Annotated in this window: 51 protein-coding genes (1 of these 51 cut by a window edge); 28 read left to right on the forward strand and 23 right to left on the reverse strand. The window is 61.5% G+C overall.

Features of this window, described 5'->3' with window-relative positions; translation table 11 throughout:
- Window positions 1-168 carry the 5' portion of a sulfite exporter TauE/SafE family protein gene (locus tag AO692_RS13470; protein ID WP_054310559.1) on the reverse strand. It extends 597 nt beyond the left edge of the window, so the window shows 168 of its 765 coding nt (coding positions 1-168); the start codon lies at window positions 166-168; its stop codon lies beyond the left edge, outside the window.
- A 139-nt stretch (window positions 169-307) separates the two neighbouring features.
- Window positions 308-1,141 carry a helix-turn-helix transcriptional regulator gene (locus AO692_RS13475; RefSeq protein WP_054310560.1) on the reverse strand — a complete coding sequence of 278 codons (834 nt, stop codon included), beginning with the start codon at window positions 1,139-1,141 and terminating at the stop codon, window positions 308-310.
- Window positions 1,142-1,403: 262 nt separating this feature from the next.
- On the opposite strand from AO692_RS13475, the gene AO692_RS13480 reads away from it, so the two are divergent.
- From AO692_RS13480 to AO692_RS13530, 11 genes are all read left to right on the forward strand, one after another.
- A complete protein-coding gene (locus tag AO692_RS13480; RefSeq protein ID WP_152979829.1) occupies window positions 1,404-2,627 on the forward strand; it encodes an MFS transporter in 1,224 nt (407 codons plus the stop codon).
- Between the two features lie 188 nt (window positions 2,628-2,815).
- Complete coding sequence (locus tag AO692_RS13485; RefSeq protein WP_054310561.1) at window positions 2,816-3,448, forward strand: 50S ribosomal protein L25/general stress protein Ctc; 633 nt, start codon at window positions 2,816-2,818, stop codon at window positions 3,446-3,448.
- Between the two features lie 27 nt (window positions 3,449-3,475).
- Complete coding sequence (gene pth, locus AO692_RS13490; protein ID WP_054310562.1) at window positions 3,476-4,219, forward strand: aminoacyl-tRNA hydrolase; 744 nt, start codon at window positions 3,476-3,478, stop codon at window positions 4,217-4,219.
- Window positions 4,220-4,307: 88 nt separating this feature from the next.
- Entirely contained in the window at window positions 4,308-5,411 is a 1,104-nt protein-coding gene (gene ychF, locus AO692_RS13495) for a redox-regulated ATPase YchF (RefSeq protein ID WP_054310563.1), read from the forward strand.
- A gap of 9 nt (window positions 5,412-5,420) precedes the next feature.
- Entirely contained in the window at window positions 5,421-6,218 is a 798-nt protein-coding gene (locus tag AO692_RS13500) for an APH(3')-II family aminoglycoside O-phosphotransferase (protein ID WP_054310564.1), read from the forward strand.
- 187 nt (window positions 6,219-6,405) lie between these two features.
- The gene (corA, locus tag AO692_RS13505) at window positions 6,406-7,380 is read left to right on the forward strand and encodes a magnesium/cobalt transporter CorA (protein WP_054310565.1); all 975 of its coding nucleotides are present in this window, start codon (window positions 6,406-6,408) and stop codon (window positions 7,378-7,380) included.
- 126 nt (window positions 7,381-7,506) lie between these two features.
- The gene (locus AO692_RS13510) at window positions 7,507-7,971 is read left to right on the forward strand and encodes a MaoC family dehydratase (RefSeq protein WP_054310566.1); all 465 of its coding nucleotides are present in this window, start codon (window positions 7,507-7,509) and stop codon (window positions 7,969-7,971) included.
- Complete coding sequence (locus AO692_RS13515) at window positions 7,968-8,435, forward strand: MaoC family dehydratase (protein WP_054310567.1); 468 nt, start codon at window positions 7,968-7,970, stop codon at window positions 8,433-8,435. The genes AO692_RS13510 and AO692_RS13515 overlap by 4 nt, the downstream gene beginning before the upstream one ends.
- Before the next feature lie 135 nt (window positions 8,436-8,570).
- Window positions 8,571-9,203: a LysE family translocator gene (locus AO692_RS13520; protein WP_054310568.1), complete on the forward strand. Its 633-nt coding sequence runs from the start codon at window positions 8,571-8,573 to the stop codon at window positions 9,201-9,203.
- A gap of 234 nt (window positions 9,204-9,437) precedes the next feature.
- A complete protein-coding gene (locus tag AO692_RS13525; RefSeq protein WP_054310569.1) occupies window positions 9,438-9,824 on the forward strand; it encodes a YciI family protein in 387 nt (128 codons plus the stop codon).
- An 8-nt stretch (window positions 9,825-9,832) separates the two neighbouring features.
- The gene (locus tag AO692_RS13530) at window positions 9,833-11,083 is read left to right on the forward strand and encodes a DUF6596 domain-containing protein (protein ID WP_054310570.1); all 1,251 of its coding nucleotides are present in this window, start codon (window positions 9,833-9,835) and stop codon (window positions 11,081-11,083) included.
- 23 nt (window positions 11,084-11,106) lie between these two features.
- On the opposite strand, the gene AO692_RS13535 is transcribed toward AO692_RS13530, so the two are convergent.
- From AO692_RS13535 to AO692_RS33685, 10 genes are all read right to left on the reverse strand, one after another.
- Window positions 11,107-11,652 carry an adenine phosphoribosyltransferase gene (locus AO692_RS13535; RefSeq protein WP_054310571.1) on the reverse strand — a complete coding sequence of 182 codons (546 nt, stop codon included), beginning with the start codon at window positions 11,650-11,652 and terminating at the stop codon, window positions 11,107-11,109.
- Between the two features lie 238 nt (window positions 11,653-11,890).
- Window positions 11,891-13,255, reverse strand: a complete 1,365-nt coding sequence (locus tag AO692_RS13540; RefSeq protein WP_244483357.1) for an MFS transporter — start codon at window positions 13,253-13,255, stop codon at window positions 11,891-11,893.
- A 163-nt stretch (window positions 13,256-13,418) separates the two neighbouring features.
- Complete coding sequence (locus tag AO692_RS13545) at window positions 13,419-14,291, reverse strand: cytochrome c1 (RefSeq protein WP_054310573.1); 873 nt, start codon at window positions 14,289-14,291, stop codon at window positions 13,419-13,421.
- Window positions 14,292-14,319: 28 nt separating this feature from the next.
- Window positions 14,320-15,621, reverse strand: a complete 1,302-nt coding sequence (locus AO692_RS13550; RefSeq protein ID WP_054310574.1) for a cytochrome b N-terminal domain-containing protein — start codon at window positions 15,619-15,621, stop codon at window positions 14,320-14,322.
- A gap of 17 nt (window positions 15,622-15,638) precedes the next feature.
- The gene (gene petA / locus AO692_RS13555; RefSeq protein ID WP_054310575.1) at window positions 15,639-16,205 is read right to left on the reverse strand and encodes a ubiquinol-cytochrome c reductase iron-sulfur subunit; all 567 of its coding nucleotides are present in this window, start codon (window positions 16,203-16,205) and stop codon (window positions 15,639-15,641) included.
- A gap of 222 nt (window positions 16,206-16,427) precedes the next feature.
- Entirely contained in the window at window positions 16,428-16,751 is a 324-nt protein-coding gene (locus tag AO692_RS13560) for a DUF6665 family protein (RefSeq protein WP_054310576.1), read from the reverse strand.
- Window positions 16,752-16,784: 33 nt separating this feature from the next.
- On the reverse strand, window positions 16,785-18,674 hold the full coding sequence (locus AO692_RS13565; protein WP_054310577.1) for an ABC transporter ATP-binding protein: 1,890 nt from the start codon (window positions 18,672-18,674) through the stop codon (window positions 16,785-16,787).
- Between the two features lie 170 nt (window positions 18,675-18,844).
- Complete coding sequence (locus tag AO692_RS13570; RefSeq protein ID WP_082407363.1) at window positions 18,845-20,773, reverse strand: ABC transporter ATP-binding protein; 1,929 nt, start codon at window positions 20,771-20,773, stop codon at window positions 18,845-18,847.
- A 169-nt stretch (window positions 20,774-20,942) separates the two neighbouring features.
- Entirely contained in the window at window positions 20,943-22,832 is a 1,890-nt protein-coding gene (locus AO692_RS13575; protein ID WP_054310578.1) for an ABC transporter ATP-binding protein, read from the reverse strand.
- Window positions 22,833-22,972: 140 nt separating this feature from the next.
- Window positions 22,973-23,359, reverse strand: coding sequence for a hypothetical protein (locus AO692_RS33685; RefSeq protein WP_244483358.1), 387 nt, complete (start codon window positions 23,357-23,359; stop codon window positions 22,973-22,975).
- Window positions 23,360-23,840: 481 nt separating this feature from the next.
- Between AO692_RS33685 and AO692_RS13585 the strand changes: the two genes are divergently transcribed.
- Window positions 23,841-24,299, forward strand: coding sequence for a tRNA (cytidine(34)-2'-O)-methyltransferase (locus AO692_RS13585; RefSeq protein ID WP_054310579.1), 459 nt, complete (start codon window positions 23,841-23,843; stop codon window positions 24,297-24,299).
- Between the two features lie 250 nt (window positions 24,300-24,549).
- On the opposite strand, the gene AO692_RS13590 is transcribed toward AO692_RS13585, so the two are convergent.
- Both AO692_RS13590 and AO692_RS13595 read right to left on the reverse strand, forming a co-directional pair.
- The gene (locus AO692_RS13590; RefSeq protein WP_054310580.1) at window positions 24,550-25,305 is read right to left on the reverse strand and encodes a hypothetical protein; all 756 of its coding nucleotides are present in this window, start codon (window positions 25,303-25,305) and stop codon (window positions 24,550-24,552) included.
- 80 nt (window positions 25,306-25,385) lie between these two features.
- Complete coding sequence (locus AO692_RS13595; RefSeq protein ID WP_054310581.1) at window positions 25,386-25,637, reverse strand: hypothetical protein; 252 nt, start codon at window positions 25,635-25,637, stop codon at window positions 25,386-25,388.
- 99 nt (window positions 25,638-25,736) lie between these two features.
- Here AO692_RS13595 and hemF point away from each other — a divergent pair, with 99 nt between their 5' ends.
- A complete protein-coding gene (hemF, locus tag AO692_RS13600) occupies window positions 25,737-26,651 on the forward strand; it encodes an oxygen-dependent coproporphyrinogen oxidase (protein WP_054310582.1) in 915 nt (304 codons plus the stop codon).
- 180 nt (window positions 26,652-26,831) lie between these two features.
- Window positions 26,832-27,017, forward strand: coding sequence for a DUF1059 domain-containing protein (locus AO692_RS13605; RefSeq protein WP_054310583.1), 186 nt, complete (start codon window positions 26,832-26,834; stop codon window positions 27,015-27,017).
- A 7-nt stretch (window positions 27,018-27,024) separates the two neighbouring features.
- Here AO692_RS13605 and AO692_RS13610 read toward each other — a convergent pair whose 3' ends face one another.
- Genes AO692_RS13610 through AO692_RS13620 form a run of 3 tightly spaced genes read right to left on the reverse strand, consistent with a single transcriptional unit; the run spans window position 27,025 to window position 29,557 of the window.
- Entirely contained in the window at window positions 27,025-28,293 is a 1,269-nt protein-coding gene (locus AO692_RS13610) for a CCA tRNA nucleotidyltransferase (protein ID WP_054310584.1), read from the reverse strand.
- The gene (locus AO692_RS13615; RefSeq protein ID WP_054310585.1) at window positions 28,290-28,928 is read right to left on the reverse strand and encodes a CoA pyrophosphatase; all 639 of its coding nucleotides are present in this window, start codon (window positions 28,926-28,928) and stop codon (window positions 28,290-28,292) included. Before AO692_RS13615 ends, AO692_RS13610 begins: the two co-directional genes overlap by 4 nt.
- Entirely contained in the window at window positions 28,928-29,557 is a 630-nt protein-coding gene (locus AO692_RS13620; RefSeq protein WP_054310586.1) for a DUF1285 domain-containing protein, read from the reverse strand. Before AO692_RS13620 ends, AO692_RS13615 begins: the two co-directional genes overlap by 1 nt.
- Window positions 29,558-29,722: 165 nt before the next feature.
- Here AO692_RS13620 and AO692_RS13625 point away from each other — a divergent pair, with 165 nt between their 5' ends.
- From AO692_RS13625 to AO692_RS13640, 4 genes are read left to right on the forward strand one after another with little or no spacing between them, the layout of a single operon-like run.
- Window positions 29,723-30,727 carry a MoxR family ATPase gene (locus AO692_RS13625; protein WP_054310619.1) on the forward strand — a complete coding sequence of 335 codons (1,005 nt, stop codon included), beginning with the start codon at window positions 29,723-29,725 and terminating at the stop codon, window positions 30,725-30,727.
- Between the two features lie 11 nt (window positions 30,728-30,738).
- Entirely contained in the window at window positions 30,739-31,656 is a 918-nt protein-coding gene (locus tag AO692_RS13630; RefSeq protein WP_054310587.1) for a DUF58 domain-containing protein, read from the forward strand.
- On the forward strand, window positions 31,653-34,466 hold the full coding sequence (locus AO692_RS13635) for a DUF4159 domain-containing protein (RefSeq protein ID WP_054310588.1): 2,814 nt from the start codon (window positions 31,653-31,655) through the stop codon (window positions 34,464-34,466). The genes AO692_RS13630 and AO692_RS13635 overlap by 4 nt, the downstream gene beginning before the upstream one ends.
- A 1-nt stretch (window position 34,467) precedes the next feature.
- Window positions 34,468-36,540 carry a hypothetical protein gene (locus AO692_RS13640; RefSeq protein WP_054310589.1) on the forward strand — a complete coding sequence of 691 codons (2,073 nt, stop codon included), beginning with the start codon at window positions 34,468-34,470 and terminating at the stop codon, window positions 36,538-36,540.
- A gap of 222 nt (window positions 36,541-36,762) precedes the next feature.
- On the opposite strand, the gene AO692_RS13645 is transcribed toward AO692_RS13640, so the two are convergent.
- The 3 genes from AO692_RS13645 to AO692_RS33930 all read right to left on the reverse strand — a co-directional run bounded on the left by AO692_RS13645 (window position 36,763) and on the right by AO692_RS33930 (window position 37,950).
- Window positions 36,763-37,002, reverse strand: coding sequence for a hypothetical protein (locus AO692_RS13645; RefSeq protein ID WP_054310590.1), 240 nt, complete (start codon window positions 37,000-37,002; stop codon window positions 36,763-36,765).
- A 229-nt stretch (window positions 37,003-37,231) separates the two neighbouring features.
- Window positions 37,232-37,459, reverse strand: coding sequence for a hypothetical protein (locus tag AO692_RS13650; protein WP_054310591.1), 228 nt, complete (start codon window positions 37,457-37,459; stop codon window positions 37,232-37,234).
- A gap of 35 nt (window positions 37,460-37,494) precedes the next feature.
- Window positions 37,495-37,950: a hypothetical protein gene (locus AO692_RS33930; protein ID WP_348271458.1), complete on the reverse strand. Its 456-nt coding sequence runs from the start codon at window positions 37,948-37,950 to the stop codon at window positions 37,495-37,497.
- Between the two features lie 83 nt (window positions 37,951-38,033).
- On the opposite strand from AO692_RS33930, the gene AO692_RS13660 reads away from it, so the two are divergent.
- Both AO692_RS13660 and AO692_RS13665 read left to right on the forward strand, forming a co-directional pair.
- Window positions 38,034-38,756 (forward strand): response regulator, encoded by a 723-nt coding sequence (locus AO692_RS13660; RefSeq protein WP_054310593.1) that lies wholly within the window; start codon window positions 38,034-38,036, stop codon window positions 38,754-38,756.
- Window positions 38,753-40,156, forward strand: a complete 1,404-nt coding sequence (locus tag AO692_RS13665; protein ID WP_054310594.1) for an ATP-binding protein — start codon at window positions 38,753-38,755, stop codon at window positions 40,154-40,156. The genes AO692_RS13660 and AO692_RS13665 overlap by 4 nt, the downstream gene beginning before the upstream one ends.
- Window positions 40,157-40,324: 168 nt before the next feature.
- Here AO692_RS13665 and choV read toward each other — a convergent pair whose 3' ends face one another.
- From choV to choX, 3 genes are all read right to left on the reverse strand, one after another.
- A complete protein-coding gene (gene choV / locus AO692_RS13670) occupies window positions 40,325-41,506 on the reverse strand; it encodes a choline ABC transporter ATP-binding protein (RefSeq protein ID WP_054310595.1) in 1,182 nt (393 codons plus the stop codon).
- On the reverse strand, window positions 41,503-42,357 hold the full coding sequence (gene choW / locus AO692_RS13675) for a choline ABC transporter permease subunit (RefSeq protein WP_054310596.1): 855 nt from the start codon (window positions 42,355-42,357) through the stop codon (window positions 41,503-41,505). Before choW ends, choV begins: the two co-directional genes overlap by 4 nt.
- 122 nt (window positions 42,358-42,479) lie before the next feature.
- Window positions 42,480-43,415, reverse strand: a complete 936-nt coding sequence (gene choX / locus AO692_RS13680; protein ID WP_054310597.1) for a choline ABC transporter substrate-binding protein — start codon at window positions 43,413-43,415, stop codon at window positions 42,480-42,482.
- Between the two features lie 207 nt (window positions 43,416-43,622).
- Between choX and AO692_RS13685 the strand changes: the two genes are divergently transcribed.
- From AO692_RS13685 to AO692_RS13720, 8 genes are all read left to right on the forward strand, one after another.
- Window positions 43,623-44,234, forward strand: coding sequence for a thymidine kinase (locus AO692_RS13685; protein ID WP_054310598.1), 612 nt, complete (start codon window positions 43,623-43,625; stop codon window positions 44,232-44,234).
- A 109-nt stretch (window positions 44,235-44,343) separates the two neighbouring features.
- A complete protein-coding gene (locus AO692_RS13690) occupies window positions 44,344-44,739 on the forward strand; it encodes a cytochrome c family protein (RefSeq protein ID WP_054310599.1) in 396 nt (131 codons plus the stop codon).
- 146 nt (window positions 44,740-44,885) lie between these two features.
- Window positions 44,886-45,974 carry a hypothetical protein gene (locus AO692_RS13695; RefSeq protein WP_054310600.1) on the forward strand — a complete coding sequence of 363 codons (1,089 nt, stop codon included), beginning with the start codon at window positions 44,886-44,888 and terminating at the stop codon, window positions 45,972-45,974.
- An 86-nt stretch (window positions 45,975-46,060) separates the two neighbouring features.
- On the forward strand, window positions 46,061-47,206 hold the full coding sequence (locus AO692_RS13700; protein ID WP_054310601.1) for a hypothetical protein: 1,146 nt from the start codon (window positions 46,061-46,063) through the stop codon (window positions 47,204-47,206).
- Window positions 47,207-47,315: 109 nt separating this feature from the next.
- Window positions 47,316-49,226, forward strand: a complete 1,911-nt coding sequence (locus AO692_RS13705) for an AAA family ATPase (protein WP_054310602.1) — start codon at window positions 47,316-47,318, stop codon at window positions 49,224-49,226.
- Entirely contained in the window at window positions 49,226-50,512 is a 1,287-nt protein-coding gene (locus AO692_RS13710) for a DUF6638 family protein (RefSeq protein ID WP_054310603.1), read from the forward strand. Before AO692_RS13705 ends, AO692_RS13710 begins: the two co-directional genes overlap by 1 nt.
- 114 nt (window positions 50,513-50,626) lie before the next feature.
- The gene (locus tag AO692_RS13715) at window positions 50,627-51,748 is read left to right on the forward strand and encodes a DUF2333 family protein (protein ID WP_054310604.1); all 1,122 of its coding nucleotides are present in this window, start codon (window positions 50,627-50,629) and stop codon (window positions 51,746-51,748) included.
- 243 nt (window positions 51,749-51,991) lie between these two features.
- Window positions 51,992-53,671, forward strand: coding sequence for a formate--tetrahydrofolate ligase (locus AO692_RS13720; RefSeq protein WP_054308532.1), 1,680 nt, complete (start codon window positions 51,992-51,994; stop codon window positions 53,669-53,671).
- Window positions 53,672-53,740: the final 69 nt, after the last annotated feature.

Consider the following 53,740-nt stretch of genomic DNA (forward strand, 5'->3'; position numbering starts at 1 on the left):
CAGCAGCGGCGCCGCGATCTTGGGGCTGATCACCGAACTGGCCAGCGGCACGAAGATGAGCGCGGCGCCAAAGCCTGAGAAGCCACGCGCCAGGCCGGCGATCAACGCGATCACAACAATGGCGAATACGGCCTGGTTCGAAATACCAGCCAGAAGCAAGTGAAGCATTTGAGCGAAGGTTCAAAAAAAATCCTTGGTCTTCGTACCCATCCCTTGCCTCGCTGGATAGGGCACAGACCATTGCAGCAAGATGGCGCAGACGCCGCTGCAAAGACACTGAGCCAACTGATGGCGATTGCCGCCGCCCTCACCCCACTTCCCGCGCACCCCTCAGATATGCGCGCGGCGAGGTGCCCAGCATGCGCTTGAACATGGTGGTGAAGGCCGGAACGCTGTCATAGCCGAGATCGAGCGCCACGCGTGTCACCGGCTCGCCGTCAGTCAATCGGGGCAAGGCGGCAAGCAGCAGTGCCTGCTGGCGCCAGGTCGACAGCGACAAACCCGTCTCGCGGTGGAATACACGGGTGAAAGTGCGTCGGCTCATGCCCACGGTCTCTGCCCAATCGTCGATGGTGGCATGCGGCGACGGCTCGGTGACGAAGCGCCGGCACAGTGCCGCGATGCGGGGATCATGAGGGAATGGCAGGCCGAGCGGCCGCTCCTCCATGGCCGGAATCTCATGCAGAAGCAGCGCCATCAGAAGTGCGGCACGCTCGCTCGGTGGCTCGTCGGTCGGCAGCGTGACCGCCTCGATGATCAGGCTGCGCATCAGGTCGCTGACGCCGACGACGCGCAGGTTTGTCGGCAGGCCGGCGACAGAGTCGGGCGCGACATAGACCGAGCGCATCGAGACATTGCCCTGCATTTCCACCGCATGCTTGATGCCGGCCGGGATCCACATGGCGTGATCGGGTGGAACCATCCAGCGGCCGAAATGCGTTTTCACCAGAACCACGCCAGTCAAGGCGTGCAGAAGCTGGCTGCGATTATGGCGATGGTCAGGCACCGTATAGCCATCCGGATATTCCGACGGCAGGGCCACGACGAGGTCCTTGGTGCGGTCGAGCCATTCCAGCCGCTCGCGATGGCGGCGATGCAGGTCGGTGACCGGCGCTTCGAGATAGGAAACACTTGTTGGCATGGGTTTGGCCCACTTGCGTAAGAAATGGACCAAACCACGAAAGAAGCTGCGTCACAACAGGATTATAAGCGCCGGCGCGGTGGCACATTGCCGCTCGCAACAAGGGTGCGGCTAGATTCAAGCCAGGGCACGCCGAAAAGTGGTGGCTTTCGGAGTCGCGAAGCGACGAGCGGAGCGTACGCTGGATACGTGCGCGAAAACGCGGAAAGCTGCCATTCGCAGGCCGGGCTCGCTTGAATATCGGCGCGCCACAGCAAGGAGCATGATCTTGACCGATACCGCAGCGACAGCCGGTCGCGCGACGACCGCAGCGACCACCACAGCCTTCACCGTCATCCTGGCGGTGAGCTTCGGCCATTTCATCAACGACATTATGCAGTCGCTGCTTTCGGCCATCTATCCGCTCCTTAAGGACAATTACAGCCTCGATTTCTGGCAGATCGGCCTGCTGACCTTTACCTTCCAGGTTACGGCCTCGCTGCTGCAGCCGGTTGTGGGCATAATCACCGACAAGCGGCCGATGCCGTTTTCCCTGCCCTGGGGCATGGCCTCCTCGCTGGTCGGTCTGATCATCCTTGCCTATGCCGGCCATTACTGGCTGCTGCTGCTCGGCGCCTCTATGATCGGCATCGGTTCATCGATCTTCCATCCGGAATCCTCGCGCATCGCCAGGCTCGCCTCCGGCGGCAAGCACGGCCTTGCCCAGTCGCTGTTCCAGGTCGGCGGCAATTTCGGCCAGGCCATGGGCCCGCTTGCCGCTGCCTTCATAGTCGTGCCCTTCGGCCAGACCAGCATCTCCTGGTTCGCGATCGGCTCGCTGATCGGCATCATTGTTTTGTGGCAGGTCGGCAACTGGTACATCCGCTACCGCAAGGCAGTTGGCAACCGGCCGGCAGCAGTGCACGTCTCGCCCTTCTCGCGCGGCCGGGTTGCTTGGTCGCTGGTCATCCTGACGGTGCTGGTGCTCTCCAAGAACGCCTATATCGCCAGCCTGTCGAGCTACTACACCTTCTACACCATCGAGAAGTTCGGCGTTTCCGTGCAGATGTCGCAGGTGCTTTTGTTCGCCTTCCTCGGCGCCTCGGCACTCGGCATCCTGCTTGGCGGGCCGTTCGGCGACCGTTATGGCCAGAAGGCGATGATCTGGTTCTCGATCGTCGGCGTGCTGCCGTTCACACTGATCCTGCCCTACGCCAACCTGGAATGGACGGTGATCCTCACGATCCTGATCGGCCTCATCCTGTCGTCTGCCTTCTCCAACATCGTGGTGTTCGCGCAGGAGCTTGTGCCAGGCCGGGTCGGCATGATCGCCGGCATCTTCTTCGGCTTCGCCTTTGGCATGGGTGGTATCGCCGCTGCTATCCTCGGCGTGGTGGCAGACGCCAAGGGCATCGACTTCGTCTACCGGATCTGTTCGTACCTGCCCCTGCTCGGCCTGCTCACCATCTTCCTGCCCAACATGAGGGAAGCGAAAAAGGCGGCGTAAGCCAGAAGCAAAGCCAGGAAAGGCGGCCATGCTTGCGCGTTTGGCCGCCTTCCGCTATAGAGCCGCCACCCGCGTAGACACCCTTGGAGGCAACGCGGACGAGGGCCGCGGATTTCGCGGCTTTCGACATTTTCGGAACCCGGCTTGCCGGAAACCGGGAATGCTCCAGCAACGCGAAAGGAAATACCATGAGCCACGATACTTACGAGCTCAAGGCCGAGTCGCGCGAACAGGTCGGTAAGGGGTCCGCCCGTGCAGTTCGCCGCGACGGTAAAGTGCCTGCAGTTATTTACGGCGACAAGCAGCCCCCTCTGGCTATCGCCCTGTCCTACAAGGACATCTTCTACAAGATCCATGGCGGTGGTTTCCTGACCACGGTCGCCACGATCGACGTCGACGGCAAGAAGATCCAGGTCCTGCCGAAGGACTATCAGCTTGATCCGGTCAAGGACTTCCCGCTGCATGTCGACTTCCTGCGCGTCGGCAAGAATACCGAAGTCAACGTCAACGTTCCGGTCCACTTCATCAACGAAGAGAAATCGCCTGGCATCAAGCGCGGCGGCGTGCTCAACATCGTGCGTCACGAGGTGGAGTTCCACTGCCCGGCCAACGCGATCCCGGAATTCATTGAGGTCGACCTGACCGGTGCCGAGATCGGCGATTCCATCCACATTTCGGCGGTCAAGCTGCCGGCTGGCGTGAAGCCGATCATCTCCGACCGCGACTTCACCATCGCCACCATCGCCGGCTCGGCCGCGATGAAGCCGGAGACCGAAGAGGCGGAAGTCGCTCCGGTCGCCGAGGAAGCCGAAGAAGAGTAATTTTCGCTGCCCGGGAGGGCCGCAACCATGCTTTTGTTTGCTGGTCTCGGCAATCCGGGTGCGAAATATGCCAACAACCGGCACAATGTCGGTTTCATGGCGGCGGACGCTATCGCCCGCCGCCATTCTTTTTCGCCCTGGTCGAGGAAGTTCCAGGCCGAAATCGCCGAGGGCAGGATCGGCGGCGAGAAGGTGCTCCTCATCAAGCCGCAGACTTTCATGAACCTCTCCGGCCAGTCCGTCGGCGAGGCGTTGCGCTTCTACAAGCTCGATGCCGCTGCGGTGACCGTTTTCTACGACGAGATCGAACTTCCGGCCGGCAAGGTCCGGGTCAAGATCGGCGGCGGTTCGGCTGGCCACAACGGCATCCGCTCGCTCGACCAGCACATCGGCAACGATTACCGGCGCGTGCGCATCGGTGTCGGCCATCCGGGCGCGAAGGATATGGTGCACGGCCATGTGCTCGGCGACTTTGCCAAGGCTGACCAGGAATGGCTGGACGTCCTGCTCGACAGCATCGCCGACAGTGCCGAACTGATCGCCAAGGGCGACGACAACTCCTTCATGAATCGCGTCACTCTCGCCCTGCGCGACAAACTGCAGCCGACAGGCCCCGACGACACCCCACCGGCCAAGGCACCAAAACGGTCTTCCGCACCCAAGGCACAGAGCCATATCCGCCAGGCAAGGCCGCAGCAGCCCGCAGTCAAGGTTCCCGAAAATGGGCCGATGGCCGCCATGCTGAAGAAGCTGCTCGGCAACAAGGATTGAGCCTCTTTCGGTCGGAGGCTTGACGATCGTCTCCCCTTTCGCCCATAGCCCTGAACAAATTCCGAACTCCCGATAGGACCACATCATCATGGGTTTCAAATGCGGCATCGTTGGGCTGCCCAACGTCGGCAAGTCCACGCTGTTCAACGCGCTGACGCGCACCGCGGCGGCCCAGGCTGCCAACTATCCCTTCTGCACCATCGAGCCGAACACCGGCGAAGTGGCGGTGCCGGATCCGCGCCAGAAGAAGATCGCCGAGATCGCCAAGTCGAAGGAGATCATCCCGACCCGGATTTCCTTCGTCGACATCGCCGGCCTAGTACGCGGCGCCTCCAAGGGCGAAGGGCTCGGCAACCAGTTCCTCGCCAACATCCGCGAGGTCGATGCCATCGTGCATGTACTGCGCTGTTTCGAGGATGACGACATCACCCATGTCGAAGGCCGCATCAACCCGGTGGCTGATGCCGATACGGTCGAGACCGAACTGATGCTGTCCGACCTCGAAAGCCTCGAGCGCCGCATCGTCAATGTGCGCAAGCGCGCGCAAGCAAAGGACAAGGAATCGCTCACTGTCCTGCCCGTCATGGAGCAGGCGCTGGCGCTGCTGCAAGATGGCAAGCCATGCCGTGTCATGTTGAAGAACATCGCACCCGAAGATTTGAAGATCCTGCAGGGCCTCAACCTGCTGACCGCGCACCCGGTGCTTTACGTCTGCAACGTCGCCGAGGCCGATGCCGCGACAGGCAACGAACACACCAAGGCGGTCGAAGCGATGGCGGCTTCCCAAGGCGCCTCCACCGTCGTCATCTCGGCAGCCATCGAGGCCGAAGTCGCCCAGCTCCCCGACGGCGAGCAGAAGGAATTCCTGGAAGCGATGGGCCTGCATGAGCCGGGCCTCGACCGGCTGATCCGCGCCGGTTACGAGCTCCTGCATCTGATCACCTACTTCACCGCCGGCCCCAAGGAGACGCGCGCCTGGACGATCGAGCGCGGCACCAAGGCGCCCGGTGCTGCCGGCGTCATCCACACCGATTTCGAACGCGGTTTCATCCGGGCGCAAACCATTGCCTACGAAGATTTCGTGACACTGGGCGGCGAAGTGGCGGCCAAGGAAGCCGGCAAGGCGCGCGACGAAGGCAAGGAATATGTCGTGCAGGACGGCGACGTCATGCTGTTCAAGTTCAACACCTGACGCGATCCGATGACCGCGCGCGGCGCACCGGAAGTCGACCTGCCTGCGGTCATCCGCACAAGGGTCGATGGTTATGCGTGGGATCGCGACACGCTCGGCCACTCGGATGCCGGCGTGTTCAAGCTGGAAGTGACCGATAAGCCCAGCCTGTTCCTGAAGATCGAAGAAGCCGATGGCTTCGGCGAACTGCCGGCGGAGGTGGAGCGGCTGCGCTGGCTTGGGCATCAGGGCATAACCTGCCCCGAGGTTCTGGCTTTCGAGGTGCATGCTGGCCGCAACTGGCTCCTGATGAGCGCCATATCGGGCAAGGATCTGGTCTCCGCCGGCCCCCTGCCCGCCGAAAAGACGATCGCCGTGATGGCTCGGGCGCTACGAACCCTGCATGCGCTGGACATCCGCTCCTGCCCATTCGACCACCGGCTCGACCGGCGCATCGCCGATGCCAGGGCGCGCATGGAGGCCGGGCTTGTCGACGAAGAGGATTTCGACGACGAACGCCTCGGCCAAACGGCGCAAGATGTCTTTGCCGACCTCATCGCCCTCCGCCCTGCTGACGAAGATCTCGTCGTTGCCCATGGCGATGCCTGCCTGCCGAATTTCATGGTCGATGGCGACCGTTTCTCGGGTTTCATCGACTGCGGCCGGCTTGGTGTTGCCGACCGCTGCCAGGATCTTGCGCTTTCCTGCTGGAGTATCCGTCATAATCTCGGTGAAGAGTGGATCGCGCCTTTCCTCACCCTCTACGGCACACCGGACGCCGATCCGGCCAAACTCGCCTATTATCGGCTGCTCGACGAGTTCTTCTGACCGGGCGGCTGGCTACGGCGGCATAACACATTCCCAGCATCGCGAAGGCAGCCGCCTCTTTGCAACTTGACGCAGCTCATCCCCGGGTCTATCGCGCCCCCTGCGTCGGCTGGATTTCTCCCCTCGGCGCCGTCATGAGCCTGTGCCCTTTGGGCCTCATATCGTTTCCAGCATGGGAGACCACGCGATGATCAAAGCCTTCGTCGTGGACAATGACCGTCTGCGCCTCGCCGACGACCTTGAGCAGAATCGAGACGCGATCGTCTGGGTCGATCTGCTCAACCCCACCAAGGAAGAAGAAGCCGTCGTCGAAGCGGTGTTCGGCATCGCCGTGCCGACACGGGAGGAGATGGAGGAGATCGAGATTTCAAGCCGCCTCTATGTCGAGGACGGCGGGTATTTCATGACCGCCAACCTGCCCTCGCAGACCGAAGGCGAGAAGCCGGAGATGTCGCCGGTCACCTTCGTTCTGGCCGCCAAGCGGCTGATCACCGTGCGCTATCACGAGCCACGCGCTTTCAAAACCTTCCCGCTGCGCGCCGAAAAAGTCGCCACGGGCTGCACCAGCGCCGACACCATCCTGATCGGCTTGCTTGAAGCGATCGTCGACCGCCTCGCCGACATCCTGGAAAAAGCCGGCCGGGATATCGAGGCGATTTCGCGCGACATCTTCGAGGCGACCGCCACCAATGCCTCGCGCCGCGACCGCGACTTCCAGGAACTGCTGAAGAGCATCGGCCGCAAGGAGGACCTCGCTTCCAGCGTGCGCGACAGCCTGACCTCGCTGCAGAGGGTGGCGGGTTTTCTTGCCCATGCCGCCACGCAGACCAAGATGGGCAAGGACACGCGTGCCCGCATCAAGACGCTGGCGCGCGACGTGCTGTCGCTTGCCGATCACGCCACTTTCCTGTCGCAGAAGATCAGCTTCCTGCTCGACGCCACGCTCGGCATGATCTCAATCGAGCAGAACGCCATCATCAAGATCTTTTCGGTAGCAGCCGTCATCTTCCTGCCGCCGACATTGGTGGCTTCGATCTACGGCATGAACTTCGACATCATGCCGGAGCTCAAATGGGAGATCGGCTATCCCTTCGCGATCGGCCTGATGATCGTTTCAGCGATCTTGCCCTATCTCTACTTCCGCAGGCGCGGTTGGCTTTGAACGCTCGGAACGTGCGGACCGGATGCCGTCCACAGGTCCTAAAGCGCTGAACCAAGGCCTCCACGGTCTTGCGGGAGCACGGGGCAGCAGTCACAATAATCGTACAAGCTTGAACGAGGTTGCGCGATGACCGGCAAGAAATGGGCCTATGAGGATTTCGAGGAAGGCGCCATCCTCGACCTCGGCAACAAGAAGGTGGCAGCGGAAGAGATCATCGAATTCGCCTCCGAATTCGACTTCCAGCCCATGCATCTCGATGAGGAAGCCGGCAAGACAGGCCTTCTCGGAGGCCTTTCTGCGTCCGGCTGGCATACCTGCTGCATATTCATGCGCATGCTGTGCGATGCTTTCCTGCTGGAATCGACCTCGCAAGGCGCCCCCGGCGTCGACCAGGTCAAATGGAAGAAGCCGGTTCTGGCCGGCGACACGTTGACGGGCCGCACCACAATACTTGCCAAGCGCCTCTCCAAGTCGAAGCCAAGGCTCGGTTTCGTCACCATGCGGGCAGAGTTGTTCAATCAGCGCGGCGAGGCGGTGTTCGAGTTGGAAAACACCGGCATGTTTCTGACGCGTGCGGGAGGCGAGGCATGACGCTCGACGAATACTTCGCCATTGGCGCGACTGTCACGCTCGGGTCACACAGATTCGAGCCCGACGAGATCAAGGCATTTGCCCGAAAATACGACCCGCAGATCTTCCATGTCGATGAGGAGGCCGCCAAGGCGAGCCTGCTCGGCGGCCTGTGTGCTTCCGGCTGGCACACCGCGTCGACCTGGATGAAATACAATCTCAAGACGCCGAAGCGACCTGGCCTCGTCTGGGACGGCCCGGGTCCGGAACCGGAGTTTGGCCCCTCGCCCGGCTTCCGCAATCTCAAATGGCTGAAGCCGGTGTTTGCCGGCGAGACGGTCACTTTCACGCGCACCGGCCTTGCTCACCGCCCCCTTGCCTCGCGACCTGGTTGGCTCCTGCTCACCATCCTGTGCGAGGCTTTCGACTCCACCGGCGACAAAGTGATCGAGTTCGAGAGTTCTGTCCTCGTGAAGGCTGGATAACCTTTTAAAACCAGTGCATTGCCACCGCATCCTGACTCCAAGGTGTCAGGATGGTTGCGCTATCTGATCGACCCGTGAAGGGGCCTGAGGTTTCGCCATGCGGCGCATCCGGATCCCTGTTGAGGGATACGACCAATGGATACCAGCGCCTTGTGGCTCTATTTCGTTCTGCTTGTCGGCATCATCGTGGTGCCCGGCATGGACATGCTGTTCGTACTGGCCAACGCGCTCACCGGGGGACGACAGGCGGGTGCGGCGGCGACCGCCGGCATCATGCTTGGCGGCATTTGCCACACCATCTTCGGCACGGTCTTCGTGACCGGCTTGTCCACCCTGCTACCCGTCGTGACGCCAGCCATGATGGTGGCAGGCTCGCTTTACATGATGTGGGTCGGGTTCACCCTTTCCCGCAGCGCGATCGCTGTCGACACGGTCGAAGCGGCGGCGGTAAGCCCACTCGGCACGATCCTGGCGCAAGGCGTGTTCACCTGCGTCCTCAATCCCAAGGCCTGGCTGTTCGTGCTCGCTGTCTACCCGCAGTTCATGAAACCGATCTACGGCCCGATCTGGCTGCAGGCGCTGATCATGGGCACGATGACCGTCACCGTGCAGATGGTCGTCTATGGCGGTCTGGCTCTCGCTGCCCTGCGCGGCCGCGATGCGTTGACGGAAAATCACATGGCAACCGTCTGGATCGGCCGCGGTGCCGGCCTGCTGTTGATGGTCGTCGCTGCCTTCACGCTGTTCAGAGCTGCGAGAGGGTTGTGATCGATATCTTCTCGTCACCATGCGAGCACGCAAAAAAGCCGAGGATCCCGAGTGGGGGCGTCACCAAACAACCTTACCGCTGGCACGGCTAATCCTGGACGAGTCGGCTGGCTTGCCGCAGCAAACGTTCTGACGCAGACTGAAGGAAAATTTACGACACTTGTCCGATCGCGGGCGGCTCACACGTCATCGGCTCGAGCGACGATCCCGCGCTCCAAGCTGAAGGACGAAACCATGCATTATTCTCTCCTGTTCTATCAGACGCCTGAAGTATTTTCCGCTCGGGCCGATCCGGAAAAGCGCAAGGCCTTCCACGCAGCCTTTATTCCCTATGTGAAGGCAATGCACGATGCGGGCATCATCGTCGCCGGAGCCGGGCTTGAGAAACCCGACGCGGCAACCTCGATCAGGCTTGGCGACAGTGGTCATCACGTGCAGGACGGTCCATATGCCGACACCAAGGAACAGCTCGCCGGCTTCTTCATCATCGATGTACCCGATCTCGACGCCGCACTGAAATGGGCGTCGCGCTATCCTGCGGAACCAGGCTTCGGCGTGGAGGTCCGTCCCAACCTGCCGGAAGACCGTGAGACGCTATTGAAGACGATGGCTGACGGCTGAGGCAACCATTGGACGCTCACGAGATCGTCGAGCGGGCGGCACGCGAATCCTATGGCCGCCTGCTCGCTTTCCTCTCGGCGCGCTCGCGCGACATCGCGGCCGCCGAAGATGCGCTGGCGGACGCCTTCAGCGCAGCGCTCGTCAACTGGTCGCATTCGGGCGTGCCAGCCAATCCTGAAGCATGGCTGCTCACAGCGGCGCGACGCAGGCTGATCGATGTGGCCCGCCACCAGCAGGTTCGTGTGCAGTCGATGCCAGCACTACTGTTTGCTGCAGAAGAAGCGGAGACATGCATCATGGAACCTACCGGCTTGGGCGACGAACGGCTGAAGCTGCTCTTCATCTCCGCGCATCCGTTGATCGACGCCACAATCCGCACCCCGCTGATGCTGCAGACCGTGCTCGGCATCGATGCCGCGCGCATCGCCTCCGTCTTTTGTGTCAGCCCCGCAGCGATGGCGCGGCGCCTGACGCGCGCGAAGGCTCGCATTCGCGAGGCCGGCATTCCCTTCGACCCGCCAGGTTCCGACGATCTTATCCCGCGCCTCGACGCCGTGCTCGAGGCGGTCTATGCCGCCTATGGTACAGGATGGGACGCCGTGGCCGGTGGCAATTCAAGCCTGCGCGGCCTTGCCCCCGAAGCGGTCTATCTCGCCCGGCTGATTGTCGCTTTGCTCCCAAACGAGCCGGAGGCGCGCGGCCTGCTCGCGCTGATGCTCCATTGCGAGGCGCGTCAGGCGGCGCGCCGGGACGGACGCGGCGCCTATGTGCCGCTGGCCGATCAGGACTGCGCGTTGTGGTCGGGTTCGCTTGCAGCCGAGGCGGAGCAACAGCTCGCCACAGCTTCCCGGGCTGGTCGCATCGGCCGCTTCCAGCTCGAAGCCGCAATTCAGTCCGTGCATGCCCAGCGTGCAATCAATGGATACACCGACTGGGAGGCGGTATCGCTGCTCTATGGAGGCCTTGTGGAGATCGCGCCAACGCTCGGCGCGCGGGTCGGTCGCGCAGCCGCGATCGCCGAGGCACGCGGCGCGGAGGCAGCCCTGGCTCTGCTGTGGGAACTGCCGAAGGCGGTGGCCGCGACCTACCAACCTTACTGGGCGTTGAAGGCGCATCTTCTTGCCAGGCTTGGCGCGATCGCCGACGCTCTCGAGGCCTATGACCGCGCCATCGGGTTAAGCGATGATGCGGCGATGCGCGATTTCCTCATCGGTAGGGCGGGGGAACTTGCTTCGTCCAGCCAGTGCCGCCCGCACTGAGATCCTGCGGCGACACTTGGAAATCAATGGCCGTCGAAGGCGATCAGCGTGCGCACGGGCACGTCGAGTGCTTCGAGCTTCTTGCGCCCGCCGAGATCCGGCAGATCGATGACGAAACAGGCCGCGACGATATCGGCGCCGATCTGGCGCAGCAGCTTCACCGCCGCTTCCGCCGTACCACCCGTGGCGATCAGATCGTCAACCAGGATGACCTTTTCGCCCGGCGCCACGCCATCCTTGTGCATCTCCATCTCGTCCAGCCCGTATTCCAGGCTGTAGGCGACACGCACGGTTTCGTGCGGCAGCTTGCCCTTCTTGCGGATCGGCACAAAGCCGGCCGACAGCTGATGCGCGATGGCTCCACCCAGGATGAAGCCCCGCGCCTCGATGCCGGCGATCTTCTCTATCTTCTGCCCGGCATAGGGGTGCACCAGCTCATCGATTGCGCGGCGGAAGGCCCGCGCATTGCCAAGCAATGTGGTGATGTCGCGAAACAGGATGCCCGGCTTCGGATAGTCCGGAATGGTGCGGATGGCGGAAAGCAGCGTTTCTTCGATCGACGGTGACATCAAGAATCCATTCCCTGTTCCCCCCATCGATAGAGCAATTCCAGCAAGAGTGTGTAGCGGTTTTGCGTCCGGAATTGCGTAAACTAATCGCTAGAGCGTTTCCGCGTTCCCGTGAAAAACGGAAACGCTCTAGCTGTTGCGGCAGGCAAAGAAAAGCCGGAAGCCGCCACCGTCCGATTCCAGCACACAGTGCAGATATCGGACCACCGGCGGCCTTCGGCAACAGATTGCGAGCGGACTACGCCGCCGACGTGTCGGTTTCAGCCACACGCTCGTCATCCGGCGCCGGTGCGGCCTTGAGCAGGACGGCAACAATGCCGGCTGCGATCATGAAGGCGCCAACCACCCACAACCCCGCTTTCGGGTTGCCAGTCAGGTCGGTGAGCCAGCCGGTCACGTAGGGACCGACGAACCCGGCGAGATTGCCGAGCGAATTGATGAGCGCGATACCACCTGCCGCTGCCGCTCCCGTCAGGAACCGGGTCGGCAGCGCCCAGAAGGTCGGGAGGGCCGAGCAGATGCCCATGGCACAGATCGTCACCGCGATCATCGTGGTGAAGGGCGATTGCATGTAGAGCGCGACAGGGATGGCGAGACCGCCGACGATGGCCGGAATGGCCACGTGCCAGACCCGCTCGCCCGTGCTGTCGCCATGTCGTGCCCAAAGATACATGGCAATCGCGCCGAAGGCATAAGGGATAGCGACGATGAAGCCCTGCTCGATGATCGAGTATTCCGTGTTGAAGGCTTGCTTGAAGCCGGCGATGATCGTCGGCAGAAAGAAACCGACGGCGTAGAGCCCGTAGACGACGCCGAAATAGACGAAGGCCAGCGCCAGGATACGAGGCTGCGTCAACGCCTTTCTGAGCGGGTAGTGATAGCGTTGGCTGGTCTGGGCATGTTCATTGTCCATCTCATTCTGCAGCCAGTTGCGCTCTTCCGCAGTCAACCAGGCAGCGTCCTGCGGCTTGTCGGTGAGGTAGAACCAGCAAAGCACGCCGATCAGGATCGCCGGCAGGCCTTCGACCAGGAACATGAAGCGCCAGCCGTCCAGCCCGAATACCAGCCCGTGGCCGGCTGAAATCAGCCAGGCAGACAACGGTGAGCCGATCACGGACGACACCGGGATCGCAATCATGAACAGCGCTACCGCTCGCGCGCGTTCGCGCTTGGGAAACCAGAAAGTGAGGTAAAGAATGATGCCGGGAAAGAAGCCGGCTTCGGCGATGCCGAGCAGGAAACGCAAGCCGTACATCGACAGCGCATTGGGCACGAATGCCATCAGCGACGCGACGATGCCCCAGCTCACCATGATGCGCGCGATCCAGCGGCGCGCGCCAACCTTGTGCAGGATGAGGTTGCTGGGCACTTCGAGCAGCAGATAGCCGATGAAGAAGATGCCGGAGGCAAGCCCGAAAGCCGCCTTGTCGAAGCCCAGTGCATCGTTCATGCCGTGCGGGGCGGCAAAGCCGATATTGGTGCGGTCCAGATAATTGATGAAATACAGCAGGCCGAGAAACGGCATCAGCCGCCAGGCAACTTTTCGAACGACGCGCTCGCGCATGCCGGGGTCAACGGCAGTCGAGTGAGATGGACCAGCCACGGCTTTCCTCCCTGGACAATGCCCCCCGGGCGCCACGTAAACATGCGACAGGGCTGACGTCCATCGCGGGAACGCCGCATCGGGTCGGTCATGCACGACTGCGTGTAGGGCCAAACAAAAAAGGCGCCCGAGGGGCGCCTTTTCGTTTCTTTATGCCACTGGGTCAGTGAGCAATGTTCGACCAAACCTTCCGCTTGGTGAGATACATCAACACCGCAAAGAGCAGCAGGAAGACGACGACGCGGAAGCCGGTCTTCTTGCGATCCTCCAGATGCGGCTCCGCAGCCCACATCAGGAAGGCGGAAACGTCTTCCGAATACTGCTCGACCGTCTGCGGCGCCCCGTCGTCGTAGGTGACCTGGTCCGCCGAGATCGGCTTCGGCATCTTCAGCGACACACCCGCGTTGAAATACGGATTGTAGTGCGTGCCTTCCGGGACAGTCATGCCGGCTGGCGGCTGTTCGTCATAGCCGTTGAGAAGCGAGTGGATGTAATCCGGGCCGTTCTCGGCATACTGCGTGAAAATGTCGATGATGAACTGCGGGAAGCCGCGCTCGATACCACGCGCCTTGGCAAGCAGCGACATGTCAGGCGGTACCGCGCCACCATTAGCTGCCGCGGCAGCCTGGTCGTTCGGATAAGGCGACGGGAAGTAATCCGACGCGATTCCTGGACGCTCGAACATCTCGCCGGCATCGTTCGGCCCATCCTGCACGGTGTAGCCGGCGGCGAAAGCCTTCACCTGCGCTTCCGAATAACCGAGGTCCGACAGGGTGCGGAAGGCCACCAGCTTCATCGAGTGGCAGGCCGAGCACACTTCCTTGTAGACCTTCAGGCCACGCTGCAGCTGCGCCTTGTCGTAGGTGCCGAACGGCCCCGCGAACGACCAGCTCATCTCCTTTGGCTTGTGGATCGGGAAATGGGTTGGATTGGCTTCATGCGAAGCCTCGCCTGCCTTCCCGGCTTCCTCGGCGTAGGCGGCCGCACCGACGAGCAGTGCGGAGGCCGCGGCCAGCGAAATGAGAATCTTCTTCATGCCAATATCCCCTGGATTCTCTTCTCGCTCAGCCTTTGGTTTCCGGCGATGCGGTCGCCCCGGCCGGATGCCCGCTGCCGCCCTTGTTCTTTTCCAGCACCGCTTCGGTGATGGAATTGGGCAAGCGGCGTGGTGTCTCGATCAGGCCGAGCACCGGCAGAATGACCAGGAAGAAAGCGAAGTAGAACAGCGTCGCCATTTGCGCCATCAGCACGTAGGAGCCTTCCGCCGGACGCGAGCCGAGCCAACCGAGCAGGATGGCGTTGATCGTGAAAAGCCAGAAGAACAGTTTGTACCAAGGACGATAGACCGCCGAGCGCACCTTCGAGGTGTCGAGCCAAGGCACGATGAACAGCATCGCAATCGCGCCGAACATGGCAATGACGCCGCCGAGCTTCGAGTTGATCGGCCCGATGTTGAAGGTGATGGCGCGCAGGATCGCGTAGAACGGCAGGAAGTACCATTCAGGGACGATATGGGCCGGGGTCTTCAACGGGTCGGCGACGGTATAATTGTCCGGATGGCCGAGATAGTTCGGCATGTAGAAGATGAAGTAGGCGAAGAACAGCAGGAACACCACCATGCCCAGCGCGTCCTTGATGGTCGCATAGGGTGTGAAAGCCACGGTGTCGGTCTTCGACTTCACTTCGATGCCGGTCGGGTTGTTCTGGCCGGTGACGTGCAGCGCCCAGATGTGCAGCACCACGACGCCGGCAATCATGAACGGCAGCAGGTAGTGCAGCGCGAAGAAGCGGTTCAGCGTCGGATTGTCGACCGCGAAGCCGCCGAGCAGCAGCTCCTGGATCCAGTTGCCGACCACCGGAATGGCGGTGAAGAAGCCGGTGATGACGGTGGCGCCCCAGAAGGACATCTGGCCCCACGGCAGCACGTAACCCATGAAACCGGTCGCCATCATCAGCAGGTAGATGATGCAGCCCAGGATCCACAGCAGCTCGCGCGGCGCCTTGTAGGAGCCGTAATAGAGGCCGCGGAAGATGTGCAGATAGACCGCGATGAAGAAGAACGACGCACCGTTGGAGTGCATGTAGCGCAGCAGCCAACCCTGGTTGACGTCGCGCATGATCTTCTCGACCGAGCCGAAGGCCAGCGTCGTGTCGGAGGTGTAATGCATCGCCAGCACGATACCGGTGAGGATCTGCGACACCAGCATGATCGAAAGGATGCCGCCGAACGTCCACATATAGTTCAGGTTGCGCGGCACCGGATAGGCGATGAAAGAATCATAGACGAGCCGCGGCAGCGGCAAGCGTGCGTCGAACCAGCGTCCGAGGCCGGTCTTCGGCGTATAGGTCGAGTGTCCCTCGCTCATGGAAATGTCCCCCTGCCTCAGCCGACGCGGATCTTGGTATCGGAGATGAATGAAAAGACCGGCACAGCCATGTTTTCCGGCGCCGGGCCTTTGCGGATGCGGCCGGCAGTGTCGTAGACCGAACCGTGGCACGGGCAGAACCAGCCGCCATATTCACCCTGCTGGCCAAGCGGAATACAGCCGAGATGGGTGCACACACCCACCATCACCAGCCAGTTTTCCTTGCCCTTGCCGGCGGAGCGGTCGGTGTCGGTGGCCTGCGCGTCCGACGCGAGATTGGCGTTGCGTGCAAGCGGGTCCTTCAGCTCCTCGAGCTTGACGTCCTGCGCTGCCTTCACCTCTTCCGGCGTGCGGTTGCGGATGAAGACCGGCTTGCCGCGCCACTTGACGGTCAGCGACATGCCGGGCGTCAGCGAGGCTACGTCCACCTCGACCGAGGCCAGCGCGCGTGTGGAGGCGTCCGGCTGCATCTGGTCGATGAACGGCCAGGCGACGGACGCCGCGCCAACCAGGCCGGCCATGCCGGTGGCTATGTAAAGAAAATCACGGCGATTGGGATCGTGGGTTTCGTCGGTTGCGCTCACGGGTGCCTGGTCCTTTCGCCTCTTCCGTGCCGAAAGGCGAGCCCCCTGTCCCGCTTGAGCATCCCCGCTCAATTCGCACCGGCCCGACAGCGCATGGCAACAGGCTAGCGAATTCCTCCGGCATTTGGACTTCGGTTTATGCGTGCAGCCCGTTTTTGTCCAGTCGGGTGAAGGGCACAGGGCAGATTGTCGCGGGGAGAAATGCCGCGCCGAAAAATGATCCTATGCGGCACCCAGCCTGACAAGCACTTCGCGCGGGATCTGCAGGTCGCGGATCACTGCGTCATGACGGCGAAAACCGCACAATTCGCGCTGGATGAACCAGCCATAGACGAGACCGGCCGTTTCCTTGAGCAGTTGGGCCCTGCCCGCCTCGTCGCCGACATAGGTTCTGAGCCGGAGAAGCGCCTTTTCGGCACGTTCGCCCGCCCGGCCAAGCGCTGCGGCCTTCTCCGCCAGCACCTCGTGACCCAATGCGTCGAACATCGCCTCGGCCAGCGAACCGCCCGAAGAGCCCGAGTAACCGGAAGGGAGCCTAAGCGTCATTCAATCCCGCCTTTTGCTGGATGTGATCATAGCTCATTCCGCCGCGCTCGCCGCGTCCAGTGAGTCGTCGCCGCTGAACAGGAAACCGCCGGACTGCCGTTTCCACAGCCGTGCATAAAGCCCGTCGGCAGCCACCAACTCCTCATGAGTTCCTTCCTCGACGATTCGGCCCCTGTCCATCACCACCAGGCGGTCGAGTGCCGCGATGGTGGAAAGCCGGTGCGCGATCGCGATGACGGTCTTGCCCTCCATCAACTGATAGAGGTTGTCCTGGATCGCCGCCTCGACTTCCGAATCGAGTGCCGAGGTCGCCTCATCCAGGATAAGGATCGGCGCATCCTTCAACATCATGCGGGCGATCGCCACCCGCTGCCGCTGCCCGCCGGAGAGCTTGACGCCGCGCTCGCCGACCTGCGCCTCGTAACCCTTGCGACCACGCGGGTCCTCGACATGGACGATGAAATCGTGCGCGGCCGCCTGCTTCGCCGCGTCAATGATCTCGGCATCCGAAGCGCCCTCGCGGCCATAGCCAATATTGTCGCGGATCGAACGGTGCATCAGCATTGCCTCCTGGCTGACGACGCCGAACTGCGCGCGCAGCGAGGCCTGGGTCAGTTCACGGATATCGCGACCGTCGATCAGGATGCGGCCTTTCTCGACATCGAACAGCCGAAGCATCAGGTTGACAATGGTCGTCTTGCCGGCACCCGAAGGGCCGACGATCGCCACGCGTTCGCCGGAGCGAATATGCAGGTTCAGATTGTCGATAACGCCGCCTTCCTTGCCATAATGGAAGGAGACGTTTTCGAAGCGAATGTCGCCGCTCGCGCGCGGCAGCACCGTGGCGTCCGTGGCGTCCCGGATCGTGGGCGTCACCGAGATGGTGCGCGTGGCATCCTGCACGGTGGCGTAATTGCGCACCAGCCCGTTGATGTTGAACATCATCCAGCCCGACATCTGGTTGAGCCGGAAGACCAGGCCGAGCGCGGCGGCAATCGCCCCCGTCGAGATGTGGCCTGACGTCCAGTTCATGACGGCGATGATGGCAATCAGGCTCATCATGACGCCGTTCAGGATCGCGACGGAAGAACGCACGGTCGTGATCGCCCGCGTCAGCCGCACCACTGCGGTCAGGAAGCCTTCCAGCCCGTCGCGGATATAGGCATGCTCGCGCTTGCCGCTGTCGAACAGCTTCACCGCCACGATGTTGGTGAAGGCATCGACCAGCCGCCCGTTGAAGACCGAGCGCTGGTCGGCGGTCTCGCGCCCGGCACGCCGCATTTCCGGCAGCAGGAACCAGACAATGCCGGCATAACCCGCGAACCACAGCGCCACGACGACGCCCATCAGCGGATCCAGTGACACCAGGATGGTGATGGCCAGGATCAGAAAGGTCAGGAACGACCACATCGTCTGCAGCACGTTGATGATGAAGTCGCCGACGGCTTCGCCGCCCTGCATGATCTTGGTGGCGATGCGACCGGCGAAATCGTTCTGATAGAAACCGTAGGGCTGCTGGATCACGCGCCGGAACGCCTGCCAGCGCACCATCGAATAGAAGCCGGGCACCACCACCTGCTGTTCGACCACCGCCGAAGCGATCATGATGACAGCGCGCACGACCAGGATCAGCAGGAGCAGTCCGACCAGCGCCACCCAGTGATCGGCAAACAGCGTGGCCGGCGAGGACTTGTCGAGCAGATCGATCAGCCAGCCGACCGACCAGTACATGGCCGCATCCACGGCGCCAGCCAGCCCGCCGGTGATCAGGAGCAGCAGGAAGGCGCCCTTGGCCTGATTGGCGAAATACAGAATGAACCGCCAGGCATCGGCCGGCAGCACTTCCCGATCCGTATCGCTGAACGGGTCGATGGCACCCTCGACGGAGCGCCAGATGCGGTCACGGAAACCTCCGCTGCTCAACTGCCAAGCTCCTCACTGTTGACTTCAAGGAATTGATTCAGGGCATCAATTGCCATGCCCATCCTTTTGTTCCGATTCACGTCTTCGCGATAGCTTCAGGAGCGGTCGTCGGTGCGTATCGGAGCCGGCGATGGGCCGTCACTCGCAACGCACAACGTCTCCCGCCGATGTCATCTCTCCATAGCCTCTTCGGTCACCTCCGCCTCTTCGACCATCTCCGCCTTCGCAGTGGCGGCGGGTTCCTGTCCGAGATCGTCATGCAGCTGGAAGCCGCCGGACTGGCGCTGCCAGAGCTGGGCGTAGAGCCCACCCCTGCCGACCAGTTCCTCGTGCGAACCTTCCTCGATGATGCGGCCGTGATCCATCACCACCAACCGGTCCATTGCGGCGATGGTTGAGAGCCGGTGCGCGATGGCGATCACCGTCTTGCCCTCCATCAGGCGATAGAGGTTCTCCTGGATCGCCGCTTCGACCTCAGAATCCAGCGCCGAGGTAGCTTCGTCAAGGATCAGGATCGGCGCATCCTTCAACATCACCCGCGCAATGGCGATGCGCTGGCGCTGTCCGCCGGAAAGCTTGACGCCACGCTCGCCGACATGGGCATCGAAGCCGATCCGTCCCTCGCGGTCCACCAGGCCGGCGACGACATCGGCCACCTGGGCCGCTTCCACCACCCGCGAGATGTCGGCATCAGTGGCGTCCTGGCGCCCGTATTTCAGATTCTCACGCACTGAGCGATGCAGCAGCGACGTGTCCTGGCTGACGAACCCGATCGCGGCGCGCACGCTCTCCTGCGTCACCTCGCGAACATCCTGCCCATCGATCAGGACACGGCCGTCCTGGACGTCGTAAAGGCGCAGCAACAGGTTCACCAGCGTCGATTTGCCGGCGCCCGACCGTCCGATGACTCCCACCCTTTCGCCTGGCGCGATCTTCAGCGACAGGTTTTCGATGAGACCGCCTTTTCCATCCTTGCGCCCGTAGTTGAAATTGACGCGATCAAGCTCGATCGCGCCCCTGGTCACCCGCAGCGTCTCGGCGTCGGGTCTGTCGAGCATCCTGATCGGCCTGGCGATGGTGGTCATCGAATTACCGGCCGTCCCGATCTGCCGGAAGATGTTCCCGCCGGCATCCAGTATCCGATAAGAGATACCCGCAATCTGCAGCGCAAAGGGGATGGCGGTGGCGACCGCCGCGGCACTCATTCCACCCGCACTCCAGCTCGCCAGCGCCAACCAGCTGATGGCAACCAGCAAGCTGGCATTCATGACGAACAAAGCCGACCACATGCCGGTGAATACGCGCATCAGCCGGTAAAAGGTCTGGGCGTGTTTGAGCACAGCTTGCGACACATATCTGTCCTCGTGTTCACCGGTCGAAAACGTCTTCAGCGTCAGGATGTTGGTATAGCTGTCGACGATCCGGCCACTCATTACTGACCATTCTTCCGAAAGGTCGGTGGAACGCCGCGCGATCAGCGGCATGCAGTATCTGAGCAGCAGACCGTAGAGCACGAGCCAGACAGCGATTGCCGCAACCAGCGTGACGTCGAACCGTGCCAACACGGTGATCGCCACCACGACGAACACCACCGCATACCAGACGGTATCGATGGTCAGGTTGACGGCGATCTCGATGGAATCGCCGCTCTGCATGACCTTGGTGCCGATGCGGCCCGCGAAATCGTTCTGGAAGAAAGTCCAATCCTGCCTCGTGACATGCCAATGGCTCTGCCAGCGGATGAGGTCGATGAAATTCGCGGCGATCGCGTGGTTGCGCACAAGTGCGTCGAGGACGATGGTCAGCGGCCGCAGGAAGACGACACAACCCATGACGACCAGCGTCGTCCCATGCTCAGCGAAGAAGCTGTGTGGATCGGAACTCGCCAACATACCGACGATGACGCCAACGAAGATCGGCAGCATCGCGTCCACGATGGCGCCCGCCGCAACGAACAGCATGCGCATCGCGAAACCGGCACGGAACTGCATGATGAAATAGCGGAAAAAGCGCCAAAGCCCCATCGGCGGCTGGCGGTCTTCAGCCAGCGCAACGGGCGAATAGCGGGTCTCAAACCAGTCGAAGAGCTTAGCGAACATCTTCTTCACTCATGCGGGGTGCGGCCCCTGGGGACCTGTGGTCCGGCGGCCGGACTGTCTTGATTCGTTATAGATTCGTTTTTTGAACCGGACCTCGCCCAGCATTCGCTTTCCGACGGCCCAAGAAGCACCATCCGCTTCAACCGGAGCGGATGGTGCGAGGCGAAACCTATTCTGCCGCCTCTTCCGTCACCTCGAGCTTCATCTTGGCCGCAGGTTCATGTCCGGGATCGTCGTGGAGCAGGAAGCCGCCCGACTGGCGCTGCCAGAGCTGGGCGTAGAGCCCACCCCTGGCGACCAGTTCATCGTGCGAACCCTCCTCGATGATGCGGCCCTGGTCCATCACCACCAGCCGATCCATCGCCGCGATGGTCGATAGGCGGTGCGCGATCGCGATCACCGTCTTGCCCTGCATCAGCTTGTAGAGGTTCTGCTGGATCGCCGCCTCGACTTCCGAATCCAGCGCGGAGGTCGCTTCGTCCAGAATGAGGATCGGCGCATCCTTCAGCATGACACGGGCAATCGCGATACGCTGGCGCTGTCCGCCGGAAAGCTTGACGCCACGCTCGCCGACATGCGCGTCGAGACCCTTGCGGCCCTTCGCGTCCGACAGCCCGCCGATGAAGCTGAGCGCTTCGGCGCGTCTTACCGCTTCCAGCACGGCTTCTTCGCCAGCGTCGGGACGGCCATAGAGGATGTTGTCGCGCACCGAACGATGCAGCAGCGACGTGTCCTGAGTGACCATGCCGATATGGGCGCGCAGCGAATCCTGCGTAACGTCGGCAATATTGTCGCCGTCGATCAGGATGCGTCCGCCTTCCAGGTCGTAGAAGCGCAGCAACAGGTTGACGAGCGTCGACTTGCCGGCACCCGAGCGACCGACGATGCCAACCTTCTCGCCCGGTTTCACCGTCAACGACAGGTTCTCGATGACACCCCTCTGCTTGCCGTAGTGGAAGCGGATGTCGTCGAAGCGGATTTCACCCTTGCTCACTTCGAGGTCGCGGGCATCCGGCTTGTCTTCTACAAGGCGAGGCATCGAAATGGAGCTTATGCCGTCCTGTACCGTGCCGATATTCTCGAACAGGCCCGACACTTCCCACATGATCCATTGCGACATGCCATAGAGGCGCAGCACGAGGCCGACCACCACCGCCACCGCGCCAACGGTCACGATCTCCTGCAGCCAGAAACCGATCGCCATCGCGCCGACTGCGAGCAGCAGGAGCGAATTCAGCAGATACACCACGATGTAGAACTGACTGATCAGCCGGCCTTGCGCATAGGCGGTGTCGAGGAACTCGGTCATGCCTTCGCGAGCGTAGTCGGACTCGCGCCGCCCATGCGAGAACAGCTTCACCGTCTGGATGTTGGTGTAGCTGTCGACGATGCGGCCGGTCATGACCGAACGCGCATCAGCCTGTGCCTCCGACACCTTGCCAAGGCGCGGAACGAAATAGCGCAAAGCGACAAGATAGCCGCCGAGCCACACCACGATCGGCGCGGCAAGACGCCAGTCAGCCGAGCCGACAATGAACAGCATGCCGAGGAAATAGACCACGACATAGTTCAGCACCTCGGCGAATTTCAGCACCGTCTCGCGCACGGCGAGCGCCGTCTGCATCAGCTTGGTGGCGATGCGCCCGGCAAACTCGTCCTGATAAAAGGCCATTGACTGTTTGAGCAGATAGCGGTGCACCTGCCAGCGGATGCGCATCGGATAGTTACCGAATAGCGTCTGATAGGTGTTGAAGGATGAAAGCGCCACGGCGCCCGGCAGAACGATGGCGATCACGAACGCCATCCCCGCCAGCTTCCACCATTCGGTTTGCAGGAAGGTTTCCCGGTTTTGCGCCGAGAGCCAGTCCACGATGTGGCCAAGGAAGCCGAACATCCAGACTTCCAGGAAGGCGATCAACGCCATCAGCACGGTGGCCAGCAGCACGAACGGCCAAGCAGGCTTGGTGAAATACCAGCAGAAAGCCCACAGCGTATTCGGCGGCTCGACCGGCTCTGCGGCCGGAAACGGATTCAGTCTTTTTTCAAACCAGCGGAACATGGTTTCGTACTCTAGAGCAATTCCAGGAAAAGTGCATCGTGGTTTTCCGTCTAGAATTGCGTAAAAACAAAGAGTTAGAGCGTCTACGCGTTTGCAAAAAAACCGAAACGCTCTGGTGAAGAATGGGAGCGCGCGCAGCTTCAGGCTGCGCGCGGCAGGGTCGTGATCTCGCGATCATCTTCGGTTCGTAGCATTGCCGGACCGACGCTGCGGACGCCGCCGATATGGGCGCCCGAATGATCTGTGCCGACACCGCCACGCTCTCCCTCCTGACTGGCCGTGGCAGGAGCTTCGGTTTTCACCAGACGAGGTCGCAGCAGTCTGATGAAGCGGCGCACCAGCGACGGCCGGCCGGGGGCCGGAACGGCGCGTGAGAAATCGACATCCGGCAGCATGCCGCGATGCGGCCTGCGGCGAATTTCGGCATGCACTGCCGAGGAACGGGTTTCGCCGACCAGCAACGCCCAGGTCGCCAGTTTGCGGTCGTGCAGGCTGCGGGAGCCCGGTATTTTAAAGGGATCGAACACAGGTCCGTCCTCCATTGAAAAGAACAGGTCGAAAGATGGATTGCGGCCCCCGGCGAAATGCGAACCGGTGGCGTCAAGCGCTTGAAACTGAGCAGACTCAGACGGGACCTTGGGTCCCTTGGACAGATAAGAAAACATCGCAGGATTCCCTTGAAGGCCGGAAAGAAGGTCCGGCTGGAATCGGTGCGATTGGGCCTAAAAAGTTAGGAGAAATGTCGAACCGAGCCAGCCGTCGGGCATAAGCCCCAGGCGAGAAAGCGTGCATTACGCATGGTCATCATTTCCATGAACGCCTCCGTCGGCTCGTGTTGACAATGCCGGCCTGATACACGCATTCGCAAAAAATAACCAGACGCCAGTCGAGAAATCGCCGAAACCACGAGGCGCCTGTGGCCGATCTGCCACGCATAAAGCAGGTTCCGCAAAAGTGTTCCGCGGTTTTGCGATCAGAACCTGCGACAAGACTTGAGAAGGCACGGAAATGAAGCACGGTCTGCGCATTGCCCTCTACCAGCCGGATATCGCCGGCAATACCGGGACAATCCTGCGCTTCGGTGCCTGCATGGGGCTTGCCGTCGATATCATCGAACCCGCAGGCTTCGATCTCTCCGACCGCAATCTGAGGCGCGCCGGCATGGATTATCTCGAAATGGCGGCGCTGACCCGTCATGTCGACTGGGCGAGCTTCGAGAACTGGCGACAAGGCGAGGCGCGCAGGCTGGTGCTGCTGTCGACCAAGGCGGCCGTGCCTTATACCGATTTCGTTTTCGACAAGGACGACATCGTTTTGTTCGGGCGCGAATCGGCCGGCGTCCCGGAGGTGGTTCGCGATGCTTCCGATGCTCGACTGCTCATCCCGATGCAGGCCGGCGCACGCAGTCTCAATGTCGCGCTTTCGGTGGCAATGGTTGCGGGCGAAGCGCTGCGGCAACTCGGCTAACGCATCAACAACTACCCTGCCCGTTCGTGCCAGCGCGCAGACAACCGCTCGCCATTCCCCCATTCCGGCACCGTTCCGCCGCCGAGTTGTCCCGAGGTGGCTCTGTGACAGAGCCCGGTCTGTTACGCACATCGTTTCCACCTTCGTCGCGTCCCGAAGGTTTTCTTTCTAAAAGTTCAAGTTAACTTTAAGTCAAGCCATGAATCCGGAGCTGCCATGTGCGGGCTTGATCCGGCGTTGCCGACTGCGACTACGGTCCGGACGGCAAGCTGAGATCGAGTCGCTTCTCCGCTTCCGTGAGCGTCATGCCGGAAGCAAGCAGTTCGTCAGGCGACCAGTGCTCCTTGTCGAGCAGGAACGCGACCAGCAAACGGTAAAGCGCATAGTTGCCGGAACGCTTGGGATCGAGGTCCACCTCGCCGGAGCGACGCGCCCTGGCCAGCGCGTCGACATCGACGATCCCGCCCATTGCGATGTAATCCGCCATGCCTTCGCGCTGCCAGGCAGGCAGACGCCAATTGGCGATCGCTCCAATATGGTTCGAGATCAAGCTGTGACCGATTTCGTGGCCGGCATAACATGCAAGCGTGCGGGGCTCGGGTACCGGCGTTGCATCGGCCTTCAGCACCTGGTTGTGATCGATGTCGGACTGCCGGATGAAGACACCACCGACTGGAGCATAGTTCACGCCAGCGGCGCCGCCGTTCCAAAGGAAGACCAGGCGCCGCCGCCATTCCTCATTCGTGACGAAGATACGATAGACGCCGACATCGTCGCGAAAGCCCGCCGGCGCCTTGGCCAGACGACCTTCGACATCGGCGAGTACAGCGCGCCCTGCCAGTTCATTGAAAGGGCGGTCGGAATAGAGGTGCAACCTGCCTTGCCCGACATGATAGGCATAGAGCGGCTGAGGAAAGGCCAGCAGTCCCGCCATAGACATGATGGCGACCAGGGCCAGCCCGAAACAGGCCAAAACGATGCGCCGCAGCAAACGAAACGTGGTCATCGGGATCAATTCTTCGACACTCAGGTTGAGAGGCCCGACGAACCTTCAACCGGATGTGGGCGTTCCTGTGTCGCCGATACTCAATCCGCCGCCGGCAGCCTGCGAATGGTGAACTCGATCACATCGCCCGGGCGCTCGAACCAGCTTTCGATACTGGTCCAATAGGCCTGCTTCGGCCAGCGCTCGAACCATTCCTTCGCTTTCAGCCTGGCGTCGGTGCGCGGCAAAACGAAGGTTTCGCGCAGGAAGCCATCCCGCGGCGTTGCCTCGGCGCGGGCGCGATCCAGCCTCTTTTTGAGGCCCTCCAGCGGTGGTCTTGATGGAGTACGCATGAAAGAACTCCTTGACCCAACTTCTCAAGAGATTAGGGATCGCGCCCGAAAAAGACGAGTCATTTGTCGGGCAACCATGCCCGCGAGCGGAGATGGCAGTTGGAAAGACCCGAAATACCGGTCGGCTTGCCGGCAGACATCGAAGACAGGAAAGAACGCGCGCGGACCTGGTTCGAGGAATTGCGCGACCGTATCTGCGCCGCCTTCGAGGCGATCGAGGACGAACTGACCGGTCCGCAGGCCTCCTGGGTCCCAGGCCGCTTCGAGCGAACGCCCTGGCAGCGTGAGGAAGGCGCGGGCGGTGGCGGCGTCATGTCGATGATGCACGGCCGCGTCTTCGAAAAGGTCGGCGTGCATACATCCACAGTCCATGGCGAATTCTCGCCGGAATTTCGCAAGCAGATACCCGGCGCTGAAAACGATCCAAGTTTCTGGGCAAGCGGCATCTCGCTGATCGCCCATCCCTGGAATCCGAACGTGCCCGCTGTGCACATGAACACGCGTATGGTCGTCACGTCCCGGCACTGGTTCGGCGGCGGCGCCGATCTGACGCCGGTGCTCGACCGCCGCCGCACCCAGGACGATCCCGATACGCTCCGCTTCCACCGGGCCATGCAGTTCGTCTGCGAGAAACACACAGCCGTGGCCGACTACGCTAGATTCAAGGACTGGTGCGACGAATACTTCTTCCTGCCGCACCGCAACGAGGCGCGCGGCATCGGCGGCATCTTTTTCGACTGGTTGCATTCACCGGATGAAAAAGGCGGATGGGACGCGGATTTCCGCTTCGTGCAGGATGTCGGCCGCGCTTTCCTGGTCGTCTATCAGCACCTCCTGCGCGGCAATTTCAACGAGAACTGGACCGATGGCGACCGCGACGAGCAGTTGGTGCGACGTGGCCGCTATGCCGAATTCAACCTTCTCTACGACCGCGGCACGCTGTTTGGGCTGAAGACCGGCGGCAACGTCAATTCCATCCTCTCCAGCCTGCCACCACAGGTGAAGTGGCCCTAGAGAACCGCGCGTCTGAACCTGCGCATCGTGCTTTCCGAAAACCGGTTCTGATTTTCGGGCCGATGACTGGCCGCGGCATCCGGCCAGTCACAATATCCTCGCCCAGCCATTTTCAACGCAACCAAAGCGGCGGGTGCGTGTTATGCTGGACCTTCCAGATGACGAGAAAGGAGGACTCCGATGAAGGAATTTCATTGCGGCTCGCTGGTCCCCGGCTGCGAATGGCATACCCGCGCCGAGGAGGAGGCCGAAGTCATGCGCCGTGCCGTCGAGCACATGCGCGAGACCCATGGCGAGACCATCATCCGCGAAACCATGATCGAGGCGATCCGTTCGCGCATCGACAAGGTTCGCGACGCGGCCTGAAAACGCCTTAGTCGGCCGCAAGCATTTCGGCGGCGCGTTCGAGCAGCGCGCCGCGATCGGGCTGGAAGCCCTTGCCGACCCATTCCCCTTCAAGGTTTTTGAGCAGCGTCCCGAATTTCGGGCCAGGCGGCACGCCGAGCGCCGATAGATCCGCGCCTTTGACCGGAAACACCGGCTTTTCCCATTTCTCCGCGAAGCCAAGCAGACGCGCATAGCCACCGGCATCGATCAGCGCCGCATCGTCCGTCCCAACACGCGCACGCGCCGAAGCAAGCGACAGTTTCAACCGGTCGACGATCGCCTGCCGGTCTCCGAGATAGACCGTCTTGGCCAGCATGCCTTCGGTCGTCTTCGCCTCGATAACCGGCGCAAGCGCCCAGCGCTGCAGCCGGTTCCCCTCATCGCTCGAGAAGCGCAACCGTTCCGCCAACGCCTTCATACGTGCGGCATCCGGAGGTACGATTGCCTCCAGCCTGAGCAGCGCCTGCGCTGGCCAGCCGAGATCGCGCTCACTGGCGACCAATCCGTGGATCGCGTCGATGCCCCACTTCTCGCTTTCCGGCAGCACCCGCGACAGCACCCCGGCCTGGCGCATCCACAACAGAGCTCTCGAAGGGTCCGGCGCCGACAGGAGCTTCTTGAGTTCCGTCCAGACCCGCTCAGCTGAGAGGCGGTCGAGCCCATCCTTCAGCCGGGCGCAGGCCTTCAGCCCTTCCGCATCCGGACGCCCCGTTCCGTACCAGGCAAAGAAGCGGAAGAAACGCAGGATGCGCAGATAGTCTTCGCGGATACGCTTTTCGGCATCGCCGATAAAGCGCAGCTGGCGAGCTTCGATGTCGGCAATGCCCCCGACCAGATCGATAACGGAACCGTCGGCCTTGGCATACAATGCGTTGATCGTGAAGTCGCGCCGCTCCGCATCCGCCTTCCAGTCGCGGCCGAACGAGACCTTGGCATGACGGCCGTCCGTCTCGACATCGGCGCGCAGCGTTGTCACCTCATATCCTTTGCCGGCGGCAACGACAGTGATCGTGCCATGGTCGATACCGGTCGGCACGGCCTTGAAGCCCGCGGCCCTGGCGCGCCGCATCGTCTGGTCCGGCAATGTGGTGGTGGCGACGTCGATGTCAGCCACGGGCTCACCGATCAGCGCGTTGCGCACGGCACCGCCGGCAATGCGCGCCTCCTCGCCGTCGCCAGACAGCGCTTCGAGCAGCCGCTTGAGATGCTTGTCGTTGAGCCAATCGGCCTTGTCGGCGATGGAGACCTGGCTCATCGAGCATAAAGCCTTTCATAAAGCGTGCGGATGATGCCGGCCGTGACACCCCAGATGCGCTGCCCGTCATAGGGCATTTCATAAAAGAACCACTCGAGGTCGTTCCAGAAGCGGCTGTCGCGATGGTGATTGGCCGGATCCATCAGGAAACCGAGCGGCACTTCGAAGGCGGCATCGACCTCGTCTTGGTTCAAAGTGAGCGTAAAGCCGGGGCGCACGATCGAAAGCACCGGTGCTATGCGATAGCCGCTGCCCGATACGTAGTCGGGCATGCGCCCGATAACCTCGATGAACTCCCGCCCGAGCCCGACCTCCTCGTCGGTCTCGCGCAACGCCGCGAATTCAGCGGAGCGGTCGCCGCTGTCGATGCGTCCGCCGGGAAAGGCGACCTGGCCGGTATGGCTGCGCAGCGTCTCCGCGCGCTTGGTGAGCAGCACCGTCGCCTGCGCACCCCGGTCGACGACAGGGATCAGCACCGCTGCATCCCGCAGCGGCTCGCCTCGTCTCAGCTGCGGATGGCCGGGATTGAAACGATGGTCGCCATCCTCTTCCGGATGGACGATGAAGTTCTCCTCGCGAGCGGCGCGCGTTCGGAAATCAGCAGCCGAAAACAACGGAGGAACCGACTGATCCATCAGGCACTCAACTCCGCGAGCCGCGCCGCCGGCATGATCGGATAGGTTTCTCCGTTCGAGCGTACCGCAAACGTCGAAACGCCGTCGACATCGATCTCTTCGCCGTGCCCGACCAGTTCATACATCACAGGCCGTGACACCAGGGCTTCCAGCCGGCCGCGCACCAGGACATAGGGTTTCAGGCCGCCGGTCTCCGCCTCGTCGACGAAGCGGAGCGGATTGGACGGCCCGGCCTCGACGACATCACCGACATTGGTGCGGAAGGTGATGATCTGGCCCTCTCCCTTGCCGGAGATATTGACCTCGACAGCGACAAAGGGGGCATCGGCCACACGGATACCGACCCGCTCGACAGGCGTGACCAGATAGGTCTTGCCGTCGGCATCCTTGCGCAGCACGGTGGAAAACAACTGCACCAGCGGCATACGGCCGATCGGCGTGCCGAGATAGAACCAGGTGCCGTCCTGGTGGATTTCCATATCGATGTCGCCGCAGAATGGCGGGTTCCAGCGCTCCACCGGCGGCAGGCCTTTGCCGGCACGAGCCGCCCGGGCGAGCAGCGCCTCCAGCCCGCGTGCGTCGGTCACGGCGGTCATACTGTCAGGCGTTTGTCCGGAAGCATCGGTCATCGTCACGAAATAGTCACTGTTGTTGCGCTTGTCAGCTACACACGGTCAAATAAGCTCGGGGCCAGAGCCTGGCGGCGGCCGAATCGCCGCATAGAGAACGCTGAGATGATGCGGGCCCATGTCTGCAACAACAAGGCTGTCCCCAACGACAAGGATCGATGCCTGATGAGCGTGATAGTCAAGGAAAGTCCGATCGACGAAAAGCAGATGATCGCCGCTGCGGAAAAGGCGCTCTCCGACATTTCACGGATCCGCGACGGCGTCGGCAAGGTGATCTTCGGGCAGGAAAGCGTCATCGAACGCACGTTGGTGGCGCTTCTGGCCGGCGGACATGCCTTGCTGGTCGGGGTCCCCGGCCTCGCCAAGACCAAGCTGGTGGAGACGCTGGGAGTAGTGCTGGGTCTCGATGCCCGCCGCATCCAGTTCACACCGGACCTGATGCCTTCCGACATCCTGGGCTCTGAGGTGATGGAACAGGACGACATCGGCAAACGTTCATTTCGTTTCATTCGTGGGCCGATCTTCGCGCAATTGCTGATGGCGGACGAAATCAACCGCGCCTCTCCGCGCACACAGTCGGCTCTTCTGCAGTCGATGCAGGAATACCATGTCACCATTGCCGGTGCTCGGCATGACCTGCCAGCGCCCTTCCATGTGCTCGCCACACAGAACCCGCTGGAGCAGGAAGGCACGTATCCGCTGCCCGAAGCACAGCTCGACCGTTTCCTGATGCAAGTCGATATCCTCTATCCCGAAATCGAGGCCGAGCGGCGCATCCTGCTTGAAACGACCGGCATTGATGAAGCGAAGCCTGAAAATGTGCTCGACCCGGCGAGACTGCGCGACATCCAGACCTTGATTCGCCGCATGCCGGTGCCTGAAAGCGTCGTCGAAGCGATCCTCAAACTGGTGCGATCGGCCCGTCCAGGCCAGGGAGATGCCGAGACCGACAAGCATATCGCCTGGGGCCCTGGGCCACGCGCCAGCCAGGCGTTGACTTTGTGTGCTCGCGCCCGTGCACTTTATGATGGACGTCTTGCACCATCGGTCGATGACGTCAAAGCGCTGGCCGAACCCGTATTGCAGCACCGTATGGCACTGACCTTCGCAGCACGCGCCGAGGGCATGAGCGTGCGTGATGTGGTGGCAAAACTGGCCAAGGGACTTTAGGTAAAGGCCTGATGGCGAAGATAGGCGAGGCACAGGCACCGGTAACCGCGCGGGATGCGCTGGCCAGAGGACGCCTGCGCGCTTCACTGGTACCGGATTTGCTGGTCGAGGCGCGCCGCATCGTCAACACCGTGATCGCCGGCTGGCATGGTCGCCGCAAGCGCGGCATCGGTGAGGATTTCTGGCAGTTCCGTCCCTATGTCGAGGGCGAAGCGATCGCCAATATCGATTGGCGCCGCTCGGCGCGCGACGACCACATCTATGTGCGCGACCGCGAATGGGAAGCTGCCCACACCGTCTGGCTGTGGGCCGACCCCTCCCCGTCCATGCTCTACAAATCGGCGGGAGCCAGGGTTTCCAAACAATCGCGCGCGCTTGTGCTGACGCTTGCCATGGCTGAATTGTTGTCGCGCAGCGGCGAACGCATCGCCTGGCCAGGCCTGACCGATCCGTTCATCAACCGCAATGGTGCCGAGCGCATCGCTTCGCATCTGGCGCAAGCCACCACATTGCCGGCCAAGCCGGATTTTTTCGGCATCCGCCGCTTTTCCGACGTCATCCTGGTCAGTGATTTCCTGGACCCGGCCGAAGAAACGCTCGAATGGCTGGATGGGTTGGCACGCCGCGGCGCACGCGCGCATCTGGTCGAGGTAGCAGACCCAGTCGAGGAGACTTTCCCCTATGCCGGCCGCACGGAATTCACCGACCCTGAAACCGGCGACAAGCTGACGGCAGGCCGCGCCGAGATCCTGGCCGACGAGTATCGGAACCTCTATATCGCTCGCCGCGAGACGGTCGCTGCCTGGGCGAAACGCCTGGGTTGGAGCTACACCGTCAACCACACCGACCGCCTGGCCTCGGAGGCGCTCGTAGGCCTGCACATGGCCTTGAGCTCCGAGGACAGTCATCTCGGAAGGGTTGGAGCATGAGCTGGCTTCCGCTCTCCTTCGGCGCGCCGATGGTGTTGTGGGGCCTCATCGCCTTGCCCGTCATCTGGTGGTTGCTGCGCTTCACGCCGCCGAAGCCGCAAACGGAGGTGTTCCCGCCGCTCCGGATCCTGGCAAAGGTCCTCAAATCCGACGACACGCCAAATCGCAGCCCTTGGTGGTTGACGTTGCTGCGTCTGGTGATGGCGGCGCTGGTCATCTTCGCGATTGCCGAGCCGGTGTGGAACCCGCGCGAACGCATCCCGGTTGGTGGCAATCTGCTCGCACTCGTCATCGACAATGGCTGGGCAAGTGCGCCCGACTGGGACAAGCGTGTCGCGACGGCCGGCCGCCTGATCAACGACGCCGAGAAGAAGGAAATGCCGATCATCCTGGCCTTCACGGCGGAAAAAGCCAACCAGCAGATCGGACCGTACAGCGCCGGCGAGGCGCGCAACCGCCTGAACGCGGCGCAGCCGCGGCCCGTTCCGGTCGACAGAGACGGCGTCTTCCTTGCCGTTGCCAACACGATCGGCGACCAGCCGGGCGTAACGCTTGCCCTGCTCACCGATGGTCTCGCCGCAAAAGACGACGCCAAGGCTTTCGCACCGCTGCTCGAGCGCAAGCTCGCCAACATCGTCTGGGCCACTCCGGACCGTCTCGACATGGTCGGCCTCACCGCAGCAGACAATGGCCTCGACCGCTTCAGCGTCACGGCGGTGCGTGCGCCGGCAGGAGCAGCTCCCCGCGTCATGACTGCCGGCGCCTTTGACGAAAAGGGCCGCCGTATCGGCGATGCTGCCATCACCTTCCGTCCCGGCGAGACGTCTGCTTCAGGCGAGATTGTCGTTCCCTTCGAACTGCGCAACGATTTTGCCTCCATCTCTCTCGACGGCGAAAATCAGGCCGCCGGGGTGAGATTGCTGGACGGTACAGCCAAACGGCGCCGTGTCGGCCTGCTGTCGCAGGCGCCGACGGACGATACGAGGCAACTGCTTTCGCCGCTCTACTACATCCGTCAGGCGCTGGAGCCTTCGGCCGATATCATCGAACCGAAAAGCCCGGATCTGCTGGAGGCCATACCACAGCTTCTCGAACAGAAGCCCGCGGTCATTGTCATGGGCGATGTCGGCACGGTGCCCGAGGCCACCCGCGAGCCGCTCATCAAGTGGATGCAAAACGGCGGCACGCTCATTCGCTTCGCCAGCACGCGCCTGCTCACCGCCGGCAATGACGAGGAACTGCTGCCGGTGAAGCTGCGGTTGGGCGAACGCCAACTCGGCGGCGCGCTGTCCTGGACGGAACCGCAGAAGGTGACCGAATTCCCGGCAAACGGCCCGTTCGCAAAACTCGCGCCTCCGATGGATGTGACGGTGACACGCCAGATCCTGGCCGAGCCTACCCCGACCCTCGCCGAGCGCACCTGGGCGACGCTGGCCGACGGCACACCGTTGGTTACCGCGGACCGCCGCGGCAAGGGCATCGTCGTGCTCTTTCACATCACGCCCTCGGCGACTTGGTCGAACCTGCCGATTTCGGGTAGTTTCGTGGAAATGTTGCGGGCGATTGTCCAGCTTTCGCGCAATCAGGGCGCGGTCGGGACGACGACGGAAAACGGTCCAAGCGCTTCGCTGCCGCCTTATCGCATGATCGCCGCCGACGGCTTGATCGGCCCGCCGAGCGGTGATGCAAAGCCGCTGCAGACCGGCAAGGGGCCGCTCCCCGTCACGATTGAGAACCCACCAGGCCTTTATGGCACGGAAGACAGCGTGTTCGCGCACAATCTGCTCACAGCTGATACCGTGCTGACGCCGATCAGCAAGCCAACGGCATCGGTTCCCGTCGTTACCGAAAGCTACGCAGTCGATGAGTCGCGCGACATGAAGGGACCACTGCTTTTCGGCGCGCTCGCCCTGTTGATCCTGGATGGCCTTATCGTCCTTTGGCTTGCCGGTCTCTGGCGCAGGAACGCCCGACGGGTAGCAGCTGCGGCAATCGCGCTGATTGTGCTCCCAACCCTTTTCATGCCGGTTCCACCCGCATCTGCCAGCGATGCCAAGCCCGACGACCCACAGGCGATCGAGGCTACCGCGGTGACTCGCCTGGCCTATGTTTTGACCGGCAATTCCAGCATCGATTCCATCAGCCGCGCCGGCATGGCGGGACTGACCCGCTTCCTGCGTGAAAAAACGGCACTGGAGCCTGGCGATCCTGCGGGGGTCAATATCGAAAACGACGATCTCGCCTTCTACCCGCTCGTCTACTGGCCGGTGGATGCCAACGTTGCCGTGCCATCGCAGGCCGCGATCGCCCGCATCGATGAATATATGAAGAACGGCGGAACGATCCTGTTCGACACGCGCGACCAATACACAGCTTCACTGGAGACCTCGACCAGTCCGGCGACCCTGCGCCTGCGCGAAATCCTCGGCAGTCTCAACGTGCCACCGTTGGAGCCGGTACCGTCCGATCACGTGCTGACCAAGTCGTTCTACATCCTCAACGATTTTCCGGGACGCTTCGCGGGCAGCCCGCTCTGGGTCGAGGCTTCGCTGGAGGCGACGAATCCCGACAACCGCCCGGTGCGAACCGGCGACGGCGTCAGCCCCATCATGATCACCGCCAATGATTTTGCCGGTGCCTGGGCAGAAGACGGCAGCGGCAGCCCGCTGCTGCCGACCGTGCCTTCCGATCCGATGCAGCGCGAGCTGGCGTTCCGCTCTGGCGTCAACATCATGATGTACATGCTGACCGGCAACTACAAATCCGATCAGGTCCACGTGCCGGATCTGCTGCAGCGGCTTGGGCAGTGACATGAACTGGTCGGTCGCTTTCGAACCCCTGCTCTCCTGGCCGCTGTTGGCGGTGATCCTGGCACCGCTGGCGCTCATCGCCGGCGCCAGCCTATGGTTCCGGCAGCGCGGCGCATATCTGCGCCTCGCCGCACTCGCGGCCTTTGCCCTTGCGCTTCTGAACCCCGTCCTGCTCGACGAGGAACGCGAAGCTTTGAAGAGCGTCGTCGCCGTCGTCGTGGACCGCAGCCAGAGTCAGGACATCGGCAACCGCGCCGCCCAGACGGACACAGCGCTTGCCGGATTGAAGGAACGGCTCGCCCGCTTCAAGCAGTTCGACGTGCGCGTGGTCCAAGCCGGCAAGAACGGCGCTGCCGAAGAGCGCACCGAAACGCGGCTGTTCTCGGCACTGAACGGCGCGCTGCGCGATGTGCCGCCCTCGCGCGTTGCCGGCGCGGTCATGATCACCGACGGTGAAGTGCATGACGTGCCGTCCGGACGTGGCGACTTCAACGCCCCCCTGCATGCACTTATCACCGGACAAGAGAACGAGAAGGACCGGCGTGTCCGCTTCGACAAGGCACCGCGCTTCGGACTGGTCGGCAAGCCGCTCGACATGACCTATCGTGTCATTTCCACCGGGGGTGAAACCGGCCCGGTCGAGGTGCGCGTTTCCGTCAACGGCCAGCAGGTGGCCATCGAACGCGCCTTCATCGGCCAGGAAATGCCACTGCAGGTGACGATCCCGACCGCTGGCCGCAACATCGTCGAGCTTGCCATCCCGAAGGAAGACGGCGAACTGACCGACGTCAACAACCGCACCATCGCCCTGGTCGACGGCATCAGGGAGAACCTCAGGGTGCTGCTCGTTTCCGGCGAGCCGCATGCCGGCGAACGCACCTGGCGCAACCTGTTGAAATCCGACGCTTCGGTGGACCTCGTCCACTTCACCATCCTGCGGCCGCCGGAAAAGCAGGATGGAACGCCGATCAACGAATTGTCGCTGATTGCCTTCCCGGTCCGCGAACTGTTCGTGGAGAAGATCAACGAGTTCGATCTCATCATCTTCGATCGCTACCAGCACCGTGACGTGTTGCCGACCCTCTATTACGACTACATCGCCGAGTATGTCGAAAAAGGCGGCGCGCTGTTGATAGCCGCGGGTCCGGAATATGGCGGCCAGGCGACAATCGCGCGCACCCCGCTGATGGGAGCTTTGCCCGGCATGCCAACAGGTGAAGTGATCGACAAGGCCTTCTATCCACGCCTGACCGATCTCGGCGCGCGCCATCCCGTTACCCGCGGTCTCGACGGCTCGCAGGACAATCCTCCGCGCTGGGGCCGCTGGTTCCGCACCATCGGCATCGACAGGCCGGAAGGCGAAGTGGTAATGAAGGGCGCCGACGACCGCCCTCTGCTTGTGCTTGATCGCAAGGGCGAAGGCCGTGTCGGCATGCTGCTGTCCGATCAGGGCTGGCTATGGGCACGCGGCTTCGAAGGCGGCGGTCCCTATGTGCAGCTTTATCGTCGCATAGCCCACTGGCTGATGAAGGAGCCGGAACTGGAGGAAGAGCGCCTGACCACTGACAGTCGTGGCATGACGCTCGAAGTGCGCCGTCAGACGATGAGCGAGGATCCCGGCACAGCACGTATCATCACGCCCTCCGGCAAGGCACTGACGGTCAAATTGCAGAAGTCGGAACCCGGCATCTTCAGCGGCAGTGTCGAGGTCAACGAGATCGGCCTCTATCAGGTCGCCAATGGCGACCTCACCGCGCTGGCCCATGTCGGTCCAGTGAATGCACCGGAATTCGCCGATGTCGTTTCGACGGAAAGCAGGCTGAAGCCTGCAACCGATGCCACCGGCGGCAGTGTGCGGCGCGTGGCAGCCGGCGCCGGCAACGATGTTGTATTGCCCTCGGTCGTGCCCATCCGGGACCAGGCCGAGGCTGCTGGCCGTGACTGGATCGGTTTGCGTACCACCGACGACAGCGTCTTGAAGGCCATCTCGCGCGTTCCCCTGTTCGGCGGGTTCCTGGGCCTTGGCCTGCTGCTGCTGGCAATGGGCAGCATGTGGTATCGCGAAGGGCGCTAGAGCAATTCCGGGAAAAGTGTGTAACCGTTTTCCGTCCGGAATTGCGTAAAAACAAAGAGTTGGAGCGTCTCCGCGAAAACGGAAACGCTCTAGGCACGAAGCATTGCCTGATCGTGGGCGGTTGCGTCACGTCGATCGTCACAATCCACACGAAAGAGAAAGCCGCTCTCCGGTCCCGGAAAGCGGCTTTTTCTCGTTCCCGCAAAAGCAGGAAACCATGCCTTAGGCCTTCTTGGCGGCCTTATGGACATGGTGGACGTGATGCTTGCTGGTGTGATGCTTGCGAACGTGATGCTTGCGCACATGGTGCTTCTTGTGCGCCACGCTGTGGTGACGATGTGCCTTCTTGTGCACGATATGCTTGGCTGCCGGAGCTGCGTTTGCTGCGCTCGTGCCCAGAACCGGCATCGAGAAGGCAAGTGCGATGGCAAGGCCGAGGGCGGAGAGGATGGACTTCTTCATGGACATTGTTCCTGTTGAGCGGGCCAGCCTGGAGACACGGGTCGAGTGCCGCCAGTTTTTGCGAACCCTGGTGCATGGGGCGAACAGAGGGCCAGCCTTTCGGGCGAAATCCCGGACTGCGCGTCGAAGCGCCTTTTCCGCTATGGCCCGCATGGCCGCGGAGGGTATCGGATCACAAGGCCGCCTCCGAGAGGGGGACCGGAGACGGCCTCGAGGTTGCCAGGACGAATTACATCGTCTTCTTGGCTTCGGCCTTCTTGGCTGCCTTCTTGTGCTTCTTCACCTTCTTGGCCGCGACCTTCGCGACCGGCTTCTTGGCGGTCGTGGCCGCAGCCGCCGGAGCGGTCGTCGTGGTGGCGGTCGCCGAAGCGGCGTTGGCGGCGGAGGTGCCGAGAACCGGCATCGAGAAGGCGAGAGCGACGGCGAGGCCGAGAGCGGAGAGAAGGGTCTTTTTCATGATCAGCTTTCCTTTGTCGCAGGTTGGGTTCGAGTTCACTGACTGGGATCGTCCGGTATCACTCCAAGGAGCTTCAAAGCGTTGGCGAAAGTCCGGATGCCCTGCGCCTGCTTGTGATCGGCGCAGTACCGGGTCGCCCTCTTTTGAAGCACCTTTGCCTGGGCGGCCTGCACCGCCTTGGCGTGGTTTTCGATGGCCTCGTCGAGCTGTCGACTTAGCCGGCTGCAACGTTCGCTCCGGGTGATCGCCGCTTCCGCGTTGGAATGTCCGACACCGACCATGGCGAGCGAAATGCCGAACAGCGCTCCCATCCATCGATACGAACTTCTCTGCATGGTCGGGTCCTGATCTCCCGGTTGCGAGGCGCCGCGACCGGTGTTCTGGCCGCTGCGGATATCGTTATGCCATTGATTTTTTTCAGGAGTTTTTCCAGTTTGTTGAATTTTGTTTCTGGATTGTTTCTGGGCGCGTTTTGCCGGGCCGCTGGCCAAGACACCCCGGCGGCCCTATCCTATAAGGCGTAAATCGCGACCCTAGCGGCCGGCCGGAAGACAGGTCAGAAGACAGGTATTGAGTGAAAACCGATCCGCATATTCTCATCGTCGACGACGACAAAGGCATCCGTGATCTGCTGCAGGAATTCTTCGAAAAACGCGGCCTGCGGACCTCCGTGGCTCGCGACGGTATCGAGATGGAAACCATCATGCGGCGCGGCCATTTCGATCTCGTCGTTCTCGACGTGATGCTGCCGGGCAAGAGCGGCCTGGAACTCTGCCGTGAATTGAGAAGCGCCAACCAGGATATCCCCATCATCATGCTGACAGCGGTCAACGAGACGACGGACCGTGTCGTCGGCCTCGAGATGGGAGCGGACGACTATCTGCCGAAGCCTTTCGACCCACGCGAGTTGCTGGCTCGCATCCGAGCCGTGCTGAGGCGCAACACCGGAGCCGTCGAAGCAAAGCGCCTGCCGCCCCGACAGATCTATCATTTTGCCGGTTGGACCATGGATTGCTCGCGCCGCAGCCTGGTTGCGCCCGGTGATGTGCGGGTGGAATTGACTGCCGCCGAATTCAACCTGCTGCATACTTTCGTGAAGAGCGCACAGCGCGTGTTGACCCGCGATCAGCTCATCGAGCTTTCCGGCGGCGACGGCGCGATCGCCTATGATCGCAGCGTCGACATCCTGGTCAGCCGGTTACGGCGCAAGATGGAAGACGACCCGAAAACGCCGAAGCTGATCCAGACGGTGCGGAGCGGCGGCTATCAATTCATCCCCGAGACCGCCACCGAATGAGGCGGTTCCTCCCCCAGACCCTGCCTGCCTGGGTCCTGTTGGTGGTGATCGCCAGCCTGCTCGTCAGCCAGGTGGCGACCCTCTATATCGTTGCGCGCGACCGGGCGGCAGCTTCCGACATCGTCGACTATTATCGGCTGAACGATCGTGCCTTCGCCGTCGTGCAGCTGCTTTATTCGGCAACACCTGTGGATCGCAAACGCATGGCCTCGGGTGTCGCAAGCACCAGCTATGCCCTGACTGTTTCAGATACGCCGGTTGTCGCCTCCTCCATCGCCCAGGACGACCAATTGGCGGAATTGGAAGATATCCTGGTCAGCCGCCTGTCACGGTTCGGTGTCACGGAAGCAAGAGTGCGGCGCGACGCTGCCACCGAATCCGAAAAACCGCCGCGCAAGCCGGGCACCGATATCGGTGAAGTGGAAAAGGATCTGTTGGCGCTCTCCGCCGGTTTTTCGCACAGCGACAAGCTGACCGCCTCGATCCGATTTTCCGATGGGCAGTGGCTGAATTTCACCGAGCCGATCATCCCGCCGGGGCCGGTGCTCAATCCTGAAAGCCTGCCGCTCTATGGTGTCATGGCCGGGCTGGTCGTGGTGATGTCGGTCTGGTCAATCCGTCGCCTCACCGCGCCCTACAGGATCATGGAAACGGCGGTGAGGCGCATAAGCAAGGACCTGAAAAGCTCTCCGATCTCCGAAGCAGGCAGCCGCGAGATCAGAACCGCAGCGCGGGCCATCAACGTCATGCAATCACGGCTGCGCGACTATGTCGAAGATCGCGAACAGTTGGCGGCCGCACTCGCGCATGATCTGCGCACGCCGCTCACCCGCATGCGGCTGAGGCTCGCCCTCCTGCGCAAATCGAAGCTGCGCGAAGATCTTGCCAAGGACCTCGGCGACATCGAGGACATCGCCCGTTCCGTCATTGATTTCGCGACGTTCGAGGTCGCGGACGAAAAGAGCGAACGCATCGATTTCGTATCGCTGGTGGAGTCGGTTGCAGACGATTTTCCGGACGTCACGCTGGACGACAGCGGGCTGCCTTCGCGCGAATTGATCTGCAAGGCGAGGCCCGTCGCGCTCAGGCGCTGCATTACCAATCTCGTCCAGAATGCCGTGACCTATGGCCAAAAAGCACATCTCAGTCTTTACCACTCCGACAGCCAGGTTGCCCTGGTGATCCGCGATGAAGGCCCCGGAATACCGCAAGCCAAGCTCGATGCGGTATTCAGCCCGTTCATCCGGTTGGAGAAATCACGCAACCGCGAAACCGGCGGCCTGGGCCTTGGGTTGACGATTGCCCGCAATATCGCCCGCGCCGCAGGTGGGGAAATCTACCTGTCGAACCATCCTGAAGGTGGGCTTCAAACCGAACTACGCCTGCCGCTCGTCACATAAGATCCACCTGGCAACTGCGGATGCCGATGCCCCACGGATCCAATCCGTATTCGCAGAAAAGTCGTGCTGCGCCGCTAGAGCAATTCCAGCAAAAATGCGTTGCGGTTCTGTGTTCGGAATTGCGTAAAAACAAAGAGTTAGAGCGTTTCCGTGAAAAACGGAAACGCTCTAACGGTGCAGCACTGCCGACAACACGTCGCGGATGCCGATGGCCCCAACGAACCGCGACTGGTCGTCGAACAGTGCCACCGGCGCCGTCTGCGAACGATGCATGGCGAGCATCACGGTCTTGAGCGACGTTCCCGGGGTTGCCCAGAACACCTGCGCTGCTTCGTCAGGCTGACGCTCTATGTCAGCGCAGGAAATCCATATTGCCGGTTTGCCATCGCGTTCCGCAGCGGCCACCAGCCCATGGCTGTCGATTTTGAATCGGGTCGTCTTGCGCCGATCGAGCCAGATCCAACCATCTTCCGTGGTCTCCAGGTCCCGGCGATCGCGCATGACGTTCCACGCGGTCAGCACCGACAGTGGATTCACGTTGGAGATGAATTCGCGCACATAGTCATCGGCCGGCTTCAGCACGATGTCCTCAGGCGAGCCGGACTGCACGATGCGCCCACCTTCCATGATCGTGATCGTGCTGCCGATCTTCAGTGCTTCTTCCAGATCGTGGCTGACGAAGATGATCGTCTTCTTCAGCGTCTTCTGCAGTTGCAGCAGCTCATCCTGCAGCTTGGTGCGGATCAGTGGATCGAGGGCCGAGAACGGTTCGTCCATCAATAGGATCGGCGCTTCAGTGGCGAAAGCACGTGCCAGGCCAACGCGCTGCTGCATGCCGCCAGACAGCTCATGTGCGTATTTTTTCGCCCAGGAATCCAGATTGACGAGCTTGAGCTGTTTTTCCACGCGCGCCTTGCGTTCGGCCTCAGGCACACCGGCAAGTTCCAGGCCGAAACCGACATTTTCCTCCACCGTGCGCCAGGGCAGAAGGCCGAACTGCTGGAACACCATCGCCACCTGATGCTGGCGCAGCTGGCGCAACGTAGCGTCGTCGCAGGAGACGACATCGACCATGCCGTCGCCATTCTTCACCATGACCTGGCCGCGGCTGACGATGTTGAGCCGGTTGACGGCACGCAACAGCGTCGACTTGCCGGAACCCGACAGACCCATCAGCACGGAGATCTCACCCTCGTTGACGGTGAGATTGGCCCCGGCACAGCCCAGCACGTTGCCGGTCTGCTCCAGGATCTCGGCGCGCGTCGCGCCCCTGTCGACCATCGCAAGCGCATCGCGCGTGTCCGGGCCGAAGATGATATCGACATTCTTGAAATCGACGGCGATGCTCATTTCTTGCCTCCCACGCCGATACGCGTCATGCGGTCGAGCACAATCGCCAGCACCACGATGGCAAGGCCTGCTTCAAGACCGAGGTCGATCCTGCGCGAGCCAAGCGCTCGGTTGATTTCGGTGCCGAGGCCGCCCGCCCCGATCAGCGCGGCAAACACAACCATCGATAAAGACAGCATGATGCACTGGGTCAGGCCCGCCATGATGGTCGGCAGCGCCGCCGGCAGTTCGACCTTCCAGAGAAGCTGACGTTTGGTGGCACCGAAGGCTTCGCCCGCTTCGACGATCGCCTTCGGCACGGAGGTGACGCCGAGATGGGTGAGGCGCACGGCCGTCGGGATCACGAAGATGATGGTGACGATGAGACCCGGCGCGTTGCCGAGGCCGAACAGCGTGAGCACCGGGATCAGATAGACGAAGGTCGGCAGTGTCTGCATCAGGTCCAGCACCGGCAGCATGAACTTGTAGACCTTGGGCTTGTGAGCGGCCCAGATACCGAGCGGCACGCCGATCGCCATCGAAGCGATGGTCGCTGCAACGACCAGCACGAGCGTCTGGACGGTCTGTTTCCACAGGCCCTGATTGATGATGAAGAGCAGGCCGAGCAAGACACCGATCGCCAGCACTTTGGAGCGCTGCAGCCACCAGGCAAGCAAAGCGATCAGCAGGACGACGACCACCGGCGGCATCATCAAAAGCAGGTCGACGACACCGTCGAGCAGCGAGTTCAATCCGCTCGAGAAACCACGGAAAATGCTGTTGAAATTGTCGGTAAGGAAAGTGAAGAACGCTTTGCCCCATGCGCCGACCGGTATTTTCCAGGCGACCAGGAAATTCGAAACGGGGTCCATCTTCCCTCCCTCGTCATGCGTCCGCCACCCACGGAGCATCGTTATCTTGTCACAGCCTACGAAAAAGGGCAGCCCCCGACGGGCGGCTGCCCTAGACGTCTCGCCCGCTGGGGCGATTGCTGTCAGCCGCCGATCGCGCTCTTCACGGCAGCGGCGGCATCACCACCATCGAAAGTGGTCACGCCGGCAAGCCACGGGGCAGCGGCGGCCGGGTTTTTCTTCAGCCAGTCGGTCGCAGCCGTGTTGGCATCGGTACCTTTCAGGATCACGTCCATCATCTGGCCTTCCATATCCAGATTGAACTTCAGGTTCTTGATGAAGGTGCCGACATTCGGGCATTCCTGCAGATAGCCCTTGCGCACATTGGTCGAGACCGTTGCGGCGCCGAAGCCGGAATCACCCATGCCGTCGAGATAGGTGATCTTCATCGCACCCATCACCGGGTGTGGCGTCCAGCCAAGGAAGGCGATCCACTTGTTGTCCTTCATCGACTGCTCGGCCTGGGTCAGCATGCCGGCCTCCGAGGATTCGACCAGTTCGAAACCCTCCAGGTTTGTGGCGGGGTTCTTGATCATGTCGAGGATGATGCGGTTACCGTCATTGCCGGCCTCGATGCCGTAGATCTTACCCTCGAACTTGTCCTTGAACTTGCCGAGGTCGGTCAGCGTTTTCACGCCGCCGTCGGCGACATAGGTGGGTACGACGATGCCATAGCCGGCGCCCGAGAGGTTCTCGGAAATGGTCTCAACCGAACCTTCGGCGGTGTAATCCTTGATATCGTTGGTCATCGACGGCATCCAGTTGCCGAGGAAAACGTCGAGATCCTTGTTTTTCAACGAAGCGTAGGTGACCGGCACAGAAAGCTGAATGACTTCCGGCTCGTAGCCGAGTGCGGTGAGCAGCACGGAGGCAACACCCGTGGTTGCCTGGATGTCGGTCCAGCCGACATCCGACAGACGCACCTTCTTGCAGCTTTCGGCGTCGCCGGCGAAGGCCGCGCCGGTGGACAGGAACGCCGCAAGGCTGAATCCTGCGATGATGGACTTCATGCGTGACATGAACTTTCTCCCATTGTGTTTGTCTGGCGAAGCGGAATCCGGCGCCTGGCCTTGTTATGTCAGCCAAACACCATTCTTGTGTTGTTTCAAGCACCAGGAGATACGATTGACGGCGCGCATTGGCCGATCAGCGACACGGCCAAGCTTTTTTGGTGGAAGGCCGGAAAGCGCCCCTCCCCGCCGCCCGCAACTTCTGCATAAAGGGTCATGGCCAAGCTCTATTTCAACTACGCAACCATGAACGCCGGCAAGACCACGATGCTCTTGCAGGCTTCGTATAACTACCGCGAGAGCGGCATGACCACGATGCTGTTCGTGGCCGGTCACTATCGCAAGGGCGACACGGGCTTCATATCCTCGCGGATCGGCCTGGAAGCGGAGGCTGAGATGTTTCGCGACGGCGACGACCTCTACGCCCGCATCGCGGAGCATCACGAACACACCACGGTACACTGCGTCTTCGTCGACGAGGCGCAATTCCTGGACGAGGAGCAGGTGTGGCAGCTCGCCCGCGTTGCCGATCGGCTCGGCATTCCGGTGATGTGCTACGGACTGCGTACGGACTTTCAGGGCAATCTTTTCACCGGTTCGCGCGCCCTGCTGGCCATCGCCGACGACCTGCGTGAAGTGCGAACCATTTGCCGCTGTGGACGCAAGGCAACGATGGTTGTGCGTCTCGGCGCCGACGGCAAGGTCGCGAGACAAGGCGAGCAGGTGGCGATCGGCAAGGACATCTATGTTTCGCTCTGCCGCCGTCACTGGGAAGAGGAAATGGGCCGCGCCCAACCGGACGATTTCATCGGTTTCACGCGACCTTGAGACGGGCTTCGCCGACATTGGGCTACACGCTGCGGCCAAGAGTACCATGGCCCTTCGCCAGCCGCTGCTGATACGTTGACCCTCGTCGCTATCGATCCGAGGAATAATCATGAAACGCCAGGCACTCGGCCCAGCCATTGCAATTCTCACCACGCTCATCGCCCTCCCCGCGCTCGCGGACGGCGACGCCGTCGCCGGCAAGAAAGTCTTCAACAAGTGTATGGCCTGCCACGACGCCACATCGGAAAAGGATAAGCTCGGACCGCATCTGCTTGGTGTCGTCGGCCGCACCGCCGGCACCGCACCAAGCTATCTTGCGAAGTACTCGCAAGCCATGAAGGATGCCGGTGCCGCCGGCCTCGTCTGGGATGAAAACTCGATTGCCGAATATCTGCGCAGCCCGAAACAGAAAGTGCCCGGAAACAAGATGGCCTATACAGGCCTGAAGGACGATGCCGAAATCGCCAATGTCATCGCCTATCTGAAAGCTGACCCAAAACCGTAATCCAGGCGCTATCGTCGCAAGCATCGCCGCGGGTGATCATGTCCGCGGCGAAAGCAACGCATGCGTCTTTCAATCGCCAACCGCCCCACATATATTCGCCGTTAGCTGCCACGCGCAGTTGAGTTTGCCACCGCTAGGGGGATCTGATGGCGACATTGCAAAACTTCGACACTGAAATCGCCAAGACCAGGCAGGTCGTCGAAGACATGCGTTCGAAGATCGAGCAGTCCGGCACCATGCTCGACACGCTCGCCAAGGCCGATCAGAAGATCGGCGATGCCAATTTCGACATCGAGAATGCCCGCATCCAGGATGTTCTCAAGCAGCAGAAGACGATGGAGGCCAACATCGCCGACCTCATCATCGGCCTTGAGGACGCAACCAATGTCTTCGGCTCCGAATTCGAGAGCATGAAGAACTACACGGGCTGGGAAAACTTCGTCGGTATCTTCTCGGCCCAGAAGAAGCAGCGCATGCGCACCGACCGTGTCCGCAACATGTCGCTCGCCGGCAACCTGCAGGAGCTTCTGGCCAAGTCGGATACGATCGTCGGCATCCTGAAGGCGCAGAAGGAAGTGCTCGATCAGCGCTACAAGACCTCCGAGGCCAGCCTTTCGCAGGTGATCGAACGCCGCAAGGCGACCATGGCTGAGCTTGAAGCCGTGCAGAAGCGCATTCAGGAAGTAAACCCGCTGCTGCTGGACATCGAAAACAAGATCGCCGCCTCGACCAGCCAGAAAGAGCGCACCGCGCTGGAAAGCGAGCGCACCAAGCTCGCCACCGAATACAACGAGCGTCAGGCGAAGGAGCAGGAACTGCTGGCGGCCAGCCAGACACTGGAACGCTATACTTCCATGTTCCAGACCTTCGTGGATTCGCTGAACAACCAGATCGCTGCACAGTCGACGCTGATCAACAAGCTGACCATCGATACCGAGCAGCGCATCGTGCTTTACAAGGCGCTCGAGGATTCGTTGAAGACGGCTGCCCAGCAGGATGTCGCGCACAAGATCAACACGCTGGGCTCGCAGGTGGACACCACGGCCGAGGAAACAATGGCCGGCATTGGTGCCGCAGCCCAGAAACACATCGGCGACCTGCTCGAAATGCACGAGAAGAACATGGTGGCGACTGCCGATATTCAGCGCCGCAAGAAGCTGGCCGACGATGCGTTCGCACGCCGTTTCGACGACGTCATGAAGAAGCACAACTCAGCGAACTATGTGCAGTCCTGACCACGGCAGGACTGTTCGCACCCATCGATGACTTCTCGTAACCCCATCCGCTGGCTTTTTCCCTTCATATGGAAGGGAACAGGAGCATGACAATCGAAACAGATGCGGCCGAACGCTACTTCTCGGCGATAACGGCTGCCTTGTCCGGTCTCGAGATCTTCATGCGCGACGACCGCTCGCCGCTGTACCGGCATGGCATCGTCGCAAAGATCGTGGCGGAATATATCAGCCGACTCGACAAGTCCTTCACCTGCTGGCGCAACCGCCTCGGCTTCATGGAGACATTCAAGATCTCCCGCGCCGAAAGCGGCTATCCGGCGTTCCAGAACCTGCTCGAGCTGGAAAATGACCGTCGGCAGGCCGACAGCCGGCTGGCCACCATTCCCTCGGCGCGCGAGCTGCGCGCCGAGATGGCCGACTTCATCCTGCGTCACAAGGAATTCCCGACCGCACTGCAGAAGTCGATGGCAGAGCGGCTCTACCTGGAAGATATCAAGGGCGGCGAAACCTTCGGCCCGTTCACGCTGGCGCAGACCGCCAAGGTTTCGGTCAATCCGAAATCCGGCTTACCCTATTATCTCGTCCATTGGGCAAGCTTCGACGGCACCGCCAACCTGCCGCTGGTCTATATGGTGACGGTGGAGGATTCCTCCGACAACATCGTGCGCCAATTGGTCGGCAAGGATGGTCGCCTAAACGCGGATGTCGAGATCCCGCTGCCGGTTGACGGTCTGCTGAACCCTGATCTTGCCCGCCGTTTCGATGATTTCACAGAAAAGAACTCGTCCTACTCGCTGTCTCCGCTGACCATCGCGGTCAACCTCGACAAGGATTTCGAGCCACTGCATCCCAAGCAATTGCGGCGCGTGGTTCTCGGTCCCTTCTATTCGGCAGGCATCACCGACAACAATTCGACGGTGACCGAGGTGCTGGCCAAGGTGCGCAAACCGGAGAACGCCTGGCTACTCACCTGGACCATCCAGGAAGTCTATTCGAAGGGCGAAAAGCCAGGTCGGCGCGGCCTTTTCTCCAGCGAAAAGACAACGCAGGAATTCTTCATCAACACCGACGATCTCGAGGCGACGCGCCAGGGCGTTTCGAGTTTTGAGAACCACGCGCTTGTGCCGCACGAAGCCTATCAGGCGCTCTACGCCGCAGGCGAAACCCAGAAGATATTCAACGGCTACAAGGTGCACATCCTGTCCGGCGGACGGGTGATTTCGGACGTCTGACGCGTGATCCCGAACCGAAAGTCAGCGATGCAAAAAGTTGCAGACTTTTCGGACCAGGATTATCCGACAAAACAACGAGCCTGACCGAGACTGCGTAACGAGGGACCGAATGGACACCGGGCTGACCACCATTCCCGAGGCCGATATCGAAAAGCACCGCGCCACCGCGCAGAGCTTCATCACCCGTGTCGTCGTGCTGGAGGATTCGTCCGGCGAATCCGGTACTGCGCTTGCCGGCACGGGCCGACGCTTCGTCTCCACCGTTTCGACCGGATCATTGCGCAAGACGCGAGAGGTCGAGCTGCAGAAGACGATTGCCTCCACACGGCCGGACGACCAGTTGATGTCGATCCCGCAGCACACGCTGCTGTATCGCGCGCGGCGCGGCATTGCCGTGGCGCTGGCCGTGTCGGATGTATTCTCGCGGTCGACCGATCTTGAAAGCCTGCAGTCGCAGAACGCGCGCTCGCCACTCGGGGGCGACCAGGCCGCACAATTCAAGAAACTGCTTTCCGCTTCAGCCTATGTCGCTGCCTTCACGCTTGCCTCCTATCTGGCTCAGCTCATAGACAGCGACGGCGAAGCGCCGAATGACATTGCCGAGCCTGACTTCCTGTTCGACACGCCGCAGGATGCGGTGAAGTCTCTCGTTTCAGGTCTCGACAAGGCCCTCGCTGGCACCAAGGACGATGCCGATCTGCTGACGCGTGCGAAGAGTTTCGCTCGCGTTGCCATCGACGGTCTGCTGACGCGCAAGGGCCGCTTCGACGGTCTTGGCGCCTTCGAGAATGCGCATATCCGCATCGACGCCGACGACTTCACTCTCGACGGCTTCGATGTCGCGCCCGGCAAGAAATCCAAGCCGCTGGTGATGACCTTCAAGAAGCCGGACGAGGTCGTCGGCAATCACATCGCCAAATACCAGTCGGTGAAGCTGGCCAAGATGCTGATGGCCTACGACTTCGACCGGGAGTTGAACCCGTTTGTCGAACTTGGCGGTTTCCTGTTCACCTTCATCGGCGACGGCGCGCCTGGCACCGGCAAGACGACGCTGATCCAGATGATCGCCGGCCTGGTCAACGACTATTGCAAGGTCGCCGGCTATCCTTTCGCCTACGAGAATTTCGGCGTCGACCAGATCTCGTCCTATCAAGGCAAGTCCGGCCAGAACTGCCGGCAATTCATCAACAATGTGCTCAATCCGCGTGCGATCGGCTTCGGCACCATCGACGACATCGATCAGGTGGCGGCCAAGCGTTCCGACGACCGTGCCTCGGCCGGCCAGCAGGAGATCACCGGTGTCTTGATGGACGCGTTCGCCGGCGCGGGCACGGTGGTGCGCGGCAACTGTGCCTTCGGCATGTTTTCCAACTATCCCGAAAATGTCGACGACGCACTGCGTCAGCGCGCCGGCGCTCGTTGGCTGGTCGACGGCCCCCAGACACGCGACGACTACATCGACATCTTCGTGCTGCTTGCCGGCAAGAACCACAAGATCCCTCTCGGCGAGCATGATCTCTATGCCGCTCAGGAAATCCAGCGCGCCGTGATGGAGGCCTACGAAGGTCACGACAAGCCGCATGAAGAGGGATTGATGAAGGTCTATGAGCGCTTCATCAAGGAAAGCGGCCAGCCGAAAACGCTGGAAGATGTCGGCACCTATCTGCACCTGATCAAGGAAGCCGAGCCCCGCTTCACCGGCCGCGCCATCAAGAACGTCACCGACGCCATCAAGATGCGTGCGATGGATATCGAACTGCCGGATGAATGGTTCGAAAAGCCGGAAGCCTTCATGCACAAGAGCTACGATGACAAGAAGGCGATGATCGAGGAACTGCGCGGCCCGTTCGACATGGGCATAGTCATGCAGGAGATCAACCGCTACGCCGATTCCGAATTCCGCTATGCAGACAAGTCCGATGATGCCGCGGTCGACAAGCTTCTACGCGATGCCCGCTTGCGCGAACGCGCAGCCAGGGAGATGGAGGAATTGAAGAAGAAGGGGCTGTGGAACGCGTAATGGACCTTCTGCGCGACAACGAGCTCATTTACGGCCGCCTGCTGCCGATCGATGAGCCGCATCTCATCGACCGCTACAACAAGGCGCTGAAGGCGTTCGGGTTCAAACCGACCAGGCGGAAAAGCTTTCACGTCGACCGCACCGGTTTCTCGCCCGAGATTGCTGAGGAATGCGGCGACTACGACTATCTCGACCCCAATGGCATCAACCGCCGGTTCATCATCCTGACGCCTGCCCAGATCGACCTGCCCGTCGTGCATACGGCTTTCTCGAACACCTCGCAGCTGATGTTCGAGTTCATGTCGAAGAACAGCCGCGCCATAGACGCGCTGACCATCAAGGATGTCATCTATGGCGAGATCGAGGATTCGGTATCGACGGTGGGTGACATAGAGGATTTGCTCTCCATCAACCAGGTGGAGTTCCGCGTCCTCTCTGCCGAGGACGTCCTCGGCAAGGCATCGGAACTTGGCACGCTGGTCGATCGGCTGAAGCAGGAGCCCGACGCCTGGCGCGACAACAAGATGCTTGAGCGCATGGTGGAACTCGCCAAGGTCACCGGCGACATCCGCGAAAATGCGTTGGTGCCCGACCAGGTCATTTTCCGCCACAACGCCTATTGGACGAGCCATTTCGGCGGACTGTACGTTTTCGTCGACCCGGATGTGACCACCGTCATCGGCGATCCGGCAGCCCCGGGTTTTCGGCGTTCACGGCCGTGGCAGGTCAGCTACCTGTCGATCAAGGATGCCGATGCCGTCTTCCGCTTTCTGGCCAGCAGCGGCCGCATCGAACTGCCGCGCGCCTCGTGGATCGAAAGCTCCGGCTATCTCGAACACCGCGCCGAAATGGTGGTGCGCAACCTGATCTGGCAGTCCGACCCGGATCGTAACCTCTCCGGTGTCGACAAGGTCTGGCTGCAGACCTGGATCCACAACAATGCTTCCGCGATCAATCGTGACGGCGACTTTCCCTTCCTGAATGCCGCCAAGCGCGAGGTCGGCCAGCTCGGCCAGTTGAAGATCGAGGATGTGCTGCCCAGGCAGCGTTTCCTGGTGGTGCGCGCAAGGCCAAAGCATCCCGATGCTTGGCTGACCAATCGGCTAATCTCGGATTTTGTGCCGTCGGACTTCGTTTCCCGTTACGTCTTCAACAAGCAAGGTTTCTACAAGGACTATGAAGGCTTCAGCGAGGCCTGGCGATCGCATGTTGTCGACGTCCTGAAAACCACATATCTCAGGGACAAGGAGGCATTCAGGAACCGCCTCTATGGCCTGACCGACTAGATCAGGATGATGTTTGGTTGAATTGTCATCCTGATCTAACTTTTTGTTTTGCCGCATGATCTTTTCCGAAAAGTCTTCAACTTTTCGGGATCATGCTATTGGGGGTGCCACCGCATGCTTGATCCGATCGTGAATTTCATCACCCGGATATTCCAGTGGATCGGCCGTGGTATCGGCCTGCTGATCGGTATCGTCCTGTGGCCCTTCATGTGGGTCGGCCGCTGGTATTTTCAGCGCGGCTGGATCCTGAAGTCGCTGGTGGGCGTCGGCCTGCTCATCCTCCTCGCCCTCTATGGCAACTTCTTCTACGCAACGCAGTGGTGGAACAATTTCGACCCGAACTATGTCGACAAATACAAGTTCGAGAGCCGCAACGTCTCTGCAGGCGAACAGGTGACGGCTGGCGGCGGCACCGACACGACCAGATCGTGCGGTCGTTCCGCCATCGCCGACGTTACTGCCGACCTGACCGACTTCAATGTGAACCAGAACGCCTGGATCTCGTCGATGATCCTTTACAAGGTCGGCCTTTTCGGCCTCGACTGGGACAAGACGCCGTTCATGGACAACAAAGCCTCGTTCCAGCGCGGCATCAACCAGGCGGCACGACGTACGGCCACCGAACTCGCCGACAACATGGGCCGCGTGCGTACAACCTCGCAGATCGACAGCGATCTGCAGGACGCGCGTGGCGATTTGCAATTCGACGAATACACTTGGTACTTCGGGCTCAGCCCATTCGGCCCCAAGACGCCGACGCCGAGCTATTACCGCGATGCCATCAAGAAGCTGCGGGCATTCAATACCAAGCTTGCCAACTGCCAGGCGGTCTTCGATGCCCGCGCCGACAATCTCAAGCAATATATCGACCGTATCGCCTCCGACATCGGTTCGACATCGGCGATCCTGAAGGACCGAGCCGAAAACTACAACTACGGTTTCTTCGACCCACGCGCCGACGATCGCTTCTGGTTCGCCTATGGCCAGCTCTACGCTTACTATGGGTTGATGAAGGGAGCGCAAGCCGACTACGAGGACGTGCTCAAGCAGAAGAATCTGAAGAGCCTTTGGGATACGATGGATGCCCAGTTCGTCTCAGCGCTGCGCATCCAGCCCTGGCTTGTCGCCAACAGCGATGAAACCGGAATTTTCGCCACGCATCTGACCACGATGGGCTTCTATGTTCTGCGCGTTCGCTCCAACCTGGTCGAGATCAGCAACGTGCTGGCGCAATAATAGCGAATAGCGAATGAAATTAGCCGGTTGTGGTTATGTCGCAACCTGGCCTGCGGATACGACAATGCCTTCCTCTATTCGCTACTCACCATTCGCTATTCGCTTCGGACGACCCTGTCGCATTTCGCGTATTGCGCGGCTGTTTTGAGACGGCGAAACCAGCCCACACTCGGCTTCTATGCCGCACGACACCGGCCGGCGAATGCCGCGCCTGCCACCTGACGATTTGGGAGATCACCTTACATGGCCGAGTACAAGAGTGACATTGAGATCGCGCGTGGCGCGAAGAAGCAGCCGATCCAGGCGATCGGGGAAAAGATCGGCATTCCCAACGAGCATCTGCTGCCCTACGGCCATGACAAGGCGAAGGTCTCGGCCGAGTTCATCAAGTCGGTGAAGGGTAACAAGGACGGCAAGCTGATCCTGGTCACCGCCATCAACCCGACACCGGCCGGCGAAGGCAAGACCACCACCACCGTCGGTCTCGGTGATGGCCTCAACCGCATCGGCAAGAAGGCGGTGGTGTGCATCCGCGAGGCATCGCTTGGACCCAATTTCGGCGTCAAGGGTGGTGCCGCCGGCGGCGGGTATGCCCAGGTCGTGCCGATGGAAGACATGAACCTGCACTTCACCGGCGACTTCCACGCCATCACCACCGCCCACAACCTTCTGTCGGCCCTGATCGACAACCACATCTACTGGGGCAATGAACTCGGCATCGACATCCGCCGCGTCGCCTGGCGCCGTGTCATGGACATGAACGACCGGGCGCTGCGCCAGATCAACGTCTCGCTGGGCGGCGTCGCCAACGGCTTCCCGCGCGAGGCTGGCTTCGACATCACCGTCGCCTCCGAGGTGATGGCGATCCTGTGCCTGGCCACCGACCTGAAGGATCTGGAAAAGCGCCTCGGCGACATCATCGTGGCCTATCGCCGCGACAAGAGCCCGGTCTATGCCCGCGACCTGAAGGCCGACGGCGCCATGGCGGTGCTGCTCAAGGATGCCATCCAGCCCAACCTGGTGCAGACGCTGGAGAACAACCCTGCCTTCGTGCATGGCGGTCCCTTCGCCAACATCGCACATGGCTGCAACTCGGTGGTCGCCACCACCACGGCCTTGAAGCTGGCCGACTATGTGGTGACCGAAGCCGGTTTCGGCGCCGATCTCGGTGCCGAGAAGTTCTTCGACATCAAGTGCCGCAAGGCGGGCCTGAAGCCGGCCGCTGCCGTCATCGTCGCCACCGTGCGCGCCATGAAGATGAATGGCGGGGTCAAGAAGGACGACCTTGGCCAGGAGAACATCGAGGCGGTGAAGAAGGGCTGCGCCAATCTCGGCCGCCACATCGAGAACGTGAAGCAGTTCGGCGTGCCGGCGGTGGTTGCCATCAACCACTTCGTCTCCGACACCGACGCCGAGATCAAGGCGATGAAGGACTTCGTGGCAGCGCAAGGTGCCGAAGCGATCCTGTGCAAGCACTGGGCACAAGGTTCGGCCGGCATCGAGGAGCTTGCCCACAAGGTGGTGAAGATCGCAGAGAGCGGTGCCTCGCAGTTCTCGCCGCTTTATCCCGACGAGATGCCGCTGTTCGAGAAGATCAACACCATCGTCAAGCGCATCTATCGCGGCGACGAGGCGATTGCCGACAAGTCGATCCGCGACCAGCTGCACCAGTGGGAACAGGCCGGCTACGGCCACCTGCCGGTGTGCATGGCCAAGACGCAATATTCCTTCTCGACCGATCCGAACCTGCGTGGTGCGCCCACCGGCCACACGGTTCCGGTGCGCGAGGTACGCCTTGCCGCCGGTGCCGGCTTCGTCGTCATCATCTGCGGCGAGGTCATGACCATGCCCGGCCTGCCCTCCAAGCCATCGTCGGAGAAGATCTTCCTCAACGATCAGGGCCAGATCGAAGGGTTGTTCTAAAGGGAACGGCAGTGGGGCAGTAAGGGAACAAGGCAGTAGCTGCCCAACCTTACTGCCCTACTCCCCCAA

It is taken from the genome of Mesorhizobium sp. 1M-11 (assembly GCF_001303895.1).
Lineage (GTDB): Bacteria > Pseudomonadota > Alphaproteobacteria > Rhizobiales > Rhizobiaceae > Mesorhizobium.

Coding starts and splice junctions, on each gene's coding strand:
- AO692_RS13475 (WP_054310560.1), bottom strand. CDS start 1,141: ATGCCAACAAGTGTTTCCTATCTCGAAGCGCCGGTCACCGACCTGCAT.
- AO692_RS13480 (WP_152979829.1), top strand. CDS start 1,404: ATGATCTTGACCGATACCGCAGCGACAGCCGGTCGCGCGACGACCGCA.
- AO692_RS13485 (WP_054310561.1), top strand. CDS start 2,816: ATGAGCCACGATACTTACGAGCTCAAGGCCGAGTCGCGCGAACAGGTC.
- pth (WP_054310562.1), top strand. CDS start 3,476: ATGCTTTTGTTTGCTGGTCTCGGCAATCCGGGTGCGAAATATGCCAAC.
- ychF (WP_054310563.1), top strand. CDS start 4,308: ATGGGTTTCAAATGCGGCATCGTTGGGCTGCCCAACGTCGGCAAGTCC.
- AO692_RS13500 (WP_054310564.1), top strand. CDS start 5,421: ATGACCGCGCGCGGCGCACCGGAAGTCGACCTGCCTGCGGTCATCCGC.
- corA (WP_054310565.1), top strand. CDS start 6,406: ATGATCAAAGCCTTCGTCGTGGACAATGACCGTCTGCGCCTCGCCGAC.
- AO692_RS13510 (WP_054310566.1), top strand. CDS start 7,507: ATGACCGGCAAGAAATGGGCCTATGAGGATTTCGAGGAAGGCGCCATC.
- AO692_RS13515 (WP_054310567.1), top strand. CDS start 7,968: ATGACGCTCGACGAATACTTCGCCATTGGCGCGACTGTCACGCTCGGG.
- AO692_RS13520 (WP_054310568.1), top strand. CDS start 8,571: ATGGATACCAGCGCCTTGTGGCTCTATTTCGTTCTGCTTGTCGGCATC.
- AO692_RS13525 (WP_054310569.1), top strand. CDS start 9,438: ATGCATTATTCTCTCCTGTTCTATCAGACGCCTGAAGTATTTTCCGCT.
- AO692_RS13535 (WP_054310571.1), bottom strand. CDS start 11,652: ATGTCACCGTCGATCGAAGAAACGCTGCTTTCCGCCATCCGCACCATT.
- AO692_RS13545 (WP_054310573.1), bottom strand. CDS start 14,291: ATGAAGAAGATTCTCATTTCGCTGGCCGCGGCCTCCGCACTGCTCGTC.
- AO692_RS13550 (WP_054310574.1), bottom strand. CDS start 15,621: ATGAGCGAGGGACACTCGACCTATACGCCGAAGACCGGCCTCGGACGC.
- AO692_RS13560 (WP_054310576.1), bottom strand. CDS start 16,751: ATGACGCTTAGGCTCCCTTCCGGTTACTCGGGCTCTTCGGGCGGTTCG.
- AO692_RS13570 (WP_082407363.1), bottom strand. CDS start 20,773: ATGTTCGCTAAGCTCTTCGACTGGTTTGAGACCCGCTATTCGCCCGTT.
- AO692_RS13575 (WP_054310578.1), bottom strand. CDS start 22,832: ATGTTCCGCTGGTTTGAAAAAAGACTGAATCCGTTTCCGGCCGCAGAG.
- AO692_RS13585 (WP_054310579.1), top strand. CDS start 23,841: ATGAAGCACGGTCTGCGCATTGCCCTCTACCAGCCGGATATCGCCGGC.
- AO692_RS13590 (WP_054310580.1), bottom strand. CDS start 25,305: ATGACCACGTTTCGTTTGCTGCGGCGCATCGTTTTGGCCTGTTTCGGG.
- AO692_RS13595 (WP_054310581.1), bottom strand. CDS start 25,637: ATGCGTACTCCATCAAGACCACCGCTGGAGGGCCTCAAAAAGAGGCTG.
- AO692_RS13605 (WP_054310583.1), top strand. CDS start 26,832: ATGAAGGAATTTCATTGCGGCTCGCTGGTCCCCGGCTGCGAATGGCAT.
- AO692_RS13610 (WP_054310584.1), bottom strand. CDS start 28,293: ATGAGCCAGGTCTCCATCGCCGACAAGGCCGATTGGCTCAACGACAAG.
- AO692_RS13615 (WP_054310585.1), bottom strand. CDS start 28,928: ATGGATCAGTCGGTTCCTCCGTTGTTTTCGGCTGCTGATTTCCGAACG.
- AO692_RS13620 (WP_054310586.1), bottom strand. CDS start 29,557: ATGACCGATGCTTCCGGACAAACGCCTGACAGTATGACCGCCGTGACC.
- AO692_RS13625 (WP_054310619.1), top strand. CDS start 29,723: ATGAGCGTGATAGTCAAGGAAAGTCCGATCGACGAAAAGCAGATGATC.
- AO692_RS13630 (WP_054310587.1), top strand. CDS start 30,739: ATGGCGAAGATAGGCGAGGCACAGGCACCGGTAACCGCGCGGGATGCG.
- AO692_RS13635 (WP_054310588.1), top strand. CDS start 31,653: ATGAGCTGGCTTCCGCTCTCCTTCGGCGCGCCGATGGTGTTGTGGGGC.
- AO692_RS13640 (WP_054310589.1), top strand. CDS start 34,468: ATGAACTGGTCGGTCGCTTTCGAACCCCTGCTCTCCTGGCCGCTGTTG.
- AO692_RS13645 (WP_054310590.1), bottom strand. CDS start 37,002: ATGAAGAAGTCCATCCTCTCCGCCCTCGGCCTTGCCATCGCACTTGCC.
- AO692_RS13650 (WP_054310591.1), bottom strand. CDS start 37,459: ATGAAAAAGACCCTTCTCTCCGCTCTCGGCCTCGCCGTCGCTCTCGCC.
- AO692_RS13665 (WP_054310594.1), top strand. CDS start 38,753: ATGAGGCGGTTCCTCCCCCAGACCCTGCCTGCCTGGGTCCTGTTGGTG.
- choV (WP_054310595.1), bottom strand. CDS start 41,506: ATGAGCATCGCCGTCGATTTCAAGAATGTCGATATCATCTTCGGCCCG.
- choW (WP_054310596.1), bottom strand. CDS start 42,357: ATGGACCCCGTTTCGAATTTCCTGGTCGCCTGGAAAATACCGGTCGGC.
- choX (WP_054310597.1), bottom strand. CDS start 43,415: ATGTCACGCATGAAGTCCATCATCGCAGGATTCAGCCTTGCGGCGTTC.
- AO692_RS13685 (WP_054310598.1), top strand. CDS start 43,623: ATGGCCAAGCTCTATTTCAACTACGCAACCATGAACGCCGGCAAGACC.
- AO692_RS13690 (WP_054310599.1), top strand. CDS start 44,344: ATGAAACGCCAGGCACTCGGCCCAGCCATTGCAATTCTCACCACGCTC.
- AO692_RS13695 (WP_054310600.1), top strand. CDS start 44,886: ATGGCGACATTGCAAAACTTCGACACTGAAATCGCCAAGACCAGGCAG.
- AO692_RS13700 (WP_054310601.1), top strand. CDS start 46,061: ATGACAATCGAAACAGATGCGGCCGAACGCTACTTCTCGGCGATAACG.
- AO692_RS13705 (WP_054310602.1), top strand. CDS start 47,316: ATGGACACCGGGCTGACCACCATTCCCGAGGCCGATATCGAAAAGCAC.
- AO692_RS13710 (WP_054310603.1), top strand. CDS start 49,226: ATGGACCTTCTGCGCGACAACGAGCTCATTTACGGCCGCCTGCTGCCG.
- AO692_RS13715 (WP_054310604.1), top strand. CDS start 50,627: ATGCTTGATCCGATCGTGAATTTCATCACCCGGATATTCCAGTGGATC.
- AO692_RS13720 (WP_054308532.1), top strand. CDS start 51,992: ATGGCCGAGTACAAGAGTGACATTGAGATCGCGCGTGGCGCGAAGAAG.